The organism is uncultured Roseibium sp. (assembly GCF_947499295.1).
In the GTDB taxonomy this organism is placed as follows: Bacteria; Pseudomonadota; Alphaproteobacteria; order Rhizobiales; family Stappiaceae; genus Roseibium.
Genome location: NZ_CANMNP010000021.1, coordinates 1 through 57,671 on the forward strand (window position 1 = coordinate 1; position 57,671 = coordinate 57,671).

Annotated in this window: 52 protein-coding genes (1 of these 52 running past the window's edge); 18 read left to right on the plus strand and 34 right to left on the minus strand. The window is 57.6% G+C overall.

The window, feature by feature from the left end:
* Positions 1–342: 342 nt before the first annotated feature.
* The 8 genes from Q0835_RS25440 to Q0835_RS25475 form a co-directional block, all read right to left on the minus strand.
* Complete coding sequence (locus tag Q0835_RS25440; RefSeq protein WP_298965533.1) at positions 343–1,098, minus strand: SDR family oxidoreductase; 756 nt, start codon at positions 1,096–1,098, stop codon at positions 343–345.
* Positions 1,099–1,120: 22 nt separating this feature from the next.
* A complete protein-coding gene (locus tag Q0835_RS25445; RefSeq protein WP_298822438.1) occupies positions 1,121–2,005 on the minus strand; it encodes a dihydropteroate synthase in 885 nt (294 codons plus the stop codon).
* Positions 2,006–2,086: 81 nt separating this feature from the next.
* On the minus strand, positions 2,087–2,500 hold the full coding sequence (locus tag Q0835_RS25450; protein ID WP_298822436.1) for a dihydroneopterin aldolase: 414 nt from the start codon (positions 2,498–2,500) through the stop codon (positions 2,087–2,089).
* Between the two features lie 208 nt (positions 2,501–2,708).
* Positions 2,709–3,734 (minus strand): proline racemase family protein, encoded by a 1,026-nt coding sequence (locus Q0835_RS25455; protein ID WP_298965535.1) that lies wholly within the window; start codon positions 3,732–3,734, stop codon positions 2,709–2,711.
* A gap of 9 nt (positions 3,735–3,743) precedes the next feature.
* Positions 3,744–4,847, minus strand: a complete 1,104-nt coding sequence (locus tag Q0835_RS25460; RefSeq protein WP_298965538.1) for a cis-3-hydroxy-L-proline dehydratase — start codon at positions 4,845–4,847, stop codon at positions 3,744–3,746.
* 18 nt (positions 4,848–4,865) lie between these two features.
* The gene (locus Q0835_RS25465; RefSeq protein WP_298965540.1) at positions 4,866–6,116 is read right to left on the minus strand and encodes an FAD-binding oxidoreductase; all 1,251 of its coding nucleotides are present in this window, start codon (positions 6,114–6,116) and stop codon (positions 4,866–4,868) included.
* A 53-nt stretch (positions 6,117–6,169) separates the two neighbouring features.
* Positions 6,170–7,102, minus strand: a complete 933-nt coding sequence (locus tag Q0835_RS25470; RefSeq protein WP_298965544.1) for a proline racemase family protein — start codon at positions 7,100–7,102, stop codon at positions 6,170–6,172.
* A complete protein-coding gene (locus Q0835_RS25475; protein WP_298965546.1) occupies positions 7,093–8,052 on the minus strand; it encodes a dihydrodipicolinate synthase family protein in 960 nt (319 codons plus the stop codon). Before Q0835_RS25475 ends, Q0835_RS25470 begins: the two co-directional genes overlap by 10 nt.
* A gap of 411 nt (positions 8,053–8,463) precedes the next feature.
* On the opposite strand from Q0835_RS25475, the gene Q0835_RS25480 reads away from it, so the two are divergent.
* Positions 8,464–9,117, plus strand: a complete 654-nt coding sequence (locus Q0835_RS25480; protein ID WP_298965549.1) for a GntR family transcriptional regulator — start codon at positions 8,464–8,466, stop codon at positions 9,115–9,117.
* A gap of 54 nt (positions 9,118–9,171) precedes the next feature.
* On the opposite strand, the gene Q0835_RS25485 is transcribed toward Q0835_RS25480, so the two are convergent.
* Complete coding sequence (locus tag Q0835_RS25485) at positions 9,172–9,543, minus strand: VOC family protein (protein WP_298965552.1); 372 nt, start codon at positions 9,541–9,543, stop codon at positions 9,172–9,174.
* Positions 9,544–9,595: 52 nt separating this feature from the next.
* Here Q0835_RS25485 and Q0835_RS25490 point away from each other — a divergent pair, with 52 nt between their 5' ends.
* From Q0835_RS25490 to Q0835_RS25510, 5 genes are all read left to right on the plus strand, one after another.
* A complete protein-coding gene (locus Q0835_RS25490; protein WP_298965555.1) occupies positions 9,596–10,120 on the plus strand; it encodes a winged helix-turn-helix transcriptional regulator in 525 nt (174 codons plus the stop codon).
* A 184-nt stretch (positions 10,121–10,304) separates the two neighbouring features.
* On the plus strand, positions 10,305–11,306 hold the full coding sequence (locus tag Q0835_RS25495; RefSeq protein ID WP_298965558.1) for a Gfo/Idh/MocA family oxidoreductase: 1,002 nt from the start codon (positions 10,305–10,307) through the stop codon (positions 11,304–11,306).
* Positions 11,307–11,310: 4 nt separating this feature from the next.
* Complete coding sequence (locus Q0835_RS25500; RefSeq protein WP_298965561.1) at positions 11,311–12,885, plus strand: CoA-transferase; 1,575 nt, start codon at positions 11,311–11,313, stop codon at positions 12,883–12,885.
* A complete protein-coding gene (locus Q0835_RS25505; RefSeq protein ID WP_298965564.1) occupies positions 12,882–13,655 on the plus strand; it encodes an enoyl-CoA hydratase/isomerase family protein in 774 nt (257 codons plus the stop codon). The genes Q0835_RS25500 and Q0835_RS25505 overlap by 4 nt, the downstream gene beginning before the upstream one ends.
* On the plus strand, positions 13,652–15,172 hold the full coding sequence (locus Q0835_RS25510; RefSeq protein WP_298965565.1) for an aldehyde dehydrogenase family protein: 1,521 nt from the start codon (positions 13,652–13,654) through the stop codon (positions 15,170–15,172). Before Q0835_RS25505 ends, Q0835_RS25510 begins: the two co-directional genes overlap by 4 nt.
* An 8-nt stretch (positions 15,173–15,180) precedes the next feature.
* Here the strand turns inward: Q0835_RS25510 and Q0835_RS25515 are convergent, their stop codons facing one another.
* Positions 15,181–16,230, minus strand: coding sequence for a LacI family transcriptional regulator (locus Q0835_RS25515; RefSeq protein WP_298822422.1), 1,050 nt, complete (start codon positions 16,228–16,230; stop codon positions 15,181–15,183).
* A 290-nt stretch (positions 16,231–16,520) separates the two neighbouring features.
* Here Q0835_RS25515 and Q0835_RS25520 point away from each other — a divergent pair, with 290 nt between their 5' ends.
* The 12 genes from Q0835_RS25520 to Q0835_RS25575 are packed head-to-tail and all read left to right on the plus strand — an operon-like array spanning position 16,521 to position 28,926.
* Positions 16,521–17,750, plus strand: a complete 1,230-nt coding sequence (locus Q0835_RS25520; protein WP_298965700.1) for an ABC transporter substrate-binding protein — start codon at positions 16,521–16,523, stop codon at positions 17,748–17,750.
* Positions 17,751–17,806: 56 nt separating this feature from the next.
* The gene (locus tag Q0835_RS25525; RefSeq protein WP_298965567.1) at positions 17,807–18,712 is read left to right on the plus strand and encodes a sugar ABC transporter permease; all 906 of its coding nucleotides are present in this window, start codon (positions 17,807–17,809) and stop codon (positions 18,710–18,712) included.
* The gene (locus Q0835_RS25530) at positions 18,712–19,584 is read left to right on the plus strand and encodes a carbohydrate ABC transporter permease (protein ID WP_298965570.1); all 873 of its coding nucleotides are present in this window, start codon (positions 18,712–18,714) and stop codon (positions 19,582–19,584) included. The genes Q0835_RS25525 and Q0835_RS25530 overlap by 1 nt, the downstream gene beginning before the upstream one ends.
* 4 nt (positions 19,585–19,588) lie before the next feature.
* Positions 19,589–20,698 carry a sn-glycerol-3-phosphate ABC transporter ATP-binding protein UgpC gene (gene ugpC / locus Q0835_RS25535; RefSeq protein WP_298965573.1) on the plus strand — a complete coding sequence of 370 codons (1,110 nt, stop codon included), beginning with the start codon at positions 19,589–19,591 and terminating at the stop codon, positions 20,696–20,698.
* A gap of 3 nt (positions 20,699–20,701) precedes the next feature.
* On the plus strand, positions 20,702–22,186 hold the full coding sequence (locus Q0835_RS25540) for a GMC family oxidoreductase (RefSeq protein ID WP_298965576.1): 1,485 nt from the start codon (positions 20,702–20,704) through the stop codon (positions 22,184–22,186).
* Positions 22,183–22,941: a 3-ketoacyl-ACP reductase gene (locus tag Q0835_RS25545; protein ID WP_298822415.1), complete on the plus strand. Its 759-nt coding sequence runs from the start codon at positions 22,183–22,185 to the stop codon at positions 22,939–22,941. Before Q0835_RS25540 ends, Q0835_RS25545 begins: the two co-directional genes overlap by 4 nt.
* A gap of 9 nt (positions 22,942–22,950) precedes the next feature.
* The gene (locus Q0835_RS25550) at positions 22,951–24,543 is read left to right on the plus strand and encodes a GMC family oxidoreductase N-terminal domain-containing protein (RefSeq protein WP_298965578.1); all 1,593 of its coding nucleotides are present in this window, start codon (positions 22,951–22,953) and stop codon (positions 24,541–24,543) included.
* On the plus strand, positions 24,540–24,854 hold the full coding sequence (locus Q0835_RS25555) for a Dabb family protein (protein WP_298965581.1): 315 nt from the start codon (positions 24,540–24,542) through the stop codon (positions 24,852–24,854). The genes Q0835_RS25550 and Q0835_RS25555 overlap by 4 nt, the downstream gene beginning before the upstream one ends.
* 29 nt (positions 24,855–24,883) lie before the next feature.
* Positions 24,884–26,047 carry a dihydrodipicolinate synthase family protein gene (locus Q0835_RS25560; protein WP_298965586.1) on the plus strand — a complete coding sequence of 388 codons (1,164 nt, stop codon included), beginning with the start codon at positions 24,884–24,886 and terminating at the stop codon, positions 26,045–26,047.
* Positions 26,048–26,064: 17 nt separating this feature from the next.
* Positions 26,065–27,072, plus strand: a complete 1,008-nt coding sequence (locus Q0835_RS25565; RefSeq protein WP_298965589.1) for a LacI family DNA-binding transcriptional regulator — start codon at positions 26,065–26,067, stop codon at positions 27,070–27,072.
* Between the two features lie 2 nt (positions 27,073–27,074).
* Positions 27,075–28,337 carry a glycerate kinase gene (locus tag Q0835_RS25570; RefSeq protein WP_298965591.1) on the plus strand — a complete coding sequence of 421 codons (1,263 nt, stop codon included), beginning with the start codon at positions 27,075–27,077 and terminating at the stop codon, positions 28,335–28,337.
* A 1-nt stretch (position 28,338) separates the two neighbouring features.
* On the plus strand, positions 28,339–28,926 hold the full coding sequence (locus tag Q0835_RS25575; RefSeq protein WP_298965593.1) for an HAD family phosphatase: 588 nt from the start codon (positions 28,339–28,341) through the stop codon (positions 28,924–28,926).
* A 2-nt stretch (positions 28,927–28,928) separates the two neighbouring features.
* On the opposite strand, the gene cysG is transcribed toward Q0835_RS25575, so the two are convergent.
* The 24 genes from cysG to Q0835_RS25695 all read right to left on the minus strand — a co-directional run.
* Positions 28,929–30,416, minus strand: coding sequence for a siroheme synthase CysG (gene cysG / locus Q0835_RS25580; protein WP_298965596.1), 1,488 nt, complete (start codon positions 30,414–30,416; stop codon positions 28,929–28,931).
* Entirely contained in the window at positions 30,391–33,081 is a 2,691-nt protein-coding gene (locus tag Q0835_RS25585) for a nitrate reductase (RefSeq protein ID WP_298965599.1), read from the minus strand. The genes cysG and Q0835_RS25585 overlap by 26 nt, the downstream gene beginning before the upstream one ends.
* 49 nt (positions 33,082–33,130) lie before the next feature.
* Positions 33,131–33,478, minus strand: coding sequence for a nitrite reductase small subunit NirD (nirD, locus tag Q0835_RS25590; RefSeq protein WP_298822406.1), 348 nt, complete (start codon positions 33,476–33,478; stop codon positions 33,131–33,133).
* Entirely contained in the window at positions 33,475–35,928 is a 2,454-nt protein-coding gene (gene nirB / locus Q0835_RS25595) for a nitrite reductase large subunit NirB (protein WP_298965602.1), read from the minus strand. Before nirB ends, nirD begins: the two co-directional genes overlap by 4 nt.
* Positions 35,929–35,945: 17 nt before the next feature.
* A complete protein-coding gene (locus Q0835_RS25600; protein ID WP_298965604.1) occupies positions 35,946–37,706 on the minus strand; it encodes a nitrate ABC transporter ATP-binding protein in 1,761 nt (586 codons plus the stop codon).
* Between the two features lie 11 nt (positions 37,707–37,717).
* The gene (locus Q0835_RS25605; protein WP_298965606.1) at positions 37,718–38,800 is read right to left on the minus strand and encodes an ABC transporter permease; all 1,083 of its coding nucleotides are present in this window, start codon (positions 38,798–38,800) and stop codon (positions 37,718–37,720) included.
* Positions 38,801–38,896: 96 nt separating this feature from the next.
* The gene (locus Q0835_RS25610; RefSeq protein ID WP_298965609.1) at positions 38,897–40,297 is read right to left on the minus strand and encodes a CmpA/NrtA family ABC transporter substrate-binding protein; all 1,401 of its coding nucleotides are present in this window, start codon (positions 40,295–40,297) and stop codon (positions 38,897–38,899) included.
* Positions 40,298–40,812: 515 nt separating this feature from the next.
* Positions 40,813–41,916 (minus strand): CmpA/NrtA family ABC transporter substrate-binding protein, encoded by a 1,104-nt coding sequence (locus tag Q0835_RS25615; protein ID WP_298965612.1) that lies wholly within the window; start codon positions 41,914–41,916, stop codon positions 40,813–40,815.
* 59 nt (positions 41,917–41,975) lie between these two features.
* Entirely contained in the window at positions 41,976–42,563 is a 588-nt protein-coding gene (locus Q0835_RS25620; protein ID WP_298822400.1) for an ANTAR domain-containing protein, read from the minus strand.
* Between the two features lie 261 nt (positions 42,564–42,824).
* Entirely contained in the window at positions 42,825–43,211 is a 387-nt protein-coding gene (gene hpxZ / locus Q0835_RS25625; protein WP_298965615.1) for an oxalurate catabolism protein HpxZ, read from the minus strand.
* Entirely contained in the window at positions 43,211–43,987 is a 777-nt protein-coding gene (locus tag Q0835_RS25630) for a 5-formyltetrahydrofolate cyclo-ligase (RefSeq protein ID WP_298965618.1), read from the minus strand. Before Q0835_RS25630 ends, hpxZ begins: the two co-directional genes overlap by 1 nt.
* Complete coding sequence (locus Q0835_RS25635) at positions 43,984–45,402, minus strand: AtzE family amidohydrolase (protein WP_298965620.1); 1,419 nt, start codon at positions 45,400–45,402, stop codon at positions 43,984–43,986. The genes Q0835_RS25630 and Q0835_RS25635 overlap by 4 nt, the downstream gene beginning before the upstream one ends.
* Positions 45,399–45,584, minus strand: coding sequence for a DUF4089 domain-containing protein (locus Q0835_RS25640; RefSeq protein WP_298819607.1), 186 nt, complete (start codon positions 45,582–45,584; stop codon positions 45,399–45,401). The genes Q0835_RS25635 and Q0835_RS25640 overlap by 4 nt, the downstream gene beginning before the upstream one ends.
* A gap of 17 nt (positions 45,585–45,601) precedes the next feature.
* Complete coding sequence (locus Q0835_RS25645) at positions 45,602–46,261, minus strand: isochorismatase family cysteine hydrolase (protein WP_298965623.1); 660 nt, start codon at positions 46,259–46,261, stop codon at positions 45,602–45,604.
* Entirely contained in the window at positions 46,261–47,802 is a 1,542-nt protein-coding gene (locus Q0835_RS25650) for an ABC transporter ATP-binding protein (protein WP_298965625.1), read from the minus strand. The genes Q0835_RS25645 and Q0835_RS25650 overlap by 1 nt, the downstream gene beginning before the upstream one ends.
* Positions 47,799–48,536 carry an isochorismatase family cysteine hydrolase gene (locus Q0835_RS25655; RefSeq protein ID WP_298820157.1) on the minus strand — a complete coding sequence of 246 codons (738 nt, stop codon included), beginning with the start codon at positions 48,534–48,536 and terminating at the stop codon, positions 47,799–47,801. The genes Q0835_RS25650 and Q0835_RS25655 overlap by 4 nt, the downstream gene beginning before the upstream one ends.
* Positions 48,537–48,541: 5 nt before the next feature.
* Positions 48,542–49,561, minus strand: a complete 1,020-nt coding sequence (locus Q0835_RS25660) for a formamidase (protein ID WP_298965628.1) — start codon at positions 49,559–49,561, stop codon at positions 48,542–48,544.
* An 11-nt stretch (positions 49,562–49,572) separates the two neighbouring features.
* The gene (locus tag Q0835_RS25665; protein ID WP_298965702.1) at positions 49,573–50,475 is read right to left on the minus strand and encodes an ABC transporter permease; all 903 of its coding nucleotides are present in this window, start codon (positions 50,473–50,475) and stop codon (positions 49,573–49,575) included.
* A 17-nt stretch (positions 50,476–50,492) separates the two neighbouring features.
* The gene (locus Q0835_RS25670; protein WP_298965631.1) at positions 50,493–51,608 is read right to left on the minus strand and encodes an ABC transporter permease; all 1,116 of its coding nucleotides are present in this window, start codon (positions 51,606–51,608) and stop codon (positions 50,493–50,495) included.
* 118 nt (positions 51,609–51,726) lie between these two features.
* Positions 51,727–52,839 (minus strand): BMP family ABC transporter substrate-binding protein, encoded by a 1,113-nt coding sequence (locus Q0835_RS25675; protein WP_298965632.1) that lies wholly within the window; start codon positions 52,837–52,839, stop codon positions 51,727–51,729.
* 251 nt (positions 52,840–53,090) lie between these two features.
* The gene (locus Q0835_RS25680) at positions 53,091–54,074 is read right to left on the minus strand and encodes a 2-oxoglutarate and iron-dependent oxygenase domain-containing protein (RefSeq protein WP_298965635.1); all 984 of its coding nucleotides are present in this window, start codon (positions 54,072–54,074) and stop codon (positions 53,091–53,093) included.
* A 17-nt stretch (positions 54,075–54,091) separates the two neighbouring features.
* Positions 54,092–55,915 (minus strand): allophanate hydrolase, encoded by a 1,824-nt coding sequence (gene atzF / locus Q0835_RS25685; protein ID WP_298965638.1) that lies wholly within the window; start codon positions 55,913–55,915, stop codon positions 54,092–54,094.
* A gap of 24 nt (positions 55,916–55,939) precedes the next feature.
* Complete coding sequence (locus Q0835_RS25690) at positions 55,940–57,592, minus strand: ABC transporter ATP-binding protein (RefSeq protein ID WP_298965641.1); 1,653 nt, start codon at positions 57,590–57,592, stop codon at positions 55,940–55,942.
* Positions 57,589–57,671: the final stretch of an ABC transporter permease gene (locus tag Q0835_RS25695; protein WP_298819575.1), read on the minus strand. It continues 793 nt past the right edge of the window; the window shows 83 of its 876 coding nt (coding positions 794–876); the start codon falls outside the window, past its right edge; its stop codon occupies positions 57,589–57,591. The genes Q0835_RS25690 and Q0835_RS25695 overlap by 4 nt, the downstream gene beginning before the upstream one ends.

A 57,671-nucleotide genomic window follows, 5' to 3' on the forward strand; every position in this document is an offset into this window, starting at 1 on the left:
CCCTCAACTCACGCCGAGGATCGCAAGGCCAACGCCGCCTACGCTTCCCTTCCTTCATATCCAAATTGTCAAAGAACAATGAGGAAAAATCCCCACCAGATAACGCAAAACCAAACCCAAAACCGAACCAATCGATCCAGCACAATCAACACAATTGTCAGGAATTAAGGTCGCAAAACCCTGTCGCCAGCGGCAGCACCGCCGTCGATGAGCGCGGTTATACGCACACCAATCTAAACCGTCAACAGCCCTTCGTCGTTTTTTTCATGAAAATTTCTTCACGCTCTGAAGCAGTGGATATTAACCTTCTTTTCACCATGTTGGCGCCACCGCAGAACCCGGTCATCCGATGGGTGAATTACCGAAACCCATCAGCCTTTGACCCGCATCTACAACAACGGTATGGCCGGTCACCTGTTCAGCCTCGACCAGGTAATGCACGGCCGCAACGATGTCCTTTGGCCCAAGCCCGGGACCGAGCGGCGTCAAGTTCTGACGACTGTCGAAGTTTTCCTGGGTCTGGTCAGAGGGAAGGATCAAGCCAGGCGCAATGGCGTTGACCCGGATCCTTTTGGGTCCGAGTTCGAAAGCAGCCAGCCGGGTCGCACCCTCCAGCGCAAACTTGCCGCAAAAATAGCTGAACCTTTCAGGCGACGCAGACAGCATCTGGGTGTCGAGCATGTTGATGATCAGCCCGGCTTCCGGGGCCGGATCCTGATTGGCGAAGGCCTGCATCAGAAAAACCGGCGCTGCCGCATTGACGTTCATGAGGAACTGCCAGCTGTCCATCGTCAAATTCGAAAGACTGTCGGTGTTGAAGGCGGAAGCCGAATTCACCAGTAAGTTGACCGGTCCGCCCAAAACACCGGCTGCCTCTACAATCAGTTCGCCCGCAATCTCCGGGACTCTGAGGTCCTTTTGCAGAAGGACCGCTTCCCCGCCACGCGAACGAATGTCTTCGTAAAGATCCTGCGCGCCACCGGCTGACGAATTATAGTGAAGCGCAAGCGCGTAACCCTTGTTCGCCAAACCTTGGGCAATAGCTTTGCCAAGCCGTTTGCCTGCCCCGGTAACAAGCGCGATCTTTTTGGCCGTCATAGACTTCTCCCCGACAAGTATCTCACGCAAAGTCCTGCAGATTCAGCACCGGTTGAACACGCGGAACCTCGTGGCTGCGCACCAGGTTTGCCCTCGACATGACGGCCAGCGTCGCAGCGCTTGTCTGCGCAACGCGAACCTCGTCGCGAAACAGGTAGACAGCACCCGTCAGCTGAACGGTCACGGGCCACCCGAGTTCTCTTAAGCGGAAAGACTGCAGAATGCTGTCTGTCTGATAGCGAATGCGATCCGGACCATCAGGCAAATGAAGAGCAAAACCGAAACCGGGATCCACCCACAAACGTTCGATGCCGGCATCCGTTGCGAGTTTGATGCGCTCTTTGAAGAAAGTCAGCTGGTGATCGAAAATCTCATCCGCCGGTGGCAGATAGTCCTGTGAACGTGCGTTCTCTCCAGGCGTGTAACAAAGCACAATCCCAGCCTGGTGAAAGGCAATTGCCTCATAGAAGGAAGGATCGTCGACGCGGCCGGTCAGGTTGATGACGCCGGCGCCTGCTTCCAGCAGGGCAATACCCACTTCTGGATGATAAGTTTCCACCGACACCAGAATATTTTCATTCGCCAGTGCCCGCACCACCGGCCGCATCTTGTCGATCTGGCGCTCCGCTGCGACGATATCTGCTGTATCGCCCGTTGACTCGGCCCCGATATCCACCATCGCAGCACCTTCCAGTGTCATGCGCTTGCCGCGATAAAGAGCGGCTTCAAACGTGTGGCAGACGGTTTCCCGGTAGGTGCTGTCAGGCGATAGATTAAGCACCCCCATCTGATAAGTCCGATCCTCAAAACGTCGGCCAAACTTTTCAAACTCGAATGTGCGAACGGGCGTTTCGAGCGCGTCACGATATTTGAGCCAGAGGGGGAGAAGACGGTCAGCGGAAATCATAAATTGAAGGCTCTATGAACAACAGGCTCAAATCAATCAGCTTTCGGGCAAATAGAAAAGGTCACACTGGCGGCAAGACCGTCATGCTTCAGCACGGCGACGTGAGATACGAATGCCGACACCTTGAGCTTCGTCGAAGATCTCCGGCTTGGTTACCTTGACCGTAACCCGCTCTGCCAAGGGATTGGCGAGCACAAACTCTGCGACCGCTTCGGCCCAATCTTCAACCAGATCGATATGCCCGCCTGAAGCCGCTTTTTCCTGGATAAAAGTGACCGTGTCGGCGTAGGAAACAAACGTTCCCTTTTCGCGCACGATTTTCCGGTAGCCGGGAATGGTAACGATTTCGACGTCGAACCGAACGGTTTGACGCCGCCCTTTCTCGCTTTCCAGAATGCCGATCTCGGTTGGCAGCAACAATCCGTCGATCAGGATGGTGTCCTGAGCCTCCTCGATCAGTTCGTGTTTCAGCGGCAGGTCAGAATGGACGGACATTGAAACTCCTGTGTCCCGGGCGGTAAACGTGTGGTCATGGATGTAACCACATCCCGCACGGGGTCAAGTTGCTCAGGTCTCAAGTCTTGCTTTGTGATGCTGCGCGCACAAATCAGCTGAGCCTGTGAGACACGGCTCAAAGCCAAGGCACTTGACCGCAGCAAACTTGCGGCAACCGCGGCCTGCTTGTCGTCGCAATCTGGCTCTGTCAAGCACCCCAAGTGTCGCTCAACCGGTACCCGCTCGGCCAGGGATCGTCGGGATCCAGCATGTGCTGGTGAATTCCGGTAATCCACCCTCTTCCTGAGATTTCCGGGACAATTCCGGCGCGATCACCGATCCTCTGCTCTTTGACGATCCGGCCGAGAAACGTCGATCCGATGATTGAGACAGCCTTGAATTCCTGGCCGACACTCATTTCCCCCTTTGCGGCCAAGAGCGCCATGCGTGCCGACACTGCCGTTCCGGTTGGTGACCGGTCGATCTTACCAGGCTGAATGGCGACCGCAGATTTCCCTGTGAGCCCGTTCGTCATCGGGGTCAGCGGCCCGCAATAAGCGCAAAATGAAATATGGTTCCAGTCAGGAACCTCGGGATGATGAAATCCAAGCTGTTCATTGGCTGCATTGGTGATCCGTACACCAAGGCTGGCAAGATCCTTGGCTCCATCTTCTTCGATGGCAAATCCGAGTTCACCGGCGTCGACCACAACGAAGCTGTCGCCGCCATAAGCCGTATCGACCGTTAAAGTGCCTATGCCTTCGACTTCCAGAGGGACCGAAATCTTGTCTGCGAAACTGGTCAGATTCTGGACCATAATCCGAACGGCCTTACCCTCACGGCATTCGGCCTTCACCTGCACCAGCCCGCCCGGCGCTTCCAGTGTCATGTCCGTGAAAGGCTCTTGCATCGGAATAATGCCGGCATCAAGCAGCACCGTGGACACACAAATAGAATTCGAGCCCGACATTGGTGGCGTGTCTTCGGGTTCCATGATGATGAACGCCGCATCGGCCTTTGGATGTTTGGGCGGCACGAGAAGATTGACATGCCGAAAGACACCGCCGCGTGGCTCGTTCAAGACGAAGTTTCGCAGGGTTTGGTCATTGGCAATATGGCTGCGTTGCTCCCAGAGCGTTTCGCCCGGAGGAGGAGCGACACCCCCGACAATCACATCGCCAACCTCACCTTCCGCATGGCAGGAAATCACATGGATGGTTTTGGCGCTGCGCATGAATCTGCCTCAAGTGTATCTGGCAACAGGAGCGCCCAACGCGTCAAAAATCGGCTCAATTCCCAGCCCCGGACGATCAGTGGCGGTCATGCGGCCATTCACCCGCTTTGGCGCACCGTCTGCAATATCTACCGTGCCATAACTGTTGAAATCCGTCGCCGAAAACGTGAATTCGGCAGGTGTTGAACGTGCAAGATGCGCGATGGCCGCTGTCGTAATGTCACCGCCCCATGTGTCTTCGATTGTCATCGGGATCCCATGTGCCACGCAAAGGTCCCGCATCAACTTGGCCCTGGTAAGCCCACCAACTTTTGAGATCTTCAGGTTGATGCAATCCATGGCATCTTCGGCAATACCCCTGACCAGCATATTAGGTCCATCGATGACCTCATCCAGCACAAAGGGCAATGTGGTGCGACGCCGGATAGAGAGGCATTCCTCGTAGGTCAGACAGGGCTGTTCGATATAAACGTCAAGATCAGCAACCGCACCAACAACACGTGCGGCCTCATGGCGGTTCCAACCGGTATTTGCATCGGCAACCAACAGATCAGTTGACTTTAGAACGGCCCGTGTGGCGCGAATGCGCTCGATATCGTCATTCGCATTCCCACCCACCTTGAGTTGGAACTTGGTGTAACCCTCCGCCGCATAACCCTCTATCTTGCCGGCCATGACCTCCGGCGCTTCCTGACTGATCGCCCGGTAAAGAACAACATCATCCTGCGCAGCTCCGCCAAGCAGGGTAAAAAGCGGCTGCCCTGTAGCCTTGCCCAAAAGATCCCAGCAAGCGATATCGATCGGCGCTTTTGCATAAGGATGTCCACGCAGCGCGGCATCCATGACCCGATTGATGTCTCCGATATTGAGTGGGTTCCGGCCGATCAGCTGAGGGGAAAGCTCCTCAAGTCCCGCCCTCACACCGCGGGCAAAACTCGGCAGATAGGCAGATCCGAGCGGACAGCATTCAGCATATCCCTTCAAGCCTTCATCGGTTTCGACTTCAACGACCGTGCTGTCGAAAACCTCGACAAAGTTTCCATTCGACCAGCTGTACCGTCCTTCTTTCAAGGGAAGGTCGACCTGATAGACGTTGATGGCCGAAATTTTCATATAGCTCTCCTTGCGGATCTAGAAGCGGCGTGCGGAAAAAGCGCTCATGTCGATTGGCAGTGAGGCATCCGACGCCAATGCCGCCACCAGTTCGGCCGTTCCGGCTGATTGGGTCAACCCCAGATGACCATGACCGAAAGCATAAAGGACCCGGCGGTCGTTCGGAGACCGGTCAATAACCGGCAAACTGTCGGGCAGCGACGGCCGGAAGCCCATCCATTGGCGCCCCCCCTCGGTTTTAAGACCGGGCAAAAAGCTCTGCGCCTTCTTCAACAAAATCTCAGATCGCTTGTAGTTGGGCTCAAGGTTGAGCCCACCCAGCTCAACAGCCCCACCAACACGAACACCACCATTGATCCTGGTCACCACAAATCCGTGCCCGGAAAAACTCAAATGGGTTTTCAGATCAAATGCACCCTGAGGCAGGGTGGTGTTGTACCCGCGCTCGGTTTCAAGCGGGATCCTGTCACCGATTGATCGGGCGATATGATGTGACCAGGCACCGGCACAAACGACCACCTGTTTTGCCCCAAGACACTTTCCTTCGAGCTGGACGCTAACGCATGTGCTTTCAGATTTGAGCGTTTTGACGTCACCCGCACCGATCTCTCCACCGCGCTCCAGAAACCTTGCCCGCAGGCGATCTAGCCAACGAGCCGGATCACAGGTGTTGATCCAGTCCGGTGTAAATCCGGCATGTGTAAATCGTCGATCGAGACCTGGTTGATAAGCGGCAATTGCGTCCGGCGTTTCAAGCAGTTCAAACCGGACCCCATGTTCACCGCGCCTTTGCCAGACGGGTAAGCTTGCCGCGAATTCCTTTGCACCCTCGAACAACTGCAGCTGACCCTCACGTTGAAGAAGCTCCTCACCATCAACATCTGCGACAAGGGCGTAAAGAGCCGACTGCGACACTTGCATCAGGCTGGCCTGCGCTCTCAGGGCAAGTTGGTGTCTATCCGGCCAGCTTGCGCGCCAGAAGCGCAACATCCAGGGCGCAATCTTGAACGCATAAGATGGCGGGATGGAGAGTGGGCCGAGCGGATCCAGAAGCCACTTTGGCGCTTTTCGCATAATGCCCGGCGTTGCGAGTGGCTCGATGTCGGAAAAGGCAAAGGCACCGGCGTTCATTTCCGATGCCCTTTGAGACGTTTTCTGCCTGTCAACGATCAGAACGGACCGACCTCTGGATTGCAAGGCCAGAGCGCTGCAGATGCCCACGACCCCGGCACCTATTACAATGACATCCTGCACCTGACTGCCAGCCATGGCCGAACCCCTGCTTAAGGCCTGCGGGTTACAACCTCCGCAAGCAATTCTCTCTAAAGGCGAATGCCAGATCTATAAGGATCGCCAGGTTCAAAGATGAGATGGGCTTCAGAGGTCACGAAAGCCTGTCCCCTGACCTGAGGAACAACGCCGCCATTCTGCCCGGGCTGGTAGCTCATATCGTAGGTGCTTCCAACAATGCTCTCCTGCCTCCAGGGCTCACCTGGGGCAAGCAGACCGTCCTCAGCCAAACAAGCGAGTTTGGCCGAACAGCCTGTGCCGCACGGTGAACGGTCATAGGCTCCTCCGGGACAAAGCACGAAGTTCCGGCTGTTGGCGGTTGGCTCGACCGGTGAGCCGAACAGTTCGACATGATCGATCCAGGCGCCGTCAGCGCCGGTGACACCGGCGCTTTCAAGTCCACTTCTGATCTTAAGTGTCAGGTCTGTAAGGGCACGGATGTTCGAACCGGCAAGTGCCAGCGGGCTTTCTTTGACAAGAAAAAACCAGTTGCCGCCCCAGGCAACATCGCCGGTTACCGGACCGATGCCTTCGACCTCAATCGTGACGCCCTTGGCATATCGGTAGCTTTCGACGTTGGTCACGGAAACCGTATTTGGGTCCAGAAGATCGACGTCGACAACGCCGACAGGTGTTTCAAACTTGTGCGCACCGATGCCAATGCGGTTCAAATGCGCAAGCGTGACCGCAAGCCCGATTGTCGCGTGGCCGCACATCCCAAGGTTCTGAAGATTGTTGAAATAGATGACACCAGTGGCGCAATCTTCTCGGGTCGGCGGCACCAGGAGTGCACCTATGATCGCATCATGCCCTCTGGGTTCCAGAACAACAGACGCGCAGAAATCCATATATTCAGCTTCCAGCCGTGCCGCGCGTTCTGGAAGTGGCCCGGACCCCAAATCCGGACCGCCCTCGATCACAACACGTGTTGGCTCACCCGCCGTATGACTGTCGACTACGCGCATTCGGCAATCACGCCTCCCTGTTTCGACCAATCGGCATACCAGGTTTTGAACAGCTCATATTGCGCTTCAACGTAGTTGCGCTGCGCGTCGGTCAACGCATCGGTTTCATTGAAATGCAGTCGATAGGCGTCCTCACCGTTCATGACCATCAGATGTTTGTAATAGAGAACAAGGTCTGGGCCTTCGTCGAAACTGGACAGAACCGCCAGCGCCTCTTCCAGCTCTTTTGCCCTTAAACGCGCCTCCGCATTCCCTGCCGCAGCTCTTTTGCAGAGAGAAACAAGAAGCAGCACCTCACGCGGCAGCGCGTTTCCGATACCGGTAATCGCCCCAGTCGCACCGCAGTTGACAAAGCCATGATAGACCGCGGTATCAACACCAACCATCAGCGTGACCTCGTCGTCCTGCGATGTGATGTTTTCTGCCGCATATCGCAGATCGTCCGGGCCACCGAACTCCTTGAAGCCGACGAGATTTGGATGATCCTTTCTCAAGTCGAAAAAGAGGTCTGCTCTCGTCGCAAATCCATAATACGGGCTGTTGTAGATGACTGCCGGAAGATTTGGTGCTGCAGCCAGGATCGCGCTGAAGTGCTGGCGCTGCGCGGACGCTGATACTCCGCGTGAGAGAACTCTCGGAATGACCATGAGGCCATGCGCACCAACTTTTGCGGCATGCCTCGCATGGGAGACCGCCGACGCGGAATTGATTGCGCCAGTGCCCACGACCACGGGAACGCCTGCTTTGACCAGACGCTCCACGCCCTCCATGCGGGCTTCGTCGGTCAATAGCGGCCAATCTCCCATGGAACCGCAATAGACGACAGCCGACATGCCGACCTCCATCAGCTCCTGACCCTTTTTCACCAGAGCATCATAATCGGGCGAGCGGTCGGCTTTGCACGGCGTCATAAGTGCCGGCATGCATCCGGAAAAAACATTCGACGACATTATCAACTCCTTACAGGGTCAGACAGTACAAGAAAATCGAGACGCCTGACGTCACGATGATTGCGCTGGCGAGCGCACATTGGCAAGAAAACTGCGCGTCTTCCCTTAAACTCAGGTTCCTGAATCCATCGGTAGAGCCCGTGGCCGTGTGGCCTGAAACCATTGCCCACCCGGCAAAGGCCAGACCATGGTTACGTCAATGATGAGCATTCGCATCGAAACAGTCGTATCCCATTCTAGCGAGGCACCGCTTCGCGGCGAATACTCAACCCTCGCAGTCCTACAATTCCCTCTCAACGGGATTGATAATCTAAATTGGATCCAATATTCAATATAAAATATTCAAAAGCATTCCCTCTTCACGCAAACGGGCCGATCCCGTACAAGTCTGAAGTCAAGGAGAACGGGCACATGAAACTGGAATCGATGGACATTTCGGCGACTGCATCGGCGTCCTCGATTGTGTTCAGTGCGCTCAGGAAGGCCATTATCGAAGGCCAGCTCGAGGAGGGCGAACCTCTTCGGCAAGACGAAATTGCCAGGCTTTTCAACACCAGCCGGATCCCGGTTCGCGAAGCAATATCCAGGCTTGAAGAACAAGGACTGGTTAGAACACAGCGGTACAAAGGAGCGGTTGTCGCTGGCTTGTCTCCAAAGGAAACAGCCGAAATTTTCGACCTGCGCGCTCTGGTCGAGCCCGAAATTATCCGGGATGCCGTGCCGCGCATGACACCTGAACTCCTGAGGACTGCACGAAAGAAATGCGCAGCATTCTCATCGGCCAAAGATCCGATGCACTACGGCGATCTCAATCGGGATTTTCACGAGACGCTTTATAGCGTCAGTGAACTGAAGTTCTTTCTGGAGATTGCCGACAACGCAATCGACCGGGTCGAACGGCAAATTCGCGCCCAGCTGGTAATGTCCGATGGCATGGAACGGGCAAGCACCGAGCATGCGTCCATCCTGAACGCCTGCGAATCCGGCAATGCCGAACTTGCTGCGAAACTGACACGGGATCACATTCGGGGCGCAAAGAAGTCATTGCTGCAACATCTGGCCTGAACCTGCCCCGTCGCTCAAGTTGGGCAGGACGCCGAAACGCCCTGCAAGCAGTTTTCATTTTGAGAGGTCTTGGGCAAGCATAAGCGCGTTGCCGTCCGGATCATAAAATGTCGCTGTGCTGACCATTCCCTCGACCGTCTCAGTCGGTCCGTCAAATTTGACGTCAACCCCCTCCAACGCCGTCCGTGCCGCCTCAATATCGGCGACGCCGAAAACGGGAACAGTGTTCCCGGGTGAAGGCTCCGCCTGCTCACCCAATCCCAGAGTGACCCCTTCAGTCTTGGTTTGCATCTCGCTCCAACCGGCCTCGTCAAAATGATAAAGCAGCTCGAAGCCGAGTTTCTCCACATACCAGGCAGCACTGATATGCCTGTCGCGCACAGAAAGTGCCAAAGTGATTGTATTGTCCAAAGAAACTACCGACATGACGCTTTCCTATGTAGCAAAAATATAGTAACTATATTTCATGGATATCACCTTGCTTGTCAAGCTCACATCCAAAGCGTGGTCCTTGAAAATCCTCGCTCTCATGCATGCCGGCACTCCCGGGCGGCAAGCCCCGCTCATTGCTGCGACAAGTGCAAGCCGCTCGGCTTTTGCATCGAGCCTTGATCATCTGGTGCAACTTGGCCTGCTTGAGAAAAATCCGGGGCACGGCCATCCTTTGCGACCGGAATTCCGGCTGACTGCACTTGGCGTTCCTGTGGCTGCCGTTGCAAGCAAGATCATCGGCACGGTGCCTGACGAAACTGCATTGGCCATAATTCGCCGAAACTGGGCCGTGCCTATTTTGGCCATCACGGCGAAACCGACCCGATTTTCAATCATCAAATCCGAACTGGGCTCAATCACAGACCGTGCCCTGTCCAAGTCATTGTGCACCTTGGAAGACCAGCAATGGCTCAAACGCGAGATTGACGTATCCCAGCGCGCTCCTTTCCCGACGTATCTTGCGGTGAATGCAGGCTTGCAGATTAACAAGGCCATTAGTTTGAGCCCCTAATGCCCGCACTTTGGGAACGTTCAAACTTGAGCAAATTGCTGACCTGGCGCCCAACAGTATCAGCACAACGACCGTCCTCGACTGTCAACATCTGTCCTTTTCGGGAAAAGTACCTTGACAAATTGGAACGTTCCAGTTTTTATAAAAGTCAATTGGAACGTTCCAAAAAACTTAGGGAGACAAGATGCGCTGGGGTCTTATTGGTGCAAGCCGAATTGCGTCGAGTTACGTCATTGATGCCATCCGGGCACAGGCAGACTGCGATATCCTGTCTGTCTTGAGCTCCAATGCATCTCGCGGCGCATCTTTCGCCGCAGACCACGGCATCGTGGACAGCTACACGGATCTTGACGCGCTTCTAACCGACCCGTCAGTCGACGCCGTTTACATCTCGACCACAAACGATAAGCACCACGCACAAGCCATGGCAGCCATTGCGGCCGGCAAACATGTTTTGTGTGAAAAACCGCTTGCAATGACGCTCGCCGAGGCCAACGAAATGGTACGCAGCGCTGAAGAAAAGGGTGTCGTCTTTGCGACCAATCATCATCTGCGCAACGCAGGATCGCATCTTGCCATTCAAGATCTGATCGCGAACGGCCGCATTGGCAAAGTGCTCAGCGCACGCGTCTTTCACGCGGTCAATCTGCCGGAGCACCTCCGCGGTTGGCGCATCAATGACGCTGCAGCAGGCGGCGGTGTCATTCCGGACATCACCGTTCATGATGCCGACACCATCCGCTTTCATCTCTCTGAAGACCCTGTTGATGTGGTTGCCAAGTCTGGCTCTTCCGGCCTTGGCGAAGGCGTCGAGGACAGCGTCATGTCGGTCTGGAGCATGCCGTCGGGTGCGATGGTCCAGACCCATGAGAGCTTCACACATGGATATGCCGGGACCGGCATCGAGTTTCACGGCACAAAGGGCTCCATCTTCGCCCGCAACGTCATGACACAGGAACCTGTCGGCGAAATCCGCCTGGTCGACGCGCAGGGTGAAGCGGCAATTTCCTACGAAAAGCACAATCTCTATCACCGCGCGCTCGGCTTGTTTGTTCAAGCCGTCGCGGGCCGTGGCCGGCCGTCAGCCAACGGTGTGGATGGCGTCAAGTCCCTGGCCGTCGCACTTGCAGTGCGTGAAGCAGCCAAATCCGGCAATGCCACTCGTGTCGACTATGGAGGGTTATGAGACCATGTCCTCGAAAGTCGTTTCCATGGAAGATGCCGCCGCCCGGATCTCCGATGACGCCGTCGTGACCATTTCCTCCTCCTCCGGCCTCGGGTGTCCCGACAAGATACTGGAAGCAATTGGTGACCGGTTTGATCAGGAAGGACACCCGAGGAACCTCACGACGCTGCACCCGATTGCCGCCGGTGACATGTATGGCATCAAGGGCATCGACCACATTGCCAAAGATGGCTTGCTTTCCGCCATCATTGCCGGTTCCTATCCCTCAGGACCGTCTTCTTTGCCAATGCCGCAGATCTGGCAAATGCTGGTTGAAGACCGGGTCGCGGCTTACAATGTTCCCTCCGGCATCCTGTTTGACATGCACCGTGACGTAGCTGCCCGCCGCCCCGGCGTGTTTACGAAAATCGGGCTGGACACGTTTGTCGACCCCCGACGCCAGGGCTGCGCCATGAACGATGCGGCAAGCAAAAAGCCAATCGTCTCGCGCGTGGAACTTGGCGGCGAAACCTGGCTTCATTTTCCTAACATTGTTCCCGATGTCGCAATCATTCGCGCCACCACCGCAGATGAGCGCGGCAATCTGACCTATGAACACGAAGGGGCATATCTTGGCGGTCTTGAACAGGCGATTGCCGTGCGCAACCATGGCGGCCTGGTTATTGCACAGGTCAAGCGGATTACGGCCGCCGGGTCCTTGCGCCCGCATGATGTCAGGGTTCCGGGTCATCTGGTGGACTTGATCGTCGTCGACCCGGACCAGCGTCAGACAACTGAAACTGAATATGACCCGGCGATTTCCGGCGAAATCATGCGCCCTTGGTCCAGTTTCTCGCTCGCAGAACATGGCGTTGAAAAGATTGTTGCGCGCCGGGCAGCCATGGAGCTGAGCTCAGGCCAGACGGCGAATCTCGGTTTCGGCATCTCCGCCATGGTCCCGCGCGTCTTGCTGGAAGCAGGTCAGGAACAGGCAGTCACCTGGGCCATCGAGCAAGGCGCGACCGGCGGTATGCCACTGACTGGTTTCGCCTTTGGTTGCGCATCCAATGCTGATGCCTACATGCCCTCGCCTCAGCAATTCACTTACTTTCAGGGTGGTGGGTTCGACGTCTCCTTCCTGTCGTTTCTGGAGATCGATCTGGAAGGCAACGTGAATGTTTCCAAGCTCGGAAAGAAACCCTACCTGACGGCCGGTTGCGGCGGCTTTGTCGACATCACCGCGCATGCCCGAAAGATAGTGTTTTCCGGCCTCTTTGAGGCAGGCGCAGACCTTGACCTGAGCAATGATGCACTAACGGTCAAATCCCCCGGCAAATTCACCAAGATGGTTGATGAGGTCGAACACATCACTTTCTCAGGCCGCAGAGCGCGCGAACTGGGGCAGGAAGTTCTCTATGTCACGGAACGCTGCGTCATCGAATTGAAGAATAACGGTCTGATGGCAACGGAAATCATGCCGGGCATCAATCCAGAACGCGACATTGTCGATGCTTCGAAGGGCCGCGTTCGTCTTGCCAACAGCCTGAAGGAAATGCCGAAGGCCCTCTTGCGGAGCGAAGCGATGGAGCTGAGCCTTTGAGCGCACTGCATCTCATACGCCACAGCCCGGTTGCCGAGCTGAAACTGGACAATCCGGGAAAGCTCAACGCGTTCACGCTGGAGATGTTGCGCGCGGTTGAACCGATCTGCGACGACCTGGAGCGCGACCCGGGCATCCTTGCTGTTATCATCACTGCAGCAGACAGCAAAGCCTTCTGCGCCGGTGCCGACATACTGGAATGGTCTGAGCTTTCTCCCTACGAGTTTGCACGGCACTGGGTGCGTGAAGGTCACCGAGTATTCGATCGGCTGGCGCGATTGTCGAAACCCACAATTGCTGCTGTCGGCGCACATGCATTTGGCGGTGGACTTGAATTTGCTGCAACCGCAGACATTCGCATCATGGCCCCAGGCGCAACACTCGCCCTTCCCGAGGCTTCGGTCGGGATTGTCCCGGGCTGGTCGGGAACACAGCGGCTGATCCGCTTGCTCGGCGAGCCGCTGGTCAAGGAGATGGCCCTCTTCGGCCGCCGCATCTCGGCAGCGCGTGCCCATTCGATTGGGTTTGCAGCAGATATTGCCGAAGATCCGCGCTCTTTTGCCTTCGAGTGTGCTCAGAAACTTTCGGCCAGGTCCCAACATGCATCCGAAGTGGCGAAATACATGATCCACGCGGCCGTTGGCGAAGATCGCGGTGCCATGATCGAGACCCTCGGGGCCGGCATGATCAGCCCGACCGACGACCGCAACGAAGGCGTCGCAGCCTTTCGTGAAAAGCGTAAACCGAACTTTTCCGGAAACCAGTCATGAGCGAATTGAACGTTGTCTCCATTAGTGAAGCACAAATCCCAAGCGAAACTTTTGTCGCCCGTCACCTGATCGACGGATCCTGGCAAGCCAGCACTGACGGCGCGACCTTTGAAAGAACTTCGCCGTCACATGGCTGCGTGGTCACCCTGGCCAGCAAGGGCAGCGCCCGGGATGTGGATGCCGCAATTTCCGCGGCCCGCCTCGCGTTCGACAAAGGCCGCTGGCCGCGAACATCCGGCAAGGAGCGAGCAACGCTATTGCTCAAGGTGGCTGACCTGATCGACCGGGAGCGCGATCGGATTGCCCTCATGGAAACTCTCGAGTCCGGCAAGCCAATCAGCCAGGCAAAAGCCGAGATAGAAGGTGCCGCAGATATCTGGCGGTATGCAGCCTCGCTCGCACGTACGCTCCACGGCGAGAGTTACAATTCGCTTGGAAACGACTTTCTTGGTCTCGTTCTGAAGGAACCGATTGGTGTCGTTTCAATTATCACACCCTGGAATTTCCCGTTCCTTATTGTCACGCAAAAACTGCCATTTGCGCTCGCAGCAGGTTGTACGGCGGTCATCAAGCCTTCCGAAATGACCCCTGCGACAACCGTGATCCTGGGCGAGCTTCTCCATGAAGCGGGATTGCCTGCCGGTGTTGTTAACATCATCCTTGGTTACGGCGATCCTGTTGGCGCTGCAATGACCGCAGACAAGCGGGTCGATATGGTGACCTTCACCGGTTCGACAGCTGTCGGAAAATCCATCGTAAGCGCTGCTTCAGGCACCTTGAAAAAGGTTTCGCTGGAACTTGGCGGCAAGAACCCGCAAGTCATTTTTCCGGACGCGGACCTCGAAAGCGCAGTCGATGCCGTCGTGTTCGGCGTTTACTTCAATGCCGGCGAATGCTGCAACTCCGGATCCCGGATCATCGTGCACGAGGATATTGCCGAGGATTTTACGAAGCGAACGGTCGCGCTGTCGCGGCAAGTGCCCTTCGGCGACCCATTGGACCCATCGACCAAAGTCGGCGCGATCATCACACCCGAGCATCAAAACAAGATCGACAGATATGTTCGGGAAGCCGCCCGATCGGGAGCTACAGTTGAACTTGGTGGGGAGGCTTTGGCCGTTCCCGGCCTGAAGGGTCAGTTCTATCAGCCAACGGTGGTCTCCAATGTGAGGAGCAACATGCCGATTGCGCGCGAGGAAGTCTTTGGGCCCGTGTTGTCCGTTCTGACTTTCAAGACGCTTGATGAAGCCATTGAGCTGGTCAACGACGCCGACTATGGACTTTCGGCCGGCGTTTGGAGTGACAACGTTCACACCTGCCTTGAATTCGCACGCCGTGCTCAGGCTGGAACTGTCTGGACCAACACCTGGATGGATGGATTTTCCGAACTTCCCTTCGGCGGTGTCAAGGAGAGCGGTCAGGGACGGGAGCTTGGCAAACACGGCCTTGAGGAATTTCTTGAAGCCAAAACCGTGACCATGCGGATCGGCCGCTCACGCGCGCCCTGGGTCTCCTGATGAGACACTTAGCCGGAAATGGAAAACGGCCCATTGGGCTTGAGGAGAACCTGCATCTCCTCCATTGGCCTGCCGTCTATCCTTGCGAGCAGAACCTCAGCCATGGCGCGGCCCGTGGCGCGAAGGTCTTCGTCCACTGTCTCAATGCGCGGACGAAAATGATTGGAAATCGGAGAGGCGCGTTTGGCGACAAGATCGACTTCCTTTCCAGGGGTCAGCCCCATGTCATTCAGACCGGCAAGCGTGATCAAGGCCATCACTTCACCAACGCACACATATCCATCCGGCGCATCCGGTCCGGCGTGAAGCGCACGAAGTGTCGCGGCAATCTCGTCAGGTTCGCTGTCAAGATCTACACCTTCGGGGATCGTGAGCTGTGCACCACAGGAAATAGCCGCCTGCCGGGCCCCAAAGCGCAAGTGCTGCCCAAACGTGTACCGCTCATTCGGCATGACGATGCAAATATGCTGACGCCCTTTTTGAACAAGGCGCTCGATTGCCTGGCGCACGAAGGCCTCATTGTCGAAGTCGACAAAGGGATGCGGCGTGGTGAAATCCGTCCGGCCGTGGCTGACAAACGGAAAGCCGTGCTCAAGCAGATATCGCACACGGTCATCGAAGCATTCTGTACGCGTGAACACGATGGCATCCGCAAGCGAATGGCGCCGTATCTGGCGGATTACATCCAGCCGGTCGCCGCCAAGGCTGTCGGCCGTGATGTTGATTGCGTATCCGGTTCCCTGCAGTCCCTCACTCATACCGGCGAGAAACTCGGACGTGAAACTGAGATACTCGTGCCGGGTGTTGAGCAAAAGGCTAATGACTTTTGTGCGGCCGGTGCGCAGCCGCTGCGCCGCACGGTTGGGAACGTAGCCTTGTCTGTTGGCAACTTCCGTAACCCGCTTGCGGGTGGCTTCCGCGATCCTGGGATCGTCGGCAAGTGCGCGCGAAACAGTGGTAACCGCAAGACCTGCCTCCGCCGCAACTGTGCGCAGGGTCGGTCGCGGCAAAACGTCAGCGGCATTTTCTTCTTTGGAAACCAAATTCTTTCGCGGCATGCCCGTTCAACTCACCCCAAGCCTTGTAGCGCAGAAACCAAAACAAGTCTAATCAGCTCATTTATAACGTTACAACAAAAATTTTTAACCCAGATCAGAATTTCGAAAAATCTTATAATAGTATGTAAAAAAAGAGCAAAACTAATTCCGAAACAAAATCGAAAAGCCATTGACACAGATCATGTTTGCAACGTTACAATAGACGTTGCGTAATCATCGGACTGACGGACACCCGCAATCCGAAACGCCTACTGGCACGCAAAGGGAGGAATACCATGCGTAAATTGACCATGATGACAGCGGCTGCCGCCCTGATGGCAGCAAGCACCAGCGTTCAGGCGGAAGATGTTGAAGTTCTGCACTGGTGGACATCCGGCGGCGAAGCAGCTGCTCTCAATGTTCTGAAAGAAGACTTGCAAGGCCAGGGCATTGGCTGGCAGGACATGCCGGTTGCCGGCGGCGGCGGAACCCAGGCCATGACCGTGCTTCGTGCCCGTGTTACCTCTGGCAACCCGCCTACTGCGGTTCAGATGCTCGGTTTTGATATCCTTGACTGGGCAGGCGAAGGCGCATTGGCCGACCTCAACATTCAGGCAGGCCTGGAAGGTTGGGACGATGTCGTGCCCGAGGCACTTCAGCAATTTGCCAAGCACGACGGCAAATGGGTGTCTGCACCGGTCAACGTGCACTCCACCAACTGGGTATGGGCCAACAAGGCAATACTGGATGAACTGGGCATTGCCGTTCCGACGACCTGGGATGAGTTTGTTGCCGCGCTTGAAAAAGTGAAGGCATCCGGCAAAACTCCGATTGCTCATGGCGGCCAAGCCTGGCAGGACGCAACTGTGTTTGATGCAGTCGCCATGTCAACCGGCGGTCCGGAGTTCTACAAGAAAGCCTTTATTGATCTCGACGAGGAAACCCTCGGTTCGGACACGATGAAGGAAGCCTTCGACCGGATGGCTGTGATCCGTTCACACGTGGACGACAACTTTTCCGGCCGCGACTGGAACCTGGCTACAGCCATGGTGATCAACGGCGATGCCGCTTTCCAGATGATGGGCGACTGGGCAAAGGGTGAATTCCTGAACGCCGACAAGAAGCCGGACACGGACTTCCTGTGTTTCCGTTTCCCGGGCACTCAGGACCAGGTCACATTCAATGCCGATCAGTTCGCAATGTTTGCGCAGGGCAAGGAAGTCGGCAAGGAGCAGGCTGCACTTGCAACTGCAATCCTGTCCCCGAGCTTTCAGTCAGCCTTCAATGTGGTCAAAGGGTCTGTTCCGGCACGCACGGATGTCTCCGACGATGCTTTTGATGCCTGCGGCAAGAAAGGCATGGCGGATCTGAAGGCAGCTGCTGACAGCGGCAACCTTTATGGCTCGATGGCCCATGGCCATGCGAACCCGGCAGCGGTGAAGAACGCCATGTACGATGTCATCACGGCACACTTCAACGGCGAATACGACAGCGCCACCGCCGTTGAGGAACTCGTGACCGCAGTACAAATCAACAAGTAATCTGCCCTTGAGAGCGGTGATACGTCACCGCTCTCGCATGGGACCGGGGACCGACAATGTCTATTTCTGAAACGGCGAACCCAAGGGGTTCCGTTGTTGACAGACTGCGTGATGCGCTGCCCAAACTCGTCCTGAGTCCGACTGTCGCAATCGTTGCGATCTTCGTCTACGGGTTCATCTTCTTCACGCTATATCTGTCCTTCACCGACAGCCGTATTCTGCCCTCCTTCGGCTGGGTTGGCTGGAAAAACTTTGAAAACCTGTTCCGGATCCGGGCCTGGGATACAGCTGTCTGGAACCTTGTCATTTTCGGTTCGCTCTACATTGTCGTCTGTTGCGTGCTCGGCCTTCTGCTTGCCATCCTGCTCGATCAGCGGATCCGCGCCGAAGGGTTCATTCGGACCATTTATCTTTATCCGATGGCGCTCAGCTTCATTGTGACAGGTGTTGCCTGGAAGTGGTTTCTCGACCCTGGTATCGGCATCGAGGCCGTGGTTCAGGGCTGGGGCTGGACCAGTTTTGAATTCAACTGGATCAAGGACCGTGAAATGGCGATCTACACGATCGTGATTGCTGCGGTCTGGCAGACATCCGGTTTTGTCATGGCGATGTTTCTTGCAGGTCTGCGCGGAATCGACAGTGAAATGATGAAGGCTGCCCAGATTGATGGCGCCTCGACATTTGCGCTCTACCGCCGGATCGTCATCCCGCAGCTGCGGCCCGCTTTCATGTCGGCCTTTGTCGTCCTCGCCCACATGGCGATCAAGTCCTACGACCTCGTTATCGCACTGACCGGCGGCGGCCCCGGCACGGCAACCGAATTGCCGGCAACCTTTATGTATTCCTACACCTTCACACGAAACCAGATGGGCATAGGCGCAGCCTCCGCGGTCATCATGCTGATGACGATTGCCGCGATCATCGTGCCATATCTCTGGTCGGAACTGCGGGAGAAGAAGTGATGTCGACCGCAGCAAAATCCTCTTCGTTCAGCGCGGGCCGTATCATTCTGTACATCCTGCTCTTGCTGTTCTGCATCTACTACCTCCTGCCGCTCTATGTGATGGTGGTAAATTCGCTCAAGCCGCTGTCGGAGATTACCGCAGGCGGCATGATGGCGTTGCCGCGGGATTGGACCGCGGCACCCTGGTTCAGCGCCTGGTCGACCGCGCAGGTTGGAGTTGAGGCAACGGGCCTGCGTCCATACTTCCTCAACTCCATCATCATGGTCGTTCCGGCCGTTGCCCTGTCGACCCTCGTGGGTGCCTTGAACGGCTACGTTTTGACCAAATGGGCCTTCAAGGGCTCCACGATCCTTTTCGGCCTGCTTCTCTTCGGCTGCTTCATCCCGTTCCAGATGGTTCTGATCCCGATGGCGCGCATGCTTGGGCTGATGGGACTGGCCGGCTCGGTGCCCGGACTGATCTTCGTTCACTTTGTCTACGGCATCGGGTTCTCGACGCTCTATTTCCGCAACTATTATGCAGCATTCCCCACGGAACTTGTCCGTGCCGCGCAAATCGATGGCGCCGGTTTCTTCCGCATCTTCTGGCGCATTTTGTTGCCCTCATCCGGTCCGATCGCGGTTGTCTGCATCATCTGGCAGTTCACCAACATCTGGAACGACTTCCTGTTCGGAGCGTCTTTCTCCGACTTTGACAGCCAACCGATGACCGTTGCCCTGAACAACCTGGTGCAGTCTTCAACCGGGGTGAAGGAATACAACGTCCATTTTGCAGGCGCGATCATGGCCGCGCTGCCAACACTCCTCGTCTACATCGTGGCGGGACGCTACTTCGTCCGCGGTCTGATGGCTGGCTCAGTAAAAGGATAAAACAATGGGCTTTCTCGACATCAAACAAGCGACCAAGTCCTATGGTGCCCTCCAGGTTCTTCAGGAAACCGACATTTCGGTGGAAGAAGGTGAGTTCCTCGTGCTCGTCGGGCCTTCAGGTTGCGGCAAGTCTACCCTGCTCAACATGATTGCCGGGCTTGAGGACATCACATCGGGCGAAATTGCCATTCGCGGCAAAAGCATGAACGGCGTCAAACCCGCAGACCGCAACATCGCGATGGTGTTTCAGTCCTATGCGCTCTACCCGAACATGACAGTACGCGGAAACATCTCCTTTGGCATGGAAATGCACGGCATCCAGAAACAGGAACGGGAAAAGCGTATCGACCAGGTTTCCGATCTTCTGCAGATCAGTCATCTGCTTGACCGCAAACCAGGCCAGCTCTCTGGCGGCCAACGGCAACGTGTTGCCATGGGGCGGGCACTTGTGCGCGAGCCGGATGTATTCCTGTTCGACGAACCGCTCTCCAATCTTGATGCCAAGCTGCGTGTCGACATGCGCACCGAAATCAAGAAGCTTCACCAAAAGCTTGGAACGACCATTGTTTACGTGACACACGATCAGATCGAGGCGCTGACCCTTTCGACCCGAATTGCAGTCATGTTCGGCGGCTATGTACAGCAGCTCGGCACACCGAAGGAAATATACGACAATCCGGCAAACATGTTTGTTGCCGGTTTCATGGGGTCTCCATCCATGAATCTGTTTCCGGCCAAAGTTGTTTCCGGCGACGGCAAACCTGCTGCTGAAATCAAGCTTGCCGACGGCAAGACTGCGGCAGTGCCATTTGCCAAGGACGCACTGGCCTCCAGCATCGGACGCGACATAATCCTTGGCATCCGGCCGGAAGCGATTACCGACAAGGATGGCGCGGACCGCAACTCACAAGCTGTGCACATTGTAGAGGCCCCTGTCGAGGTTACGGAACCGGCAGGGTCCGACACCTTTGTCGTCAGCCAGATTGGCGGCAAGGACGTGACCGGACGCTTCCGAGCAGATGTTGCGGTGAATGCGGGCGATGTCTTCCCGTTCGCCTTTAACATGGAAAAGGCCGTCGCCTTTGATCCGAAGACAGAAAACCGGATCGCCTGACATATGAAAACCGCACCGGACATCGTCATCATTGGCAGCGGCATGGGCGGCGCGACCCTTGCTGCAGGTCTGGCGCCGTCCGGTGCACGCATAACGATTCTGGAACGCGGGCATCACATACCCGACGATGCGCCAACGCGGGATCCTTGGCGCATTTATACCAACAGTGCATTCCGGTCCGATGAGACCTGGCTGGACGCCGAAAACAGGCCTTTTGAACCAGGCAACTATTACAATGTTGGTGGGAATTCCAAACTTTACGGCGCCGTTCTGCTCCGCTACCGGCAGGAAGATTTCGGCGAACTGGAGCATTTTGACGGCGTATCTCCAGCCTGGCCGTTTGGTTATGAGGAGCTGGCACCCTGGTACGATGCCGCCGAAGCGCTCTACAATGTGCGCGGCGACAGCAGCTCAGACGGCACGGAACCTCCGCATGCATCCGATTATCCTTTCCCACCTGTCCCTGATGAACCCGCGATCAAAATAGCGCGTCAGCGGCTTGAGAATGCAGACACCAAACCATTCAGTCTGCCGCTTGGCATCGACATCGACCGTTGGCTCCAAGCCGGTGAAACCGGCTGGGACGGCTATCCGGATGTTAGATGCGGCAAGATGGATGCCGAGACCTGTGCACTCGCGGAAGCCCTTTCCCATGACAATGTTGACCTGATCACGGGCGCCGAAGTCACCCGGCTTGAAATGGAGCCGGGTTCACGGCGCATCACCTCTGTAACCTACAGCAAGGACGGAACGGACAGGTCGTTGAAACCGGCATATGTCGTCTTATGTTCAGGCGCAGTTCAATCCGCGGCCACGCTGCTCCGGTCAGGTGTTGCCAACAGCTCCGGTTACGTTGGCCGCTGTTTCATGAATCACAACGCAACAGCTGTCATCGCCGTCGATCCGAGATTTCGAAACGATGCTGTCTACCAAAAAACCTTCGGTATCAACGACTGGTATCTGTCCGACGGGTCGGAGGGGAAACCGCTTGGCAATGTGCAACTTCTCGGACGGGTCACGCCCGATATCTTGAAAATTCAGGTACCTTATTTGCCGATGTTCGCCGCCCGCTGGGTGTCACACCACGCATTGGACCTTTATCTGATCTCAGAAGACCTGCCGGATCCTGAAAGCCGGGTGGTTCTGAAGGATGGCAAGATCCAACTGCGCTGGCGGCGGTCGAACATGACCGCGCACACCAAACTCGTCGCCAAGACAAAGAATACTCTTCGAAAGGCAGGCTTTCCGATTATTCTGACGCGCCTCTTCGACGGACGTGTGCCGTCGCACCAATGCGGCACGGTTCGATTGGGAAGCGATCCGGAAACATCCGTTGTTGATCCTGATTGCCGTTCCTGGGACCACCCGAACCTTTTTGTAGCAGACGCAGCAGCACTGCCGACGTCAGCTGCCGTCAATCCGGCACTGACGGTCGCAGCCCTTGCCCTTCGCACCGCCAAAAGAATTGAAAAGGATATGGCGGCATGACCAAGACTGCACTCGTCACAGGCGGACAAAGAGGCATTGGACGCGGCATTTGCGAAGCGCTCGTCAAGGCGGGCTACCAGGTCGCGCTTCTTGCCCAGGTCGAATCCGACGATCGGGACGTAATCGATGCGCTCGATCAGCTCGGCTCAAAAGCTCGGTACTATCGTCACGACCTTCAGGAAGTAGCGGGTCACGCTGCCATACTCGACCGCATCGAAAACGAGCTCGGCTCCATCACCACACTTGTTTCAAATGCGGGCGTGCCGGCCAAATCACGTGGTGACCTGCTTGAGGTTCAACCAGACAGTTTTGATTTCGTTCTGGGCGTCAACCTGCGGGGTGCTTTCTTTCTTGCGCAAGAAGTAGCGCGGCGAATGCTTGCAGTGCCTTCAGAGGCCTACCGGTCCTTGATCTTCGTGACCTCGGTCAGTGCCGAGATGGTGTCCGTAGAGCGCGCCGAATATTGCGTGTCGAAGGCCGGTGCAGCGATGATGGCGGACCTTTTTACCGCAAGGCTGGCGCCTCACGGCATTGGTGTCTTCCAGATACAGCCAGGCATCATTGAAAGCCCGATGACCGCAAGTGTGAAAGACAAATACACCACACGCATCGATGACGGCCTCGTACCGGTCCGGCGATGGGGCCAGCCGGAGGACATCGGCTCTGCAGTTGTCCCCCTGGTGCAGGGACAAATGGCCTACGCAACAGGCACGACGATCAAGGTTGACGGCGGGCTTTCAATCCCACGCCTTTGAGAGATGAAAATGGAAAACGGCTACGACTTCATCATAATCGGTGGCGGAAGCGCAGGGTCGGTTGTTGCGGCCCGACTGACCGAGGATCCGAACATCCAGGTGCTTCTTCTGGAAGCCGGAGGGCGTGACCGTCACCCATTTTATCATTTGCCGGCAGGTTTCGCGAAAATGACCAAGGGCATCGGGTCATGGGGTTGGCATACAGTCCCGCAAAAGCACATGAACAACAGGGTCTTCCGCTATACGCAAGCCAAGGTGATTGGCGGCGGGTCCGCGATCAACGCTCAGATTTACACACGCGGAAACGCCCGGGACTACGACGAATGGCGTCAACTGGGATGCGAGGGATGGGGTTTTGACGATGTCCTGCCCTACTACCGGAAAGCTGAAGACAACGACACTTATGACAACCGGTATCACGGCAAGGGTGGACCGCTCGGCGTTTCGAAGCCTTGTGCGCCTCTTCCGATTTGCGAAGCTTATTTCGAAGCAGCGGCCAAGCTGGGCATTCCAAGAAACGAAGACGTGACCGGCGAGACACAGGACGGAGTTGCCTACTATCAGTTGACCCAGAAAAATGCGCGCAGGTCGTCTGTGGCGATGGCCTATCTCGCCCCAAATCGTGACCGTTCCAATCTGCATGTGCGCACCGGCGCCAATGTTCGCCGGATCGTTGTGGAGGGTGGCAGGGCAACAGGCGTGGAATTGGTCGACGGTACCAGGCTCTCAGCCGGCACGGAAGTCATCCTTTCTTCCGGTTCCATCGGCTCGCCGCGCCTTCTCCAACTTTCGGGTATCGGCCCGGCAGCAGAGTTGCGTGATCTTGGAATTGACGTCGTTCTCGATCGGCCTTCCGTCGGTACAAACCTTCAGGATCACCTGGATCTTTATTGTATCTGCGAGGTCAGCGGCCCGCACACTTACGACCGTTTCGCCAAACCGCATCTGTCAGTGCTTGCCGGACTGCAATACATCTTCACGCGGCGTGGGCCGGTATCCTCCAGTCTCTTTGAAACGGGAGGCTTCTGGTACGCAGATCCGGAAGCACGCTCGCCGGATCTTCAGTTTCACCTTGGTCTTGGTACCGGCATCGAATCCGGTGTCGCGGCAATGCCGGACGGCGGCGTCACGCTCAATTCGTGCTACCTGCGACCGCGCTCGCGCGGAACCGTCCGGCTCCGCAGTTCAGACCCCTCGGATGAGCCTCTGATCGACCCGAACTACCTGCAAGACCCCAAAGATCGCGAGATGTCGATCCGAGGGCTCAGGCTCACACAGGAAATCCTGGCACAGGAACCGTTGAAACCGTTCATAAAGGCAGAGCGACTTCCTGGCCCCGATATCAAGAGCGATGAGGCCTACTTTCGCTTCATCTGCGAACACTCAAAGACGTCCCACCACCCAGCCGGCACATGCCGGATGGGCATTGACGACCAGGCGGTCGTTGACCCCAGATTGCGGTTCAACGGCATCGAAAATTTGCGTGTCGTCGATGCCTCCATCATGCCGAATGTCATTTCGTCCAACACCAATGCTGCGGCCATCATGATCGGCGAAAAAGCCTCCGACATGATCCGCCAAGATCACGGAACCACATCATGATCCGCCATATCGTTCTCATCAAATTCAATCCGGATGTAACGGAAGAGACGATCGCCGAGCTCTTTCAGGAGCTTCGCGAGATCGAAAAGCAGGTACCGGGCATCCGCGACATCACGTCCGGACGCAGCGAGAGCCCTGAGAAAATAGAACGCGGTTACATGCACGGTTTTGTTGTCGATTTCGATGACTGGGACGCACTGGAACGGTATCAGATCCATCCCGATCACAAGGCGCTCGGCGCCAAACTGGTCGCCAACGCCATCGGCGGAATTGACGGCATTCTGGTGCTGGATATTCCAGTGCCGGCCTGAGCAGCTGCCAACAAAATCCGGAGCCGCAGATGCTGAACCTCCCGACTTACGAAAACAGGCTCGAAGTTTATACGCCGACAGGCGATGCCCTGACACCGCGAGCCCCACGAACAACGTTGACCCGTACCGCTTTTGCAGCCGCCCATGTGGTCTCCGACCCGCTTGCTGAACGCGCGCCCTGGGAGGGATCCCCCGCGGTGGACTGGGACAATACATTGCGATTCCGTCGCTGGCTCTGGGACCAGGGCCTTGGACTGGCAGAGGCCATGGATACGGCACAGCGCGGCATGGGCGTTGACTGGCCAACGGCAAAGGAACTGATCGAACGCACCATGCGAGAAGCCAAGGTGCATCCGTTGAAACCGCGTGTTGCCTGTGGTGCCGGGACGGACCAGAAAGCGCCGGAAGAGCTGGCAACACTCCATGACATTCAAGCAGCCTATTGCGAGCAGATGGAAGCGATTGAGGCTGCAGGCGGGCAAATCATCTTGATGGCATCACGCGCCTTTCCAGCTATCGATGCCAGTGCCGACGATTATGCCAAAGCCTATAGTGCATTGCTTGAGCAAGCGTCTGAACCAGTGGTTCTTCACTGGCTGGGAAACATGTTTGATCCCGCTTTGAAAGGATACTGGGGCAGTGAAGACGTTGACACAGCATCAGACCTCGTTCTTCAGATCATCAATGCAAACAAATCGAAGGTCGACGGCATCAAGATATCGCTTTTGGATCAGGCGCACGAAGAAAGCTTTCGTGCACGGCTACCCGAAGGTGTCCGTCTCTATACCGGTGATGACTTCAACTACGCTCCGTTGATTGAGGGCGATGGCACGCGCCATTCCCACGCACTTCTGGGTGCTTTCGCAGCCATTGCGCCGGTGGCGAGCCAGGCATTGGAAGCGCTTGCGGAAAATGATCTTGAAACCTACCACGCGCTGTTCGCACCGACAGTTCCCCTCAGCCGCGAATTGTTCAAGGCGCCAACCCGTTTCTACAAGGCGGGAATTGCCTTTCTGGCGTGGTTGAACGATGCCCAGAACCACTTCGTCATGCCGGGCGGGTTTCAATCTTCGCGTGAAATTACGCATTATGCCGAGGTCTTTCGGCTTGCAGACAAGGCTCGATTGTTGTCAAAGCCTGATATAGCCGTGGAACGAATGCGACTTTTGTTAAAGCTTCACGGCGTTGGTTGATCAGCTTTGGAAGGCGAATGAAGAAAAGACCGACGATCCTGGATGTCGCAAAACACGCCGGTGTATCAAAATCGACCGTGTCGCTCGTTTTGCAGAATTCCCCGTCGGTGAAGAAGTCGACCCGCGATGAAGTCAACCACGCCATCGAAATCCTCGGCTATGTCTACAACAGATCAGCGGCCGGTTTGCGCGGCGCGTCATCAGGACTGGTCGGACTGATTATCAATGACTTGCGAAATCCGTTCTTCACCGAGTTCGCAGCATCGGCTCAGATGACCTTTGCGCGCAAAGGCTATTCAACGGTTGTTGCCAACACGGACGAAGACCCTGAGACTCAATCTCAGGTGATCGCTTCCATGATTGAGCATGGCGTCTCGGCATTCGTGATTTCTCCGGCCTATGACGCAAGTGGCTCAGCCTTTGACAGCATCCAGCGTGCCGGCATTCCAACGCTACAGGTCCTCAGACAGATCGATGAGAGAACCAGCGTCTTTCCGTTCGCTTCGCACAATTATGTTGCCGGGGGAGAGTTGGCAACAAACCACTTGATTGAAGCAGGTTGCCGAAAAATAGCCTTTGCCGGGGGCCTGGAAGAGCGCCCGGTCACCCTGGAAAGGATGTCGGGATACTGCAATGTCATGAAGGCGCGAGGCCTTCCCGTCGAAACTTTCTATGGCCGCCCGTCGCGAGCCTTCGGCCGTGAAATCGCACTGGAGATCACGACCAAGCATCCGGATATCGACGCGGCGATATGCTTCAGTGATCTGGTGGCTCTCGGCATGCTGTCCGGTTTTGCTGAAGCAGGTGTGCGCGTTGGAGATGAATTCAAGCTCATCGGCTTCGACGACATTGAAGAAAGTTCCCTTGTCTATCCCCGTCTCAGTTCTGTACGGTGCGACACCGGAGCGTTCGGAGAACACGCGGCAGAAGCCATGCTTGCGTGGATTGTGGATGGCGTACGTCCACCCGACACCAAGCGCTACGACGTGGAACTGATCAAACGCCAATCCAGCCTCGGAATCTGATCATGAAAATTAGCCCTGATGCGCTCTTGAAGCGCCTGTTCGATGTTGCCGTCGCGGCGGCCGATCCGATGGTCTGTGTTCCAAAACACCTGCCGGAAAAACCCCCTGGCCGCTGTTTGGTTATTGGAGCCGGCAAAGCCTCTGCGCGTATGGCGGAAGCGCTCGAGGCGGCGTGGGGTCCGGTTGACGGGCTTGTCATTACACGCGATGGCTACGCGAGGCCCTGCGCCGGAATAGAGGTAATAGAAGCGTCTCATCCGGTCCCGGACCAGCGAGGTCTCGACGCCACTGCCAGACTTTTGGAACTCCTCGAAGGTCTTGAAGACGGTGATAGGGTCATCGCTCTTATCTCCGGCGGTGCGTCCGCATTACTGGAAAATCCAGCTGGTGAAATCTCGCTCGAAGACTTGCGCAAACTCAACGAGGATCTTCTGTCCTCCGGCGCGCCCATCGATCAGATGAATACGGTGAGGAAGCATGTGAGCCGCGTCAAAGGCGGACAGCTGGCAGCGGCCGCCTATCCTGCGCACATGACCTCGCTGATCGTTTCCGACGTCGCAGGCGACGACCCCGCCTTTATTGCATCTGGTCCGACTGTTGGAGACAACACCAGCTCTGAAGATGCGAAGTCGATTTTGGCAAGCAACGAAATCAAAATTCCAAAATCCATTGAAGAGGTGCTGATGGCGCCAACCGGCGTATTGCCGGTGGGTGCACCAAAGCTGTCACAGACTGAAAACATCATTGTCGCCGCACCTTCCTTGTCCCTAAATGCGGCAAGCGAATTGGCTGAGGCGGAAGGAATTGCGGTTACGCTCTTGGGCGATGCCATTGAGGGCGAAGCGCGTGACCTTGCACAAGAGCATGCAAGCCTGGCCCTTAAGGTACAGGCAGAGCTTTCACCCGGTGACAAGCCCCGGCTGCTCCTCTCAGGCGGAGAATGTACCGTCACGCGCCGAGGTGACGGTATCGGTGGACCAAACGCGGAATATGCACTCGCGCTCGCATTGGCTTTGAACAACCAGCCGGGCATTTACGCAATTGCCTGCGATACGGATGGTGTGGACGGAGCAGCGGATGTTGCCGGGGCACGCGTCAGTCCTCAGACATTGTCAAAGGCATCAGAAAATGGGGTCAATGCGGCGGCCATGCTGGCGGGCAACGACAGTCACAGTTTCTTTGATTTGATCGGCGACCAGATTGTCACAGGCCCAACTTTGACCAATGTGAACGATTTCCGGGCAATCCTGATCGAAAGTGTCTGAAATGCGGGACCTTGAAGCACGGATCAATGCCGCAGAAGCATTGATTTTCGATTGCGACGGGACGCTCTTGAAGACGCCGGATCTATATACGCTTGGCTGGCAGTCAGCTTTTGGCGCAGCAGGGCTGAAGATGGATGCAGATTGGTATCACGCGCGCGCCGGCATGTCCGAACATGTGCTCATGGATGAGTTCGAGGCGGAAAGGGGCGTGACCCTCGATCGCAGCAAGACAGTCCGCGACCTCCGAAAGGCCGTCCTTCGGCAAATGCACACGGTCGCGGAAATCCCTGCCATCGCCTCAATTGCCCGCAAGTATCATGACAGAAAACCGGTCGCTGTGGCATCGGGAGGCCCAAAGGCCATTGTGATCCCGGCTTTGGAGGCGGCCGGTTTACTGCCGCTTTTCAAGTCCGTCGTCACAATGGACGACGTCGCCAACGCAAAGCCCTCGCCGGACCTGTTTCTTTTGGCTGCCGAAAATCTGGCAATTCCAGCAAAGGCCTGTCTGGTCTTTGAAGATAGTCCACAGGGGCTACTTGCCGCCGAAAGAGCCGGGATGTCAGCAATTGACGTAAACGGTCTTATGTAGTCTCACGCAGTTGCAGTCTGCGCCGCGCGCTGTTGCCCGGGCAATGTGTGCTGTTCAATGCATGTTTGCGCAAAGACATCGCCCACAGCAATGAGAACCGGACCTGTGGACTGCAGACTGTCGACACCTTTTGCCAAATTTGTAAGGCAACCTGACCATGAAGCCGCGTTGTGGCGGGAGATATTGGTCATCACTCTCACGGGCGTTTGTGATGACAGGCCCTCGGCAATCAATCGCGCACTGATCCGCTCCGCCATACGCCCGGCCATGTAAAACACCGTCGTGGTCGCAGGGTCTGTGAGCCCTTTCCAGTCGACGGTTTCTGGCAACTTTCCATTGCGCGCATGCCCTGTCACGAACCGTACCGATTGCGCGTGATCGCGATGGGTCAGCGAAATGCCGAGTTCGGCAGCCATCGCGGATGCAGAAGTAATGCCCGGCACAACGCTCGCTGGAATACCCTCATCAGAAAGGCGCTGAAGTTCCTCGCCCGCACGGCCGAATATCATCGGGTCGCCGGATTTCAGCCGAACCACATTCTTGCCCTGCCTTGCCAGGGAGACCATCAGATCGTTGATATCCTCTTGCCGGCAGCTCTCCCGGCCACCCCGTTTTCCGACCATCATTCGTTTCGCCTCTCGGCGGGCGAGCTCCAACACAGTGTCGTCAACCAGATCGTCGAACAAAATGACATCGGCGGCCTGCAAGGCCCGCATCGCTTTCAACGTCAGGTTTTCCGCATCGCCCGGGCCTGCTCCGACCAGCGTCACGCGCCCTTGCCTTACATGGCCGGCCTCGTCGAGGAGTTGTTCGAATTCTTCAAGATTCATTGTTTCGGGGGCTGATCTGGATGAAAACGCCAGGTCGACGAAACGCTCCCAGAAGCGGCGGCGTTCAGCCCCCACCGCCAGCGATTTCATAACGCGCCCGCGGATTTGTTGCGCCAGCACAGCCCAAACGCGCAGTGAGGACGGCAATAGAGTTTCAATCCGCCGGCGAATCGCTTGCCCCAAGATGGGCGCAGCCCCATTGGTTGAAACGCCAATGACGACGGGCGATCTATTTACTATCGATCCGAACTGGAACTCACAAAACGGCGGATTATCGATAACGTTGACAGGTACACCGGCAGCCTTTGCCGCGCAGAAAAATGCTTGCGCTTCGCCTTGCGACCGCGCATCGGCGATCGCAAGGCATGCACCTTCAAAGCTGTCCATCGACCAGCACTTTTGGTGGTGAACAAAACGCCCTTTGACACTTCCGGCCTCGAGCAACCGCTCGAAAGTCTGCTCCAACTGCTCAGCGAAAACGTGAACTTCCGCTCCTGCTGCCGCCAGAAGTTCAGCCTTCCAGGCTGCGGCATCCGTTCCACCGGCCAGAACAACCCGCTTGCCTTCCAGGGAGAAAAACAAAGGCACACTTGCCAGGGGTTCGACCCGGACAGCCTGGCGTTTGGACCCGACTTCAACCGGCCTGCGCAATGTCGACATCCTCCGAGATCTCCCTGCTGAAACCATCAATGATCGCCTGGATCTCAGAACGGCAAGACCCGCAATTCGTTCCGGCCTCCAGGCAAGCACCAATGGCGCTTAAACTGGTGGCTCCATCCTTGACAGCAGCTGCAATCTGGCTGTTGCCGACCTGAAAGCAGGAACAGACGATAGCGCCCTTGTCGGGCATATCAGCTGGAGAGCGACCCGCCAGAACCTTGAAACGCTGGTCCCTGGAAAGGGCAGGGTTCTCAAGCAGGCTGCAGGCCCATTGACGCGACACGGAAACTGGATCTTTTGAAAAGAAAAATGCCCCGTCCAAATCATCGCCGCACCACCCGGCAAAGCGCAGATTTCCAGATTTGCGATCTTCGAAACTGAGCGGCTCTATTGCGTCGCCCATAAGGCTTTCGGCAAGAGCTGCGAGATCGATCTGCTCAATTCCGGCCATCTCGATCCGCCAACCGCCTCTGGTCGGTGCGACCGCCCAATAATCAACGTCCAGCTTCTGTGGCTTGATGCGCACGACAGCGAAGCCGTACCAGGAAAACTGTATTTTCCGAATTGCGACCGGGGTGAATTTCGATCCCGGTTGACCGGAGACAGGGTCGGTTTCAGGCGCGACAACGGCGTCCACCCGTGCTTGGGAGGCGACCTGATCCGTCCAGTGCATCGGCACAAACACTGTGCCTTTGAGGACTTTTTCCGTCACCTGCGCACGCACCACGACCGCGCCAAACGGGCTTTTCACCTCAACCAGGTCGGCCGCTTTGATGCCGGATTGCTCTGCATCCGATGGATGAATTTCCAGGTAAGGCTCTGCAATATGTGTGGCGAGGCGCGGAGTCTTACCGGTCCGGGTCATCGTATGCCATTGATCGCGGATACGGCCTGTGTTGAGAACAAAAGGATATTTGCGTCCGATCTCGCGCGGCTCTCCGACTTTCGTTGCCACGAAAGTCGCCTTGCTATCTGGGGTGAAGAAGTTTCCGTGTGCGAAAAAACGTGTATCTCCGTCTGACCGCCTCTTACTCGACTGCGGCCACTGGAGGGGTTCCAGGCCGTCGAATTCCGAAAGTGTCAGGCCAGCCAAGGCGCTGATATCAAAATCGCGGCTGCCCCGGTTTTCATGTCCGGAGAGAGCGGCGTGTTCGCGAAAGATCGCATCAGGACCTGAATAGTCAAAGGCCTCTTCGAAGCCCATACGACAGGCAACCTCACTCAATTGCCACCAATCAGGTCTGGTTTCTCCCGGAAGATCGAGCAGGCTTCTCTGCCTTGAAATCCGCCGTTCTGAATTGGTAACAGTGCCATCTTTTTCGCCCCAGGCAGCTGCTGGCAGCAGCACATTGGCATACTCAACCGTATCAGCGGCCCTGGTCACGTCGGAAACAACAACGAACGGACACGTTTTCAGAGCATCGGCAACGCCATCGGCATCCGGCAGGCTGTCGACAGGGTTTGTCGCCATGATCCACAAAGCCTTGATCTTACCGCTGCGCACCGCACGGAACAGATCAACCGCCTTGAGCCCTGGCCTTTCGGCAATGACCGGACTTTGCCAGAATTCTTGTACAATGGCGCGATGCCTCGGGTTCTCGATCGCCATATGCGCTGCAAGCATATTGGCAAGGCCGCCAACCTCTCGCCCACCCATAGCATTGGGTTGCCCTGTCACCGAGAAGGGGCCCATGCCTGCTCTACCGATGCGTCCGGTTGCCAAGTGGGTATTGATGATCGCATTGACCTTGTCGGTCCCGGTGGTGGACTGATTGACGCCCTGGCTATAAACGGTGACGGTTTTTTCCGTGCGCGCAACCATAGTGTAATAAGTTGCCAGATCACGCGGCGCCAGACCTGTCGCCTTTGCAATCTGTTTGATTTCACAAGCGCCAGCCATCGCCAACGCGTCTTCAAATCCCTTCGTGTGGGTCTTGATATAGGCCTGGTTCAACGCCCCGGCTTCCGACAGGAATGCCAGCAGACCGTTGAACAGGGCGACGTCAGTGTCGGGCTTCAGCGCCAGATGCAGATCCGCGATGGCGCAGGTTGCCGTTTCTCTCGGGTCAACCACAACGACCTGCATCTGCGGATTGGCCGCCTTCGCAGCTTCGACCCTCTGAAATAGAACAGGATGGCACCAGGCAAGGTTGGACCCGACCAGCACCAGCAGCTCACAGGTCTCCAGATCCTCATAGGTTCCCGGGACCGTATCACTGCCAAATGCGCGCCGATGACCGGCAACCGAAGAGGCCATGCACAAACGCGAATTCGTGTCGATATTGGCCGACCCGATAAACCCCTTCATCAGCTTGTTCGCGACGTAATAATCTTCAGTCAGTATTTGACCTGATACATAAAAGGCAACGCTATCGGGCCCGTGTTCGCGAACAGCCTGGGAGAAGCGCCCTGCGACAAGATCGAGAGCCTCGTCCCAACTTGCTTGTGTGCCCTCGATTTCCGGATGAAGCAGCCGATCGTCCAGTGAAAGCGTCTCACCCAGGGCCGAGCCCTTGGAACACAGTCGTCCGAAATTCGACGGGTGTTCCGGATCACCTGAAATGGCGACCGACCCATCCTCCTTGACCTGTGCAAGCACGCCGCAACCCACCCCGCAATAGGGGCACGTTGTCTTGACCGTTTTTACTGTTTCTTGACCGGCCATACGGCGAAGCTCCTTGGGCTTTCCTCGATTTTTGTTTTGATGTGTTTGTTCAGGCAGCCGTTCGGCGGGCCAGATCGTCGGCTGCGAGCAAAATCGTTCCGTTCTCGATCTTTGCGGTCGTGACGGGAACCTTGCCGTTGTCAGCGCCTTGTGCGAGGCCCGTTGCGAGATCAAAAACCCAGTTGTGCAAGGGGCAGGTCACAGACGTCCCATGGACGATGCCCTGGCTGAGCGGCCCGCCCTTGTGAGGGCAGCGATCATCAAGCGCGTAGACCTCATCATTGACGGTTCTGAACACCGCGATACAACCAGCCGATGTTTTCACAACCCGTGCGCCCTCGCGAGGTATGTCGGACAACGCTCCGATAGCGACCCAGTTTCTGGTTTCCGCCGTCATTCCGCAGCCTCCCTGGTGAATACAGCCATAGGATTGAATTCGTGTTTGTCCTTCCCGGACACACGCTCTGACCAGGGATCAACCTGTGCGAATTTCTGCGAGAAGACGAAGCGCTCGAAATAGGCTTTGCGCCGATCATGATCTTCCATGATCTGTTGCCGGATCTCGTCATATCCGACACGCTTTGCCCATTTGTAGATCCGCTCCAGATACCAGCCCTGCTCCCGGTACATCTGCGTGAGCGCGACAACATGCTCAAGGACCTCTTTCTCGGTCTTGACCAGCCCAAGGACTTCCGTCCCCTTGATATCGAGGCCGGCGGCACCGGCGTAGTGGATCTCAAATCCGCTGTCGACACAGACCACGCCAATGTCCTTGCAAGTCGCCTCAGAACAGTTGCGCGGGCAGCCGGAGACCGCCAGTTTCAGTTTTGCCGGCGTCCAGGACCCCCACATGAATTTTTCGAGCTTGATGCCGAGACCGGTAGAATCCTGAGTTCCGAAACGGCACCAGTCGGATCCAACACAGGTTTTGACGGTACGCAGGCCCTTTGCATACGCTTGACCGGAAACAAATCCCGCCTTCCCAAGGTCTTCCCAGACCGCCGGCAGGTCTTCTTTCTTGATACCCAGCATGTCGATGCGCTGACCGCCGGTACATTTGACCGCCGGGATGTCGAATTTGTCGACAACGTCGGCAATCGCCCTCAGTTCCTTGGACGATGTCATCCCGCCCCACATCCGCGGAACAACCGAATATGTGCCGTCTTTCTGAATGTTGGCGTGAACACGCTCATTGATGAACCGGGATTGATAGTCATCGGCATATTCATCCGGCCAGTCCGAAACCAGATAATAGTTCAGCGCCGGGCGGCACTTGGCACAGCCACCGGACGTCGTCCACTCCAGTTCCTGCATGACTGACGGAATGGTTTTGAGTTCCTTCGACTTGATAAGACGACGAACCTCGTCATGGCCCAGAGGGGTACAGCCGCACATGGGTGTCACCGCCGCCGGGTTGTATGCATCGCCAAGGGTCACTTGCATCAGCTGCTCGACCAGGCCGGAGCAGGTTCCGCAAGACGCAGAAGCCTTGGTATGCGCCCGGACATCATCCAGGCTGTTCAGGTCCTTTTCCCTGATCGTGGTAACGATCTTTCCTTTACATACGCCGTTGCAGCCGCAGATTTCCGCATCATCCGGCAAGGCTGCAACGGCCGCCATAGGGTCCAGCGGGGCACTCCCCTGGTAGGCCTGGCCAAAAATCAGTGTCTCGCGCATTTCCGAGACATCCGTTCCCTTCTTGAGCAGATCGAAGAACCAAGGACCATCGGACGTCTCCCCATAAAGGACCGCTCCAATGATCTTGTCGTCCTTCAGGACAAGGCGTTTGTAGACACCAGCAGCCGCGTCCCGCAGTACGATCTCTTCGCGATCCTCGCCTTCTGCAAAGTCGCCAGCGGAATAAAGATCAACTCCGGTTACCTTGAGCTTGGTCGCCGTGACAGAGCCGGCGTAGCCCGACGATCCCTCCAGCAGATTGTCGGCAATCACCTCCGCCATTTCATAAAGGGGTGCAACCAGACCGTAGCAGGCGCCCTGATGTTCGACACATTCGCCAAGGGCGAAAATGTCGGTATCGCTGGTCCGCATGTCATCCGTGACGAGTATACCGCGATTAACGTCTAGCCCGATGGATTTCGCCAGTCCGGTTGATGGCCGGATGCCAACAGCCATGACGATGATACCCGCTTCGATCTCCGCACCGTCATCCAGACGTATAGCCTTCACATTGCCATTGCCGTCATCGACAATCTCGTGGCTATTGGCTTTGGTACGGACATCAATGCCACGCCGCTTGAATTCTTCTTCCAGTAGGTGCCCTGCGGCCGGGTCGAGCTGACGTTCCATAAGGGTCGGCATGAGATGAAGAACGGTGACCTCCATACCCTGCATTTTCAAACCGGCGGCCGCTTCCAATCCCAGAAGTCCGCCACCAATCACCACTGCGCGCCCACCGCGTTCAGCCGCTGCAAGCATCTTGTCCACATCATCCAGATCCCGGTAGGTCAGAACGCCATCGAGGTCTTTGCCCGGAAGCGGAATGATGAATGGGTTGGAACCTGTCGCAATCACCAGCTTGTCGTACGTGGCAGTAACACCGTTTTCCGACGTGACGGTTTTTGAGGTCCGGTCGATATTGCTCACACGCGCCGACTTGTGAAGCGTGATGCCATGCTCGGCATACCAATCATCACCATGGGTGATGATGTCTTCATAGGTTTTCTCCCCAGAGAGGACAGGGGACAACATCAACCTGTTGTAGTTGACCCTCGGCTCGGCGTTGAAAATTGTGACCTCGTAGGCCTCTTTGTCCTTTTCGAGCAGATATTCAAGCATCCGCCCTGGGGCCATGCCGTTCCCGACGATGACAAGTTTCTGTTTGCTCATTGTCTTCCTCCCCGGCTTCACTCAGCTGCCTCTATCGCGGCTCTCTGCCTGGCCATGCGGGCTGCGCGTTTTTCCTGGATGGATTTCAGTTGGTCTTCACTTGGATCTGCGCCGCCCTCATAAGCTTCAAGGAAATCGAGAAGCTCTTCGCGATAGGCGTAATAATCCGGATGCGCGAGCAGCTCTTTACGCGAACGAGGGCGCGGAAGATCGACCTCCATGATGTTGCCGATCCGGGCATTCGGCCCGTTCGACATCATCACAACCCGGTCTGCGAGCAGAATGGCTTCGTCGACGTCATGAGTGACGCAGACCGCAGTCACCTGCGTGCGCTTCCAGACATCCATCAGAACGTCCTGAAGCTCCCAACGCGTCAGGCTGTCCAGCATTCCAAAAGGCTCGTCGAGCAGAAGCAACTTCGGTGACAACGCGAATGCACGTGCAATACCGACGCGTTGTTTCATGCCGTTGGAAAGATCCACCGCCGCCTTTTGCATGGCATCTGCCAGGCCAACTTTCGACAGGTAGTATTCGATGACATCGCGCTTTTCTGCCTTGGATGCATCTGGATACACCTTGTCGACACCCAGTTCGACATTCTCATAAGCTGTCAGCCAGGGCATCAGACTTGGAGCCTGAAATACAACGGCCCTGTCAGGACCGGCCTGGGTGACATGAGTGCCGTCGAGGACGATCGCACCTTCCGTGATCGGGTTTAGCCCTGCGACCATTGAAAGGACCGTTGACTTGCCGCAGCCGGAGTGACCAATCAGGGTGATGAACTCGCCCTTCTTCATCTTCAGTTCAAAACCGTCGACAACGGTCAGCGGCCCTTTGGGGGTCGGATAGACCTTCTTCAACTGTGAGAAATCGAGAAAACGGTCCTGATTGAAGCTCTCTGCCGCGCGCTCATAGGCGACGGGCAGCTTGTCGCCCTTCTTGGTCCGCTGCGTGATCGGCACAATATTGGGCAAGACGATATCGCGTTCCAGATCAGCTCCACGCTCGGCGCCGACCTGCATCAGGTATTCCGTAACTTCGGCACGCAATCTGATGAAATCGTCGTCGTGGTTCAGTTCACCCCGTTCACGTGGCCGCTTGAACGGCACCTTGAATTCAGGACCAAGCGTCGCTGGCGTGCCCGGTTTGAGCGGAAGGATACGGTCGGCAAGAAGAATGGCTTCGTCCACATCATTGGTGATGAGGACAATCGTCTTCTTCTCCTCTTCGCAAATTGCCGCGAATTCGTCCTGAAGCTTCGCACGGGTCAGAGCGTCGAGTGCCGATAGCGGCTCATCAAGCAAGAGCAACTCCGGCTGCATCGCAAGCGCTCGGGCAACCGCAACACGCTGGCGCATACCGCCGGAAAGCTCAGCAGGCTTTCGCTCGCGGGCATGACCCAGCCCCACCATGTCGATATACTTGTCGCAGATTTCCTTGCGTTCCTTGGCGCTCTTCTTTTTGAAGACACTGTCGACCGCGAGCGCGACATTTCCTGAAACCGAGAGCCACGGCATCAGCGAATAGGACTGAAACACGACACCCCGGTCCGGGCTCGGCCCATCTATCTCCTTGCCTTTGAACACAATGCCGCCCGCATCAGGTTCCATGAGGCCAGCCAGAAGCGAGATGAGCGTTGTCTTGCCGGTGCCGGAGAACCCGACAATGGCAATGAATTCGCCTTCTTCCACTTTCAGGTTGATGTCTTCAAGGACGTCAGTCCGGCTTGCAGCTTCGCCATAACATTTGGAGACGCCGGCTATTTCCAGAAAGGACATATCTGCACTCCTTATCTGTTGGCCGAGAAAGTGAAGGCACGCTGGAGGGCAAACATCAGACGGTCGAGCATGAAGCCGATAATCCCGATGGTCAGAACAGCGACCATGATTTTCGCAAGCGACTGGGAAGACCCGTTCTGGAATTCATCCCAAACGAACTTTCCAAGACCCGGGTTCTGGGCCAGCATTTCCGCTGCAATCAACACCATCCAGCCCACGCCGAGAGACAGGCGCAAACCAGTGAAAATCAAAGGAAGTGAAGACGGCAGGACCAGCTTGGTCACCGTTTTCCATGTCGGCAGTTGAAGGACTCTGCCGACATTCATCAGGTCCTTGTCGACCGATGCGACACCGAGCGCGGTGTTGATCAGCGTCGGCCACATGGAGCAGAGCGTAACAGTGACGGCAGAGATCAGGAGCGACTTCGACAACCAGTCATAGGGATTGGCGTAGGTTGCCGACACGATCATGGTCACGATAGGCAGCCAGGCGAGCGGCGAAACAGGTTTGAAGATCTGTATGAGTGGGTTGATCGCACCGTTGAAGGTTCTGGAAAGACCGGACGCAATGCCAAGCGGCACCGCGATGATTGTGGCGATCAGAAAACCGAGGCCGACGGTTTTAAGCGATGTCCCGATCTGATCGATGTAAGTCGGCTTGCCTGTATAGGTACGCCACTTAATCTTGTCGGTCTTGCCTTCGGCTTCAAATTTGGCGTTGCGCGTGTCTTGCCGCTCATAAAACACAGCGGCTTTTTCGCGTTCGCGGACATGATCTTCCCAAAGATTGATTGTTTGCGCCCAAACCTGCGCGGGCCCGGGCACCGCTCCAAGAGACGTTTGAACCTGTGGCGCCAGAACACCCCAGAGCGCCAGAAATGCAGCAATCCCGAGAATGGGAATTAAAAGAACGCGCTTCAACTCACCGAGTTGCTCTTTTGGACTGTCGCCGGCAGCGATTTTCAAGAGCGGCACAGACCAGGACAGGCCAAGTGCATCCAGCCAACCGGCAGCTTTGTTAATTCGGGTGAAAAGCCGTTCCTTGCGCGCGATGCGCTCAAGGTCCTGGCTGCCTGCAATATCGGCATTGGCCATGATGAGTGTCCTTGGTCGGATTTCTTTTGTTTCGTTTGAACTTGGAAAAGAGGAGCGGCGAAGGCTGCAAATCCGCCACTCCAGTTTCTCTGTGGCTTAGCCGCCCACAACCTCGTTGCCATCGACGACCTGCTTGCCTTTCAGGCCGATTGGGAGGCTGTCGAGATAGGCATTGGGTTGCTTGCCGTCGTAGGGGATGCCATCGATGATGTCTTCAGCCGGGGTCGGAGCGCGGTATCCGTCCGTGTCCCATGGGAAGTCTTCTTCGGCGACATGGCCTTCCTCGACCAGCAATCGTGCTGCCGCCAGGTAGATTTCCGGCTGATAAACCGACTTGGCAACTTCATCATACCAACTGTCGGGTTTGTGCTCGCCGATCTGCCCCCAACGGCGCATCTGGGTAAGGTACCAGACGGCATCAGAATAGTAGGGATAGGTCGCGAAGTAGCGGTAGAAGACATTGAAGTCCGGAACGTCGCGCTTGTCACCTTTTTCGTATTCGAAAGTGCCGGTCATGGAGTTCGCAATGACCTCCGCATCAGCACCGACATATTCGGACCTCGCCAGGATCTCGACGGCCTCCATGCGATTGGCGTTGTCGTTTTCATCGAGCCATTTGGCTGCGCGGATCAGAGCTTTCGTGATTGCAAGCGTCGTGTTCGGGTTTTCTTCGGTAAACGCCTTGGTGAGACCGAAGACTTTTTCAGGATTGTTTTTCCAGATCTCGAAGTCGGTGATGACCGGGACGCCGATCCCTTTGAAGACGGCTTGCTGGTTCCATGGCTCTCCCACGCAATAGCCATAGATGGTACCGGCTTCCAGGGTTGCCGGCATTTGGGGCGGCGGCGTAACAGACAGCATGGCTTCTGCCTGGATCTGACCGGAAATATCTGACTCCGAATAAAAACCTGGATGAATGTCACCTGACGCAAGCCAGTAACGCAGTTCGTAATTGTGCGTGGAAACCGGGAAAACCATCCCCATGTTGAACGGCTTGCCCTCGTCAATGAACTTGTCGACCACGGGCTTCAGCGCTTTTGCTGAAATCGGATGCTGCGGGCGCCCATCATCCATCTTCGGAATGTTCGGCTTCATCATTTCCCAAATCTCATTGGAAACGGTGATGCCGTTGCCGTTGAGATCCATGGAGAACGGTGTAACGATATGCGCCTTGGTGCCGAAACCAATCGTGGCCGCAAGCGGCTGACCAGCCAGCATATGTGCGCCATCAAGTTCACCTGTGATGACCCGATCCAGCAGAACTTTCCAGTTCGCCTGAGGCTCCAGGGTTACAAAGAGCCCTTCTTCTTCGAAATAGCCAAGTTCATAGGCGACCGCGAGCGGCGCCATATCTGTCAGTTTGATGAAGCCGAAGGTCAATTCATCCTTTTCAACATCAAGCATTTCTGCAAATGCGCCGGAAGACGGCACCAAGGCGGTTGCAGCCATGAGTGCGCCAAGAGCAACCCGGCGAGTCATCTGGAAGGTTTTTGCCATTGTCACGTCCTGTTCCCTTTTTTGCCCCGCTGCCTTGGCATTGGGGCCAAACAAAAGAAAAGCCGCCGACTGACCCTGCATGTATGGGAGGAGGAAACATGCAGATCAGAGCGGCGGCTTTGCCTGTGCGCCCTTCGATGGACGCGATATCGGTTGGGCCAACGTCGGCCACGTCACAATTAAAAGCATGAAGTGTGCCAGTTCGTGGAAAACTTTCTTTATTGCTTAAAAACAGACACTTAATTGAAAAAATGGTCTCGATGCATTTCCATAACCTGCTCGTTTAGTCAGCTAATGCAGCAGGCAAATGATCTTTTTTTGTGCAACGCAGCGAAATCCGGTGTTTGTTTACCGGCTCATTCGCAAGTCTGATCCGATACCCTGGTAACAAGGGTCGCACTTCATATCATCTGCACCCGATCCGCTTACACATCATGGTGCAGGGGAACGCTTCGGCAGTCTCCAATCTCTTTCAAAGGGATGGTGTAACGACTGAACAGAGCATCTCGTTGGCGCTAGGCATCAAAGAGTTTGATCGCGGGCTCCAGCCAACTGTCCTCAAGCCCGAGCGCAGACCGGTAGATCTGCGGAGAAAAAACTGCTTCCGCCTGACTGAAGGCCTCTTCAGATGCAGACGCTTGTCCCCAACGCACCATTTGTTCAAAAAACCAACGGCCATGGGCGGGCATTGGCGCCGCTTTGGAGCCTCCGGAAAAACTCAAAAAATCGGGTTGGGATAACTCCGGCTCGCCAATATCGAAACGCATCTGTCCGGTGATTGCTGGCATGCAAATTTCCATTGGACAAGAAAGAAGATCCGGACGGGAGAGTATGCCAGCCAGTTGCTCGGCGTTTTCCGGAGATGCGCACCATTCGGCCGCCGCTGAAAATGCGCGTAGCAAGGCAGCAAGTGTTTCGGGATTACGTTCCGCCCAAGTATGCGTCACACCCAATACTTTTTCAGGACTATCCGGCCAGATCGCTTGTTTGTATGTGACAATCCGACCGGTTCCCGCCGAAACCGCCGCCGTGTTCCATGGTTCGCCAACGCAGTATCCGTCAATCTGCTTTGCTTGCAACGCATCTGCCATGACCTGAGGCGCAAGGACTGAAATCTCAACATGAGTGTCCGGATCGACGCCTGCTGCCGCCAGCCAATATCGGAGTTCGTAAGCATGCCCGGAAAAGGGATGCACGACACCAAACCGCAAAGGCGGATTTCCGTCGGAGTGCCGCGAAAAGATTATGGATGCCAATGCTTTGCCAGTTGTAACCGGATCCCCTTTCAAATCAGCTCCAGAGTCAGTCATTTGCTGCCACAGGTCCATCGACACCGTGATGGCGTTACCTCCGAGGCCCAGAAGCATTGGAGCTTTCATGGGGACCGCCAAACTCGTGAGATTGAGCGTCGCGGCGATCGGCATCGGGGCAAGCATGTGAGCAACATCGAAATGACCGACCGAGATGCGATCTCGGATATTTGCCCAGGAAGTTTCGCGGACCAGTTTAAGAGCAACCCCCTCTTCCTCGGCAAATCCCATCTCAGCGGCAATTACCGGAACAGCGCAATCAAGCAACGGAATGAAACCAGCTATGACGGGTCTTAACTTAGGGTCCATTACTCTTCGCTCCCCTGGTAGGCCGCTCCTCCCCGACCGTTCAATCTGACTGTCATGATCTAGTCTCCCAGCAAACCGCTGGCGATAACCAGACTTTGCGCGACATCTATAATCTTGCGGCTTTGGTTCATGGCTGTTCTGCGCAGAAGATCGTAGGCCTCCTGCTCTGACAGCCCTTTCGATTTCATCAAGATACCTTTGGCCCGGTCGACAGTTTTCCGATCGGCAAGTTCTGTTCGCGCTTCTTCAAGGTCACTCGCAAGTTTTGAAAAAGCGCGGAAGCGGCTGATCGCCATATCCAGTATGGGCTTGACCCGTTCCCGTCGGAGCCCGTCAACAACATACGCCGAGACACCGGCATCGACTGCAGCTTCAATCGACTGACTGTCGGCACTGTCCACGAACATGGCAATCGGTCTGTGAACCGCCCGTGACACCTGAAACATGTGTTCGAGCTGATCGCGATTTGGATTTTCCAGATCGATAACAATTACATCGGGATTGATGTCGGCAATTTGCCGAACGAGACCGTCCATCTGATGAACGACAATGACTTTGTCATGTCCCGCGTCCTGCAAGCCTTCTTCGATGATCGACGCTCGGATCTTGTTGTCATCTATGACCAGTATGGACAAACCACCATTCATGCCGCCATTATGCGCAGGACTATTTTTTATGCAATCAATTTGCTGCACTGCGTCATTTCAATTCCTGAGAGCAAGGCAACAAGGCTAACATTGCCACCCAACCTTTCTTTTTGGGCCGTGTTTGTTTCACGAAGAATGCCCACAGGTTTGGTTCCTGTTTGATATGGTCGTAGTGCTTTCCCCTTCTGGGGAACTGCGCTTATGGTTCTTCGGCGCGTTTTGAAAGTTTCATCTGGCTTTGCAGGGCATCGGCCTTCCGGCTCAGGCGTATTCGTCGATCATGCTGACATGAGCCGCCACGACCTGCCATCCTGCATCCGTCCTGACCCAGGTCTGCATCTGGCGGCCGACCTTGCCCGGAGACGTGTCGCGGTAGAAGAGCGTTGCGGCTGTCGCAAAATCGGCTCCGTAGGTGGTAATGACGGTCTTGGCCAATGTCCGATCAAGATTGCCACCGGCCCTTGCCGACCGGAACGCGGCGATTTCAGCGTAGCCGTAGAGATTTTCCCCACCGCCATAGCGGATCGTGGTCGGCGCGTTCAGGAACAGCCGGTCCAGCGTATCGACATCATTGCTCACCAGCGCCGTCTCATATTCCTCGAAAACCGCCTCGACCTCTGCCTTAACGGCTGCGATGTTGATCTCCATCAGTCTTGGCTCCCTGCAGTTTCCATGCGTGCACGCAGTTTATTTAGGAACGGGATGTCCCGGTACTGGTCCGGCTGCACTTTATCCCAGGCGACACCGCGCGGCTGTGCGAAGGCCGTCCCGGTCTCGATAAGTTCCGCTTCCGTCGCGATGGCATGCAGCGGGCTGTCATGACCCATCATCACCAGCCGGTCGTTGTCTACGACCTGTGAAGAATGCACCGTCGTCGTGATCGGCGCGTTCGGTTTCAGCTTCGAGAGTTCACGAAAGATGCCGAGTTCCAGGTCGGCAAATCCGCCGCCCTTTCCCGTGCGCGCGCCCTGACGGCTGACCGCAACGCAACCGACGACAACAAAATCCAGAAGCTCCATATCCTCGAACTCGACCGGGTCGCCATGTTCGACGAAGCCTTGCGAGGTCGCCGCCAGTTCGAACTGGATACCTTTGCGCGCAAGTGTTTCGGGGTCCAGCCGGACGAAGGGAAAAGGCTTCAGGAGTTCCGGAACGGGCGCATAGACGATCTTGCCCTCGTAGAGCGCGCGCAGCCGGACCGGAATCTGCGGCGGATCGGGATTGCACTTGACGACCCTGGCCGCCTGCCATTCCGGCAGCCTGGCAAGGTTGCGAGCCGCCAAGTCCGCGCCGGCGAAATTCGGGATGCAGCTGAAAGCGGGCCCAATGCTGGTCCCGCTGTCTTCGAGACCGGCCCAGACCGCCTGCCGGATATTGTCCTTGTCCTGATTCCGGCCCGCCCAGCGCGCGTTGTCCATGATCATGTCCCCTGGCTCACAAGTTCGGCCCGCCGGGCCGCGACTGGCGCTTTGCAGGTGCCGTCCTGCTCGAGGCGCGACGCAATCCTGAGCGCGATATCCTCCCGCCACGCCGGTGCGATCACCTGGACGCCGATCGGAAGCGAAGCCTCTTCAAGCCAGACCGGCACCGCGACGACAGGCAGGCCGATAAAGGAGATCGGTTGGGTGAAGAGGCCGATATTCGGCCGCGCGGGCATAGTCTCCCCGTCGAGCGTGATGGTTTTCGTTCCGGAGGGAAGCGCCGAGAACGGCGTTGCTGGTGCCAGTAAGGCATCGACATGCTCGAAGATGCCGCGCATCATCGCCCGGAACCAGCTTCGGAAGCGCTGTGCCTGTTGCACCCAGAGGGCAGGGACCATGGTGCCGGACAGGAACCTGTCGCGCGTGTCCGGATCGAAGTCCTGCGGCCTGTTGGTGATCCGCTCGAGATGAAGGGCGGCACCTTCCGCCACAGTGATCACATAGGCGGACGCGCGCGCCCTCGCAGCTTCGGGAATGTCGATTTCAGCCGAGACGCCAAGCGCGTTGGCAACCGCGTCCACGGCAGCAAGAGCTTCCGGTTCGGCTTTCTGCCTGAAATAGCCTCCGGCGACGGCGATCCGCAGGCCATCCGTGCCCTTTACCAGCTCCCCGCCCGTTGACAGGACCGGCCGATCCGGTTGGGCCGGATCGCTGATGTCGCGTCCCTGCAGCGCATCGAACACCAGCGCAAGATCCTGCGCCGAGCGGGCCAGAGGGCCGAGATGATCGAGACTGCCGACAAACGGAAAGGTTCCGTGGCGCGACAGACGGCCATAGGTAGGTTTCAGCCCGAACAGGCCGCAGAAAGAAGAGGGCACGCGGATGGAGCCGTTGGTGTCCGAACCGAGGGTAACGGGAACCATGCCGCTGGCCACCGCCGAACCGGCTCCGGAAGAGGAGCCACCGCTCATGCGGCCGGGATCGTGCGGATTGAGGCAATTCCCGTCATGTGCGTTTTCGCCGGTAAAGTCATAGGCGTATTCGCCCATGTGCAAGCCGCCCATCAGGATACCGCCGGCCCGGCACAGCTTGGTTGTCAGGGTCGCATCGGTCGTGGCCGGCAGGTTTTCCAGGTTGATCTTCGACCCGGCCCGGGTCACCAAACCCTTGATGTCGAACAGGTTCTTGACCGCGAAAGGCACCCCGGCCAGAGGCAGATCCGCACCGACGGCAATCGCAGCATCAACGCTCTCGGCCTCGGCCATGGCCCGATCCGCGGTCACATCGGTGAACGCATTGAAAACCGGGTTGAGCGTCTCGATCCGCGACAGCGACGACCGGACGACGTCGACTGCCCTCAGCTCGCCAGATCCGACGGCGGAGGCAATCGCGGCCGCGCTTTCCGGTACAGCGCTCATGCCTCGAACACCGGAGCAGCTTCGATGTCTTCCCCGAGTGGGAAGGACAGCACAAGTTCTGCGGCTTTCTGCGTGGCGGCGATATGGGCTTCCACGACGGGACGCCAGTCGTCCTCAATGGCCAGCCCCATGATTTTTTCCATGTGGGCGACATGCGAATTGGCATCGAATTCAGCGCTCATGGACACTCCCGTTATTGCTATATTGCTTTTTCGAACGAAGCCAGCGGCGCGGTCCAGCCGACAATGCCGCCCTGCGCGCGGATCATGTCGAGTGTCGCCGCCTTGAACGCAGGGAAATAGCTTTCCGTCGCCTCCTCGATCAGGAGACATTCGAAGCCGCGGTCATTGGCCTCGCGCATGGTTGTCTGGACGCAGACTTCCGTGGTAACGCCGGCAAAGACCAGGCTTCTCGCACCAAGCTCTTCCAGGATAATGCCCAGCTCCGTTGCGTAGAACGCGCCCTTGCCAGGTTTGTCGATGACGGTTTCCCCGGCGACCGGCGCGCACTCGGCGATGATCTCGGCACCCGGCTCGCCCTGGATCAGGATCCGCCCCATAGGCCCGATGTCGCCAATCCGAAGCGCCGGGCTGCCACGGTCCCGTTTGGCGGGCGGACAGTTGCTCAGGTCCTGCGCATGCGTCTCCCGCGTATGGATGACAGGCCAGCCCTCCTCCCTGAACAGGCGAAGCAGCATTGCCGTTGGGGCGATGGCCCGTTGCATGTGGGAGATATCGTTGCCGAGCGTCTCGCCGAAGCCGCCCGGCTCTATGAAATCCCGCTGCATGTCGATGACGACCAGGGCCGTTGCGGCGGGGTCAAACGTGAACTCGAAAGGCGAAGCATCGACCGTGATCATCAGTGATGCCCCGCCATTGCATGGCCGATCGTGGCCCTGTCCGTTTCCGTCATAGGCGACTGGTATGTGACCCTGCCTTCCGACATTACCGCGACCGTGTCTGCAAGCTCCAGAATCTCGTCGAGATCCTCGGACACAAGAAGGATAGCGGCACCCTTGTTGCGCTGGTCCATGATCTGCGCCCGGATTTCCGCGACCGAGGCAAAATCGAGCCCGAAACACGGGTTGGCGACGATGAGGATATCGACCTCGTGAGACAGTTCCCGCGCCAGGATCGCCCGCTGTACGTTGCCGCCGGAGAGGTTCTCGATCGGCTCTTCGGTCGAGGGGGTCTTGACCCGGTAGGCGGCAATCAACTCTCGTGCCCGCTTGCGCATCGGCGGCGGCGAAAGCCAGCCCTTGAAAGGCGAGATCGGTGCCTTGTCGAAGGTTCGGAAGGCCATGTTTTCCGCAACGCTCATGTTTGGCACGGCCACGTTTTTCAAGGGTTCCTCGGAAAAGCCGAACACCTTGAACCGGTCCATTTGGTCCCGCTCCGGTTCATAGGGCTGCTTGTCGACGAAAATCCGTCCGTCCGTTGGCTGCCGCTGCCCGGACAGGACCTCGATCAACTCGGACTGGCCATTGCCGGAAACACCTGCGATGCCGAGGATCTCACCCGCGTGGATCTTCAGGCTGATCGCCTCAATGGCAGGCAGCTCAGAATCGTCATCCGCGAACAAACCGGCAAGCTCCAGCTTCAGGGCCTTCTCCGGCTGGTCTACCCGGGCCGCGCTTTCGCGGATCTCCGTTTCGCCGATCATCATGCGGCTCATTTCCTCGACGGAGAGATCCTGAACCCGGCCACTGTCGACGACACGCCCGCGCCGCAGCACCGTGACATCATCGGCATAGGCCGTCACTTCCCGAAACTTGTGGGTGATCATAAGAATGGTGAGCTCGCCCGCTTCGGTCATGCCGCGCAGGAGCCCGAGCACCTCGTCCGCCTCGTCCGGCGTCAGCACCGATGTCGGCTCGTCGAGGATCAGGAAGCGCTGATCGAGGTAGAGCTGCTTCAGAATCTCCAGCTTCTGCTTTTCGCCCGCGGAAAGGCTCGAGACCTGTACATCCAGCGGGACCTTGAAGGGTGTTGTCTCGAGAAAAGCATTGAGCGCCCTGCGTTCACTCTTCCAGTCGATCACCGCCGGGGTGTCGGCGCGGGCGATGACAAGGTTTTCCGCCGCCGTCAGGGACGGCACAAGCGTGAAATGCTGATAGACCATGCCGATCCCGCACGCATGTGCCGCGCGTGGATTGGGGATCTCGACTTCGCTGTCGTCGACCAGCATCGTGCCACTTGTCGGCTGGTAGAAGCCCATCATGCATTTGACGAGCGTGGATTTCCCGGCACCGTTCTCGCCCAAAAGCGCGTGAAAGGACCCGGGTGTGACCCGGATCGACACGTCGTCGAGTGCGGTCAGGCTCGCAAACACCTTGGTCATGCCGAGGGTTTCAACGCCAATGGCTCGGAACTCAGGGTCCGCGAACTGTGTAACACTCATTTCGGCGCTCCTCCGACGGCAAGTTCCAGTCCGGCCAGCAGCGCGTCGCTGTCGGCGACCGCACCGAAAACCCCACCCTGCATGGTCACCATCTTCAGCGCCGCCTCGTGATTGCCTGGATCGGTCGCCGCGCAGCAATCCGACACAATCAGACATTCAAAGCCGCGGTCATTGGCCTCGCGCATGGTGGTGTGCACGCAAACATCGGTGGTGATCCCGGTCAGGATCAGGTTGTCGATGCCTCGGGTTCTGAGCAGCAGTTCCAGGTCCGTGGCGCAGAAGGAGCCCTTGCCCGGTTTGTCGATAACCGGTTCGCCGTCGGCGGGCGCAAGTTCGGGAATGATCTCCCAGCCTGGCTCGCCGCGAACCAGGATCTTGCCGCAGGGACCCGGGTCACCTATCCCCGCTCCGATCTGTTGGGACCGCCAGCGCTTGTTGGCCGGCAGATCGGCGAGATCCGGGCGGTGCCCCTCGCGGGTGTGAATGATGTGATAGCCTCTGGCACGCATGGACGCGAGCACCTTGCCGATCGGCACGATCGGCGCGCGTGTCAGGCCGATATCGTAGCCCATGCTGTCTACATAACCGCCTTTGCCGCAGAAATCGGTCTGCATGTCTATGATGATCAGCGCCGTGTTCTCCGGCCTGAGATCACCGTTATAGGGCCAGCTATAGGGAACCGAGGCGACCTGCCCCTTGACCTCGTCCGCATCGAGCGTTTGCGCAAGGCTCATGTAAGTCACTCCGCCGCGTCGCTGAGGGCTTTTTCACCGAAAACCCGCACCGGCTCTTCGAAGCCGCAGGAGGTTCCGTCCGTGTGCAGGACCTCGTCTTCCCATGGCAACCGGTACCGACCCGCCGCGAGATCAGTCATGTAGGTGTAGGGACAGTCCTGCGCCCCGCCCTTCACGGCAACATAGCCGCGATGGCCAAACTGGTAGATATTGTTTTCCACGCTCCAATTGATGCGCGCCTCGCGCACGAGGTCCGGCCGGACCTCGGCGGTGATGATCTCGTTCGGCCGACCGTTGGTACCGTGGGCCAGGATTGTGCCGTCGAAATTGACGATCATGCCCTCGCCCATACTGTCGAAAGTTCCGTCAGTGCCGCACATGCAGACATTGGCAGTCACCATGAGATTGCAGAACGCGTTGGACTGGTTGGTGAATTTCCAGCTGTCACGGATCGGGGCCGTGTAGCCAGCGGTCCGGATCATGATTTCCGCGCCTTTGTAAGCGCATTCGCGGGCCATTTCCGGAAACATGCCGTCATGGCAGATGATCAGCGCCATCCTGCAGCCGTTCGGGCCGTCGATCACCGGAATGCCCTGGTCTCCTGGCTCCCACGGCTCCACCGGCACCCATGGATGCATCTTGCGGTAATAGAGCTTCAGCTCGCCGGTATTGTCGATGATTAGCCCGGAATTGTAGGGCATGCCGCCGGGATTCAGCTCCATGATGGAGAAGCAGCCCCAGATGTCGTTGTCGACACAGGCCTGCTTGAAGGCGGCAACCTCCGGCCCGTCGAGCGAGCACATGATGTCCGGGTTGGTGTCCATTGACAGGCCGTGCAGGGCGTATTCAGGAAAGACGACCATATCCATGCTCGGCATGTTGCGCCGCGCCTTGGCCACCATGTCGACAATCACCTGCGTCTGGTTCGCAAGGTCGACCTCGCTCACCACCGTCGGCAGCTGCAGCTGCACCATGCCCAGGACCACGCCGTTCGGGGCTTTATTCAGTCCACCAAGTCCGCTCATGTCGTGGCTCCTTATTTGGTGATCGAGAGTTCGCCCGGCGCACCCTTAAGGGACCGCCTCGGTGAGGAGCTCGCAATCATGATCAAGAGGGTGAGGATGTAGGGCGCCGCATTGAAGAAGTGATAGCCGCGCGAGATGCCGATGGACTGCAGCGCTGGTCCGAGCGCCCCTGCCGCGCCGAAGAGCAGCGCCGCCCAGAAGCAGGCGATCGGGTTCCACCTGGCAAAGATCACCAACGCAACTGCCATCAGGCCCTGACCCGACGACAGACCTTCCGTCCAGCTGCCCGGATAGTAGAGCGACAGGAAGGAACCGCCGATGCCGGCGAAAAACCCGCCCGCCATGGTCGACAGCAACCGGACCTTGTCGACATTGATGCCGAGCGCGAGGGCTGCCGGTGCACTGTCACCGGTGGTGCGGATGGTCAGGCCGTACCGGGTGTTCTTGAGCGCCCACCAAAGGAACACGGCAAGCGCGATGCCAAGCAGGAACAGCGGATTGATTTCCAGTGCCTGGCGTACGCCCGGATGTTCGCTCCAGGTGCCGAAGGAGATCGACGGCAAGCGCGGTGCGGATGGCTGGATATAGGCCTTGCCGAAAAAGAAGGCGAGGCCCGTGCCGAACAGCATCAGGGCGATGCCGATGGCAATGTCGTTGACCTTCGGCAGCTTGCACAGATAGCCGTGCAGTGCCCCGAAGCCCGAGCCGCAGATGCCGGCGACGAGCACGCCCAGCCAGGGTAAGCCCGTGTGATAAGAAATCGCGTAACCGGACATGGCACCGAAGACGAGTGTTCCCTCGAGACCCAGATTGATGCGGCCGGATTTCTCCGTCAGCATTTCACCCAGACTGACGAACAGGAACGGGGTCGAAACCCGGATGGCTCCGGCAAACATCGCCAGAAGCACGGTCATGAGACCTGCGTCGCCGCTCACAGCACCCCTCCTTTAGACCTGAAGATGGCAAAGCGTCCGTAGAAGGTTTCGGACACCAGGATGACCAGAAACAGCAGCCCCTGCAGGACCAGCACCGTTGCATCCGGCAGGTCCATACGCCGTTGGATCAACCCACCCGAAGCGGCGATGCCTCCGAGGAAGATGGCCACGGGTATGATCACCAGTGGATTGTGGCGTGCGAGAAACGAAACAAGGATCCCGGTAAAGCCGTAGCCCGCGATCAGCGAGGCATTGGCCTTACCGTGTATGGCCGCCACCTCGAAGAATCCGGCAAGCCCCGCGCAGGCCCCCGCGATTGCGCAGGACACCACGACCAGCCGACCAACAGGCAGACCCTGCGCCTGGGCGGCCCTGAGATTGCCGCCGGCGATCTGAGCGGCAAAGCCGAAGGTGGTCCGGTTCATCAGCAGATAGAGCAGCCCGCACAGGACAACGCCGGTCAGCAGTCCCCAGTGCACGTCCGTGCCGGGGATTGCGCCGATCATGTTGTCCGAGCCGATCGGCCGTGTTGACGGCTTGTTCGGATCGGAGGGATCGCGCAGGGCGCCTTCGACGAAGAAATTCAGGATCGAGACGGCAATGTAGAACATCAGCAACGAGGCGATAGTCTCGTTGACACCCCGGTAGTGGCGCAGCGCACCGACGCAGCCGATCCAGAGGCCACCCGCCAGCATGGCGGCGATCACCATGACACCGAGCAGCAGGAAGCCGGGCGCCCAGTCGACCATGGGAATGGCGATCGCAGCTGCAGCGAAACCGCCGAGCACCAGCGCGCCCTCGCCGCCGATGATGACAAGCCCGAGCCGCGCCGGAACGGCAACGCACAGCGCCGTAAAAATGAACGGCGCGGAGCGCACCAGTGTATTCTGCCAGGAAAAACTCGTGCCGAAGCCGCCGCGCCAGACCAGCGAGAAGAAGTCCGCTGGAGATTTGCCGAGTGTGAGCAGGAAAATGGAGAAAAGGATGCCAGAAAAGACCAGCGCCAGAAGGGGAATTACCACATATTCCGCCGAGCGCCGAAACCTATCCAGAAGATCGGCCGCGAAGCTGGATTGAACGGCAATCCCGGGTGTTTCCGTGGTATCTGCCATACCTTCTCCCTGAAGATTGGGCTGCTGCCGCACCATTCGTCGACAGACGCACCGAATTCCTGGCCACACCGGAGGCCCGTTTTCCAACGGGCTCGTCCAATGTGGCGGTTTTCTTCGATCAGGTGATCGAGCCGATCACGCCTTCGATCAGGTAGTCGGTCTGGTCGAGGGAGGGTTCGTAATTTTCGAAGCTGGCGCCTGCAGCCAATAGCGACGAACCGTCCTGTTTGTTGATCGGGCCGACAAAGATCGACTTACCGGCCTTGACGTCCGCGCGGGCCGCGTCAGCGGCCGCGATTGCGGCTTCCGTCGCGCCAGCGCCGTAAGGCGTGGAGCGCACGAAATCGACATCGAACCCGCCGCCGGTGAAGTTCGGCAACGGCTCGCCCTCGGCCAGATCTGTGGCGAACATCTTGTAAATGGTCTCCCACTTGTATTCCGCGCCGGTGATAAAGCCATTCGGTGCCAGAGGTGACTGGGAGGCATTGTGGCCACAGCACTTGATGCCGCGGGACTCGGCAGTTTCGATCACCACCTTCGGTCCGTCGACATGACAGGTGAGCACATCGCAACCGGCATCGACCAGGGCGTTAGCGGCCTCGGCTTCGCGAACCGGCATCGACCATTCACCGGTGAAGATCACCTGGACCGTGGCTTCCGGATTGACCTTGCGTGCGCCCAAAAGGAAGGAATTGATGTTGCGCAGGACTGTGCCGATCGGTTTGGCTGCGACAAAGCCGAGCTTGTTGCTTGTCGTCGACAGGCCAGCAGCAACACCGTCTACATAATGCGCCTGGTCGAGATATCCGAAATAGCTGCCGGCATTCTTCGGGTCGGCCTCGGTCCAGAGCGGTGCAGCGTGGCGGAATTCGACGTCGGTATATTTCGCCGCCAGATCCAGCACGAACGGTTTGTAGTAGCCGAAGGAGGTCGCGAAGATCAGCTTGGCGCCGTCCAGGTTAATCATGGATTCCATGGATTTCTGAACCGCGATCGTTTCCGGCACGTTTTCCTCTTCCACCACCGTTACGCCCGGCACGTCCTTCAGGGCGGTGGCGGCGACGGCATGAGCCTGGTTCCAACCGAAGTCGTCACGCGGACCGACATAGACAATGCCGACAGTCAGCTCTGACGCTTGCGCCAGCCGCGGCAACCCGGCCGAGGACAACGCGGCAAGGCCCGCTGCGGATGATTTCAGGATGGTTCGGCGAGAGAGTTCGAATTTAGACATGACGTCCTCCGTATTATGACGAAGCCACGCAGTACCCGCCTGCCTCCGTCTTGCCTCTGGTTAATTTTAGCAATCCCTGTGCCAACTCGCCCTGCTCCGGGCACAACAGTCCGGAATCTTTCAAGGTGCTGACTTACAAGTTGTTTTCCTGTTCCTTCCCCAGTCCCCGGGCCATTACCCCAAGCCTTTTCAAGTGAACGGCACTTTTGATTTTGCCTATTTATTAATCACTTGCTGTTTTTGATTATATTTTATTCAATTTGGACATGACCCGTGGCCGCCTTCACCGGCTCATAGCTCGCGTCGAGTTTGGATTTCAGGTAATCGGCACCCGAGATCGGGTCATATTTCGCTTCATCGCCCGGTGCTACGCAGCTGGGCAGACAGGCCACGTCCGCATCCGGATTGGGGTCCAGAAAGAACGCGATCGAGTAACGCTCAAGACCACTTGCATTGACCACCCGGTGAGGCGTCGACACATAGACATCGTTTGTCCAGCGCATCAGGCAGTCGCCGATGTTGCAGACAAAGGCACCTTCCAGCGTGGGCGCCTTGAGCCAGACGCCGTCCCGCCGTCGCACTTCCAGACCGCCGACAGCATCGGGTAGCAATATTGTAATGTTGCCGTAATCCGTGTGGGTTCCCGCGCCGATCTGCCCCTTTTCCGCGCCAGCGTGCTGCGGCGGGTAATGCAGCAGCCGAAGCGTTGCCATCGGCGCATCGAGCTTGTCTTCGAAGAAGTCCGGATGCGCTCCGAGATCCGCTGCGACCGCCCTGTGCATCTGCTGCCCCAACATCCAGACGGCGTTGAAATAGGCCAACACGACCTCCTTCCAACCGGGCAGGTCGGGCCAGAGATTGACAGCCCGGAAGGGTTCCCCGGCAAGGATCCGCGGATCGTCCTCAGCAAGGTCGAGCCCGATATTAAACGCTTCCTTCAGGTCGGACGGTTTCGTCGGATCAAGATTTTCTCCCTTCATCGGCACATAGCCACGATTGGTTTTGAAGAAATCCTTCGTCAGCGCCATCTTGGCATCCAGCGGCTGCGTAAAGAGCTTATGTGCCGCCGCGAAGACCTCCCCGATCAGGACCTGATCGACCCCGTGGTTCTTCACATAGAAAAACCCGGTTTCGCGGGCCGCGCAGCCGATCTCCGCAGCGACGGTCTCAAGACCACCCGGCGCGCCGGACACCAGCGGCTTTAGATCGATGATAGGAAGATCCAGGTCAGTCATCCTGCGCATCCGCCTTTTCACTCAGCCGCCGCAACGGGCTGCTGCGCCGTCACCGACGCAATGAATTTCCGCCAGCTGCCGAGATGGGAAATGTTCTCCGCGCGCTCAACCCCGGCGGCCTCGCAGATGAAGCCGGTCACACTGGTACTGTCGGAGAGGTCCACCGTACCCAGGCCGAGCGGCGCCGGAATACCGGCCAGGAACCCGCCCACTTCGGTGGCGGGCAGCGCCCAGACTTCCAACTCGATCGCGGCACCTGAGCCCGCAGGTCCACGCACGAGACCGGGCCGTTTCGGCGGACCGCCCGCAAGCGCAAAAAGTGAATAGGCATCGCTGGTCTCGGCAGACTTCAGAAAGCGCCCGCCGCGCCCAGTCAATTCGCCGTTCAGCGCCATACCGGACATGTGTGCGCCACAGACCGCAATGGCGATCTCACTGGTATCGGGAGCGGGTTGAAGATCTGCCGGGGCGGGCAGTGCCCAGCCTGTCGCACCAAGCGTGTGCGGCGCCATCTGTTCCAGCCGGCTGCCGACCGCAGCCAGGAAACCGTCGCGGCCCGCGGACGCCAACAGGGTCACGTTGCCCGGCCGTCCGTCCGAACGCGGTTTCACCGGCACAGCGAGGCCACACATGTCCAGAAGGTTGACGAAATTGGTGTAGGTGCCGTTTCGCGAATTCGGACCGACCGGGTCGGCTTCGAGATCGGCCACGCTGTAGAAGGTCGGCATGGTCGGTACGCACAGAAGATCCAATTCAGACAGGACCGGCTCCGTTTTCCGGGCAAGCTCCTTCAGCCGGTAGAACCCCCGGAACGCATCCGTCGCACTCAGGTCCAGCGCAGCCCCGACGATTTTGCGGGTCACCGGGTGGACTGCCTCCAGATTCTCGTTCATCAGTTCTTCGATGACCGTATGCCGCTCGGCGACCCAGGCCCCCTCGTAAAGCATGTGTGCGACATCGTAGAAGGGCGTGAAATCGACCTCGACGATCTCTGCCCCTTCCGCCCTCAGCAGTGCGACCGTGTCGCGGAAGGACTGTTCCTGGACGGCATCTCCGCAGAACTCGATTGATCCCGCATCCGGTATGCCGATCCGCAGGCTGGGCGGCACCGGTGACAGGTCCGGAGCGGCGATCTTTCTGGAATAGGCATCGGCTTCGTCGTATCCGGCGGCAGCCTGATATGCGGTGTAGGCATCCTCCACCGTGAGGGCGAAAATCGAAATCGTGTCGAGTGTGCGGCAGGCCGGTACAACACCGGATGCGGAGAGAGCGCCGAGCGTCGGCTTCAGGCCGACGATGTTGTTGAGCGCCGCCGGTACCCGGCCGGAGCCGGCCGTATCCGTTCCGAGCGAGAAACTGACGATGCCATGGCCGACCGCAACGGCGGACCCGGAAGAGGAGCCACCCGGAACGATAGCCGGGTCTACGGAATTTTTTGGCGGCTGGTAGGGAGATCGCACGCCGACCAGCCCGGTCGCGAACTGGTCGAGATTCGTCTTGCCGATCAGAAGTGCGCCCGCCTGGCGCAGGTTCCTGACGACAAAGGCATCTTCCCCGGCCTGATACTCGTAGGCTGGACAGGCGGCCGTGGTCGGTTTGCCACCCGCGTCGATATTGTCCTTGATGACAAAGGGAATACCCCAGAGCGGTTTCGTGGCGTTGAACGCTCCGAGTTCGGCCGCCTGCTCAAGCACTTCCTGCTTGTCGAGGAGATAGATGAAAATGCCCGGATCGCCGATGGTCTCGATCCGCCTGTAGACTTCCTCGACAATATCCGCAGGGCTTGCTCCGCCAGAATAGGCGGTCTTCAGGGATGAAAGCGTAAAGGGAAGATCGAACATTTTTGTCCTCAATGTCTCTTGTTCTCATTCGGCGGCGGAACTGGCCGGCTCCGCCAGGACAGGCGGGGCGGGCGCAGCGGCCAGCAATTCCTGTGTATAGGGATGGGCGGGCATCTCCATAAGCTTGTCGGCAGGTCCCTCCTCGACGATCTCGCCGTCCCGCATGACGATGACATGGTCACAGAGCAGGCGCACGACATGCAGGTCGTGGCTGACAAAGAGGTAGCTGATACCGAGCCTTGCCCTAAGGTCGACCAACAGGTTGAGCACGATCGCCTGGATGGAGACGTCCAATGCTGCGGTCGGTTCATCGAGAATGAGAAAATCAGGATCGACCGCGATCGCTCGCGCAATGCCGACACGCGCTTTCTGCCCACCTGACAGCTGGTGCGGGAACCGGTCGAGAAGTGGGCGCGGTAGGCCGACCAGGTCCGCCAGCTCCTCGATTCGAGCCCGGCGATGCGTGCCGGACAGCCCTGTCAGGCGCGCCAAAGGTTCGCCGATGGAATGGCGCGCCGTGTGCCGTGGATTGAAGCTGTCGGTGGCGTCCTGAAACACCATCTGGATCCTTGATCGGCGGGTATCACGAGCGAACGCCTTTGCCGGCGTTTTCGCAAGGTCCTCACCGTTGAAGAGAATTTCGCCACTGGTCGGGTCCGCGAGCCGCACGAGGATGGACGAGGTCGTCGATTTGCCGCATCCGCTTTCGCCAACGAGACCAACGCTCTGGCCCTTCTTCACGGTGAAGGAAATGCCCTTGACCGCATGCACGGGACCGGACTTGCCCTGGTAGGTTTTCACGAGGTCCCGGACATCAAGAAGCGGTGCCTCAGAGGGCGTGAGAACCGGAGCCGGCGAACGCAAGTCCACAGGCAACAACGAGCGCACGGAAGCTCCCGCCCGCGGCGTAGCATCCACCAGCTTGCGGGTATAGGCATGCCGGGGTGCCGCGAACAAACGCTCGGCATCGCCTTCCTCGACGACCTCGCCGTCCTTCATCACCGCAATCCGGCCGCAATACTGCGCGGCAAGGCCGAGATCATGCGTGATCACCATGGCGCTCATACCACGCTCGGTAATCAGCTCGGCAATCAGGTCCATCACCGCCTTCTGGGTGGTAATGTCGAGGCCGGTGGTCGGCTCGTCGGCAATCAGCAGCTTGGGATCACAAGCGAGCGCAAGCGCGATGACTATGCGCTGGCACATGCCGCCGGAAAGTTCGAACGGGTAAGCATTGTAGCGTGCTTCTGCGTCCCGGATCCGGACCGCCTCCAGCGCCTTGATCGCCTCGGACCGCGCATTTGATCGCGTGGCTTTGGCATGCCGGCGCAGCACATCCTCGATCTGGTGCCCGACTTTGCGGATCGGATTAAGGGCCGCACGCGGATTCTGGAAGATCATCGAGATTTCCCGGCCACGCAGGTCTCGCATCGTGCTTTCCCTGACGGTTCGCAAATCGATGCCGCCGTAGGTCAACGCGCCGCCGGTGATGCGGCCGTTGCTTTCCAGAAGCCGCATCAGCGCATAGGAGGTGACCGACTTCCCGGATCCGGATTCACCGACAATGCCGAGCACTTCGCCCTTGGCAACCTCGAGCGACACACCTCGCACCGCATCGACGTCACCGCGCCGGGTCTTGAAAGAAACTTTCAGGTCCTTGATCGACAGAAGGCTCATGAGCGCTGCCGGGGGTCGACAATGTCGCGCAGCCCGTCTCCCAGGAGGTTGAAGGTAAAAACGGCGAACATCAGCGCAA

Coding starts and splice junctions, on each gene's coding strand:
- Q0835_RS25525 (WP_298965567.1), top strand. CDS start 17,807: ATGTCTATTTCTGAAACGGCGAACCCAAGGGGTTCCGTTGTTGACAGA.
- Q0835_RS25680 (WP_298965635.1), bottom strand. CDS start 54,074: ATGACTGACCTGGATCTTCCTATCATCGATCTAAAGCCGCTGGTGTCC.
- Q0835_RS25530 (WP_298965570.1), top strand. CDS start 18,712: ATGTCGACCGCAGCAAAATCCTCTTCGTTCAGCGCGGGCCGTATCATT.
- Q0835_RS25615 (WP_298965612.1), bottom strand. CDS start 41,916: ATGGACCCTAAGTTAAGACCCGTCATAGCTGGTTTCATTCCGTTGCTT.
- Q0835_RS25495 (WP_298965558.1), top strand. CDS start 10,305: ATGCGCTGGGGTCTTATTGGTGCAAGCCGAATTGCGTCGAGTTACGTC.
- Q0835_RS25460 (WP_298965538.1), bottom strand. CDS start 4,847: ATGAAAATTTCGGCCATCAACGTCTATCAGGTCGACCTTCCCTTGAAA.
- Q0835_RS25660 (WP_298965628.1), bottom strand. CDS start 49,561: ATGAGCGGACTTGGTGGACTGAATAAAGCCCCGAACGGCGTGGTCCTG.
- Q0835_RS25470 (WP_298965544.1), bottom strand. CDS start 7,102: ATGCGCGTAGTCGACAGTCATACGGCGGGTGAGCCAACACGTGTTGTG.
- Q0835_RS25640 (WP_298819607.1), bottom strand. CDS start 45,584: ATGAGCGCTGAATTCGATGCCAATTCGCATGTCGCCCACATGGAAAAA.
- Q0835_RS25670 (WP_298965631.1), bottom strand. CDS start 51,608: ATGGCAGATACCACGGAAACACCCGGGATTGCCGTTCAATCCAGCTTC.
- Q0835_RS25540 (WP_298965576.1), top strand. CDS start 20,702: ATGAAAACCGCACCGGACATCGTCATCATTGGCAGCGGCATGGGCGGC.
- Q0835_RS25565 (WP_298965589.1), top strand. CDS start 26,065: ATGAAGAAAAGACCGACGATCCTGGATGTCGCAAAACACGCCGGTGTA.
- Q0835_RS25620 (WP_298822400.1), bottom strand. CDS start 42,563: ATGAATGGTGGTTTGTCCATACTGGTCATAGATGACAACAAGATCCGA.
- Q0835_RS25550 (WP_298965578.1), top strand. CDS start 22,951: ATGGAAAACGGCTACGACTTCATCATAATCGGTGGCGGAAGCGCAGGG.
- Q0835_RS25665 (WP_298965702.1), bottom strand. CDS start 50,475: ATGACCGTGCTTCTGGCGATGTTTGCCGGAGCCATCCGGGTTTCGACC.
- Q0835_RS25500 (WP_298965561.1), top strand. CDS start 11,311: ATGTCCTCGAAAGTCGTTTCCATGGAAGATGCCGCCGCCCGGATCTCC.
- Q0835_RS25630 (WP_298965618.1), bottom strand. CDS start 43,987: ATGATCATGGACAACGCGCGCTGGGCGGGCCGGAATCAGGACAAGGAC.
- Q0835_RS25465 (WP_298965540.1), bottom strand. CDS start 6,116: ATGGCTGGCAGTCAGGTGCAGGATGTCATTGTAATAGGTGCCGGGGTC.
- Q0835_RS25645 (WP_298965623.1), bottom strand. CDS start 46,261: ATGATCACGGTCGATGCTTCGCCTTTCGAGTTCACGTTTGACCCCGCC.
- Q0835_RS25605 (WP_298965606.1), bottom strand. CDS start 38,800: ATGGCCAATGCCGATATTGCAGGCAGCCAGGACCTTGAGCGCATCGCG.
- Q0835_RS25650 (WP_298965625.1), bottom strand. CDS start 47,802: ATGAGTGTTACACAGTTCGCGGACCCTGAGTTCCGAGCCATTGGCGTT.
- Q0835_RS25610 (WP_298965609.1), bottom strand. CDS start 40,297: ATGGCAAAAACCTTCCAGATGACTCGCCGGGTTGCTCTTGGCGCACTC.
- Q0835_RS25675 (WP_298965632.1), bottom strand. CDS start 52,839: ATGTCTAAATTCGAACTCTCTCGCCGAACCATCCTGAAATCATCCGCA.
- Q0835_RS25570 (WP_298965591.1), top strand. CDS start 27,075: ATGAAAATTAGCCCTGATGCGCTCTTGAAGCGCCTGTTCGATGTTGCC.
- Q0835_RS25600 (WP_298965604.1), bottom strand. CDS start 37,706: ATGTCCTTTCTGGAAATAGCCGGCGTCTCCAAATGTTATGGCGAAGCT.
- Q0835_RS25560 (WP_298965586.1), top strand. CDS start 24,884: ATGCTGAACCTCCCGACTTACGAAAACAGGCTCGAAGTTTATACGCCG.
- Q0835_RS25485 (WP_298965552.1), bottom strand. CDS start 9,543: ATGTCGGTAGTTTCTTTGGACAATACAATCACTTTGGCACTTTCTGTG.
- nirD (WP_298822406.1), bottom strand. CDS start 33,478: ATGACGGCGGAAACCAGAAACTGGGTCGCTATCGGAGCGTTGTCCGAC.
- Q0835_RS25510 (WP_298965565.1), top strand. CDS start 13,652: ATGAGCGAATTGAACGTTGTCTCCATTAGTGAAGCACAAATCCCAAGC.
- Q0835_RS25635 (WP_298965620.1), bottom strand. CDS start 45,402: ATGAGCGCTGTACCGGAAAGCGCGGCCGCGATTGCCTCCGCCGTCGGA.
- Q0835_RS25445 (WP_298822438.1), bottom strand. CDS start 2,005: ATGATTTCCGCTGACCGTCTTCTCCCCCTCTGGCTCAAATATCGTGAC.
- Q0835_RS25480 (WP_298965549.1), top strand. CDS start 8,464: ATGAAACTGGAATCGATGGACATTTCGGCGACTGCATCGGCGTCCTCG.
- ugpC (WP_298965573.1), top strand. CDS start 19,589: ATGGGCTTTCTCGACATCAAACAAGCGACCAAGTCCTATGGTGCCCTC.
- Q0835_RS25585 (WP_298965599.1), bottom strand. CDS start 33,081: ATGGCCGGTCAAGAAACAGTAAAAACGGTCAAGACAACGTGCCCCTAT.
- Q0835_RS25440 (WP_298965533.1), bottom strand. CDS start 1,098: ATGACGGCCAAAAAGATCGCGCTTGTTACCGGGGCAGGCAAACGGCTT.
- Q0835_RS25575 (WP_298965593.1), top strand. CDS start 28,339: ATGCGGGACCTTGAAGCACGGATCAATGCCGCAGAAGCATTGATTTTC.
- Q0835_RS25475 (WP_298965546.1), bottom strand. CDS start 8,052: ATGTCGTCGAATGTTTTTTCCGGATGCATGCCGGCACTTATGACGCCG.
- nirB (WP_298965602.1), bottom strand. CDS start 35,928: ATGAGCAAACAGAAACTTGTCATCGTCGGGAACGGCATGGCCCCAGGG.
- Q0835_RS25555 (WP_298965581.1), top strand. CDS start 24,540: ATGATCCGCCATATCGTTCTCATCAAATTCAATCCGGATGTAACGGAA.
- atzF (WP_298965638.1), bottom strand. CDS start 55,915: ATGTTCGATCTTCCCTTTACGCTTTCATCCCTGAAGACCGCCTATTCT.
- Q0835_RS25520 (WP_298965700.1), top strand. CDS start 16,521: ATGATGACAGCGGCTGCCGCCCTGATGGCAGCAAGCACCAGCGTTCAG.
- cysG (WP_298965596.1), bottom strand. CDS start 30,416: ATGTCGACATTGCGCAGGCCGGTTGAAGTCGGGTCCAAACGCCAGGCT.
- Q0835_RS25690 (WP_298965641.1), bottom strand. CDS start 57,592: ATGAGCCTTCTGTCGATCAAGGACCTGAAAGTTTCTTTCAAGACCCGG.
- Q0835_RS25545 (WP_298822415.1), top strand. CDS start 22,183: ATGACCAAGACTGCACTCGTCACAGGCGGACAAAGAGGCATTGGACGC.
- hpxZ (WP_298965615.1), bottom strand. CDS start 43,211: ATGGAGATCAACATCGCAGCCGTTAAGGCAGAGGTCGAGGCGGTTTTC.
- Q0835_RS25450 (WP_298822436.1), bottom strand. CDS start 2,500: ATGTCCGTCCATTCTGACCTGCCGCTGAAACACGAACTGATCGAGGAG.
- Q0835_RS25655 (WP_298820157.1), bottom strand. CDS start 48,536: ATGAGCCTTGCGCAAACGCTCGATGCGGACGAGGTCAAGGGGCAGGTC.
- Q0835_RS25515 (WP_298822422.1), bottom strand. CDS start 16,230: ATGCCGCGAAAGAATTTGGTTTCCAAAGAAGAAAATGCCGCTGACGTT.
- Q0835_RS25455 (WP_298965535.1), bottom strand. CDS start 3,734: ATGCGCAGCGCCAAAACCATCCATGTGATTTCCTGCCATGCGGAAGGT.